This is a genomic window from Bradyrhizobium sp. MI1.11 (assembly GCF_055811255.1).
Genome location: NZ_JBVVPM010000019.1, coordinates 32,467 through 89,209, shown reverse-complemented (window position 1 = coordinate 89,209; position 56,743 = coordinate 32,467). Strand labels below are relative to the sequence as shown.

Sequence of the window (56,743 nt, the reverse complement as noted above, 5' to 3'; positions counted from 1 at the left end):
GTTGTTGTACCGGTTGACGTTGATCGCGTTGCCGTAGAACGCGCTCGACTTGTCGTCGGTAACCTGGCCGGCATAATAGGCTACTGGCCCGAACGTCCAATTGCCGATCGTCTTGGTGGCCGCGAATTCGGCATGGAAAATGTCGCCGGAACGATAGCCGGTGATCGAGTTCGCGGTGTTGATCTCCTGGAACAGATTGGCCGTCAAATTCCAGCCGTCGTTCAGATAGGACACCACCAGTTCAGGCTGAAAGGTCCACCAGGGATTGCCGACGCTGTTCAGTCCGGCGGGCCCGCTGATCGACCCGTTCGGCACATGGATGCCGAGACCGGTCTTGACGAAGAAACCGCTGTCGCCGAGCTTCCAGCTCAACTCCGCTGGCACGATGAAGGTGTTATGCATGCCGGCTAGTTGGACGTTGATGGGTGAGCCGACGTCCGCCATGATCCAGGGCTGCACGATGACCGCATTATAGGTCGCGCCGAATAAGGTCCAGCCCGGCACCCACAACAGACCCGATGTTTCGACTGCGGAATGCGCAGGCGTCGCCGCGCCACCGACATTCGGCGCGCCGGGACCGACAAGGTTCGAGTGATAGGTGAAAACCTGATTGAAGCTGTAAAGACCGGGCGGCGGTGCGCCGGCCGTCCCGCCACCAAGAGTGATCCCGGGCTTTTGCGCAAAGCCTGGGGAACCAAACTCGAATGCATTGGCGCTGGTTGCGCCCGCGCTGATCGCGACAAGTGCCGCCGCAGCAATTCGTCCGTTGATCGTCATGTAGCCCCCATCCCCGTTATCGCTGCGTCGGTCACGTTCCGATCGACGACCGATCGTGCGCGGCGCAGCAGTTGCGGGCGAAACTTGGAACGGGCCCCTGACCGGCGTTATCCGGATTCGGCAAACGCGGAGGCAGTGATGCGAAATTCCTAAACTGATGCAGACAGAACACGCCGCACCGTGTGCGAGGGCAGCTCGCCAAACAGCTGCCGATAGTTTTCGGTAAAGCGGCTCCAGTGCCAAAAGCCCCACCGCGCCGCAACATCGCCGATCGACACCGGTTGCCCCGCCGCGGCGAGCGCACGCAGCTCGCGACACACCGCGTTCAGCCGCAGCATGCGCAGATACTGTAACGGCGTCAGCCCGAGCGCATCCCGAAAGCAGCCCTGCAGCGTCCGGCGGCTGACACCGACATGGCGGCACAGGTCGGCGATGCTCGGAGGATCATCGGCATGAGCGATCACGTACTCCTTGATTCGATCCACAATCCGCTTTTGCGCGGTCACGCCGTTGACATCGCGCCAGGCATTTTCCGACAGGATGTCAGCGAGAGCATCAACGACGGTGTCTTCGAGGGACTCTTGCGCGCGGGCAAATCCGATCGCACGTTGAAGTCGATCCCCCTGGTCGCAGATCTCACGAAAACCATGCTGGAGTGTCGATAGTCCGCCGGGCGATCCGCTGAAGCAATGATTCTGCTGGCGACGACTGGCGACGAAGTCGGCGGCCCGCCTCTCGCCGAGCGTTTCGAGCAACGACGTCAGGCGGCTGCGGACAATAGCTATCGACACCACATCGAGCTGCGTCGGCGTCAGCAAGGGCGGCAGGTCCGCTCCGTCGCTGAGCAATACATTCGGAAAGGCCAAGGGCCGACCGTTGAAATGCGCCTCGTTGGAGGCCGCCAGCGGCAGGCTGAAGACGAGTGAATCCGGCCAAGCCGAGCCCTGCTTGATCAGCGCCTGCGAGATGGTTTCCCTGATGATCTCGAGACTGCCGAGTCGGATCATCACGAGCCGCCCGGCAAAACGCCCGGACGACACCTGGTCTATCCGCAGGTCCCAGCCGTGGAAGCGGCCGGCATGGTCCACCGCATCGACGGACTCCACCACCGTCACACCGATGACGCTGCCAGGCTCCGTCTTGCAAACGGGTACGTCCGCCATGAAGCGCTCCCTGAGACCGAGCTTGGCGAACGTGCCGAACGGTAACAATCAACCCTTGGGTGGACAGCTTGCGTACCACCGGAAACAAGTCATGTCGGCGGCCGCATCGGCCTCAATAGCGACGCCAATCTCGAAAATCTAAACCCGCCGCGCATGAGGCAGCAATCAACCGGATGGTGGATGGGGTCGTGGAGGCAGGACTCAGTGAGGCAAGGCTCAGCGAGGTAAGACTCAGCGAGGTCGCGACATCAGGGCGACGACGGCCGAGCGGGTCTCGACACCGAGCTTCTCGAAGATATGGATCAGGTGCGTCTTCACGGTGGCGAGGCCGATATTCAGGCACTCGCCAATCTCGCGATTGGTCCGGCCGCAGCAGAGCAGGTCGATGACCTCGAGCTCACGTGAGGTCAGGCCATAGCGCGCGGGCTCGTCTGGCGAAGGCGCCAGGCAACGCGTCAAATTGAACTCGAGATAATCGTGGATCTTCTCGGCGATGTTCATCGCGCCGTCGGGGATCCTGCAACCGGATCCCCAAAGCACGCTCATCCCCGCCACGATCCGATCGTTACGGCGGAAGAAGAATTCGATTATGTCGGCGATACCACACTGTCCGGCGAAGGTGCGGAAGGTCAGCGCTTCCTTTGTGGCACATCGACCGATGACGACACTGAGCCGCGCAATTGGCTGATTGGTTGCGGAACGCGGATGCAGTGGATCGAGCCGGTTCATCCCGGCCAGATACTGGTCGTGAAAGCCCGACGGGACGCCGCTTGAGAGCACGAAGCGGTTGAGATTGAGGTTACTGTCGACCTCGTAAAACACGGTCGCAGCCCCCTCGAGAATCCCTCTTGCGAACTGGACGGCCTGCGTGGTTGCCGGATCCGACCGGCCCAACAGCGCAATCATGACCTACCTCCCCGAATGTTTCTCCGATGGCGGACGTCTGCGCGTCGCATGGCCAACAACGCTGTGACAGGCGCGCCGCATAGTCAAGCAAATTACGTGCCGAGCAATCATCGGACGCAAGCCTGATGCAGTATCAGCCAAGCAAACAGTCGCAAGCCTCCACCATCCGGTTGATTGCCGGCCGTCAGGCGCACGCTGAAGCTCGATGCTGATTTCCTGCAATCGCGAGACAAGGAGTTCTGTTAGTTCTCAAACGAAATTGCTGCCTGCAGCACGACGAAATCAGTCAGTTTCGCGAATTACGAAAACGAGAAAATGGATCAGTCACGGACGTCCCGGGGGCACGCGGTCGACCTGCAGCAGCTTCGATTTGCGGTAGCAGCCGCAGACTATGGGAGTATTCGGCAAGCCGCCGAGTTGCTGTCCGTTCGACACTCAATCCTGAGCCGATCCATTCGTCAGCTTGAACATCTGATCGGCGTTGCCATATTCGAGCGCTCGGGCGGGGGCGTAAAGCCGACGCCGGCTGGACGAAGCGTTCTGAGGATGGCTGGGTTAATTTTGGAGCAGGTCGATGTGCTGGTAGCAACAGCAAAGTCGAATAGCCGAGGCGAAGTTGGCCGCCTTTCGATCGGCTTTTGCACCTCCATTTCAGCAGGCAATCTGCGAGCAACACTTAGCGAATTCAAGAACCGGCATCCTCGGGTCGAACTCGCGACGGTCGAGCGGTCGCGGACGCATCTCGGGACAGCGCTGCGAAATGGCACAGCGGACGTTCTCATCGTGGCTGGGGGCGCGCGACTGCCGGACAATAGCGTTCACCCACTTTGGAGTGAGCGTATCCTGGTTTCTTTGCCGGACAATCACGCATTGGCAGCAGAAACTGTAGTCCATTGGACCGATCTCCGAAATGAGACCGTCCTGCTGAGCCAGCACGATCCCGGACGCGAGCTTGAGGATCTCTTGATATCAAAGCTTGTTTCTCCTGCGGATCGACCGAAGATCGAACGCCACGACGTCAGCCGCGGTATCATCAAGAGTCTCGTCAGCATGAAGCTCGGGATCAGCCTGGTCCTGGAATCAGATGTTGGCGCGAGCCTAGCTGGTTTGGTCTATCGCGAGTTACGAGATGGGACGGGGCCGACCCGGGTTGACTTTTCGGCACATTGGCGAGCCGATAACGACAATCCAGCCTTGGATAGTTTTCTCAAACTCCTCGCTGAACGTTACCCTTTGCTGTCCTCCGGCGAGTGAACCGCGCGTCGAAATTTTGCAAAGCCACGATCCGTAGCCATGAACCGCGCCAGCATCGGTGCGATAAGCTTACCCGGTTCGCTGATGGGTTGACCGGATTCGCTTGCAACGGCTTTCGCATAGGCGAGCAGATCCCGATGTACAGAAGCCGGCAACTCAACGCTGACCCTAACGGGCTTGTCGTCAGGTAGCGCTCCAATCCTAAGCTTAGCCATAGGTGCCTTTACTCTCTGTATCGCTCGAGAACGAGATCGCGATTGACAAGGACGCGGATCGGAAAGCCCGGGCGGATGGTCAACGTTGGTTGAATATTGAGGCTGCGCCGAACCACCTGCTGTCCAGTTTGGTTTAGTGAGTCGGAGGCGCCGTGCCGCAATGCCTGAATGATGGCACTGTCGTTGCTATTGGTGTCCGAACTAGCTCCCAATTCCGTCCCTACAGCAAGAACCGTCGATAGTGCCGCAGCCTTGAATAGCTCACCCCAATGATTGTCGACCTGGTCTTCGAGCCCCGCGTAGCCTGCGCTGTCAGCACCGGACTGCCGCTCCAGAACGATCGAGCGGCCGTTCGGCATGATAAGCCGGGTCCAGACCAGCAGCACTCGCGACTGGCCGAACGAAACCTGGCTATCATAATTGCCGATCAGCTTCGCTCCTTGGGGCACGAGCAAAAAGCGTCCGGTCGGAGTGTCGTATAAATTCTCCGTCACTTGCGCCGTGATTGGCGCCTTCGACATTTCGCACTATCGCCCCAGCGAGCGGCCAAACAGCGTCAGAATCGTGCATCCGAAGAATGGAGAGGAGGCCTGGTGGCCCCTAACGGACGAAACTGGCGCCCCTCTCTTCCCTGAACTTATGGAGGAACTTGACGAGATCAAAAGGACCGGCCTCTCCGGCCTGGTATTCCGGCGCGACCATGCGCATCGTCAGTCGGCAATCCCGCTACCATGGATTACCCCGCGCAAGGATCTTCGCTATCTACGTAGTGTGGTAAAAACCATTATCACAGAGGCTGGCCTACGTCAGGAGCTTTCTTTTCGGTCCTTCCGACACGGAGGATTTACTGAAGGCGCCGACAGCGATCTCACGGATGCAGAGTTGCGCGCCGCTGGCCGTCATAGATCAAGTCGCCAACTGCCAACCTACGCCAAGCGTACTGGCAGGCAGTTGATCATTGCCACAAAAAAGCGTCGCGAGGAGCGGACAAGATCTCTTCTTATTCGGCTAAACGCCAATCTCTCCTCGGAATAAAGGCGCGTCGATCGACGGCAGCGCCCACGAATGCGCTGAAAGGATCGCCTATTTTCCCGTCCACACCGGCTTGCGCTTCTCGCTGAACGCTTTCAGCCCTTCCTTGGCGTCCTCGGTCATCGCGAGCAGCGCGATCTGGCTTTCGGTGTAGGCGATGCTCTCGTCGAACGACATCGAGGCGATGGCACGCATCGCGTATTTGCCGCGCCGGATCGCGGTCGGGGATTTATCGACGATTCGACCGATCAGCCAGTCGACCTTGGCATCCAGTTCGGCCGCGGGCACGATGTAATTGAGCAAGCCCGCTGCCAGCGCCGCTTTCGCGTCGAACGGCTCGCCGGTCAGCGCCCATTCGTTGACGAGGCGCGGCGGGGCGATGGACTGCAACAGGCTCAACACCTGCATCGGGAACACGCCGATCTTGACTTCCGGCAGACCGAAGATGACGTGATCGGCGGCGACGGCCATGTCGGTCATGCAGAGCAGGCCCATGCCGCCGGCCATGCAAACCCCGCCAACGCGCGCAATCGCGGGCTTGGTCGCGTTCTGCGACAAGCGCAACAGATCGGCATAGTCGACATTCGGCTTCGAATGATCCATCGCGAAAGCCGCGCCGGAGTTCTGCAGGTCCGCACCGGCGCAGAACGCCTTGTCGCTCGCGCCCGTCAGCACGATGACACGGACGTCCTTGTCGTCATGCGCGTCGCGATAGCCGCGCGCGATGCCGGCGATGACCTCGCCATTCAGCGCGTTTCGTTTCTCGGGACGGTTGATGGTGATCCAGAGCGCCTGGCCGCGCTTCTCGGTGATCACGGCTGTGGTGTCGGTCATGGTACGCTCGCTTCCTTGGGCTCCCGTTTAGCGGCCCATTTGCGGCAGCTCGGGCCGAAGGTGCAAGGGCAATCTGCGGTACGGCGCCGCTTTAGCGCCTCGACACAAACTTGAAAGGCGATCGAAGCGCAGGCTCAGGCCGCGACCGCTTTCCTGATCCAGACCTTGTTGTCGTGGAATGCGGCGCCGCCAATCGGCGCAATGGTGTCCGCGCCCGTCAGCATGTTGATGCCGCGGTCACCGATATGGTTCTTGTTGGGATGAACGGACTCCGCGATCAGCACGCCGCGCCGCACGCCCTCGAACAGCGTGGCGATCAGCGTGGTCTCGCCGCGGGTGTTGCCGAGCGTCACGGCATCGCCATGGGCGATGTCGAGCGCGGCCGCATCCAGGGGATGGATCATCACGCTGGCCTTGCCCTCACGCGCTTGGGAGGACGGCGTCTCGTTGAACGTGGTGTTGAGGAAGCTGCGCGACGGGCTCGTCGCAAGCCGGAACGGATGGGCCTGGTCGGGATGCTCGATCACCGCCCAATGGTCCGGCAGCGACGGCATCTTGTCGAAGTCCCCCATCGTCTGGCCGAACGGCGGATGCGCCCAATCGGCTTTGAAATGGAATTTCCTGTCGGCATGGGCGAAGCCGTCGAGATAATGCGACGTGCGGAAGTCCGGCTGCAGGTCACGCCAGAGATCGGCTTCGAGGCCGGCAAGGTCGCCGTGGTCGCTGAGCTTCAGCGTCGCGTCGATCAATTCACGCGGGGTCAGCTCGAACCCCGGATGCTTGGCGCCAAGCCGCGGCGCCAGCGCCTGCAGGACCTCGTGATTGGAGCGGCATTCGCCGGGCGGGTCGATCAGCTTCGGCCCGACCGAGATGTGCTGGTGGCCGCCGCCGTAATAGAGATCGTCATGTTCCATGAACATCGTCGCCGGCAGCACGATGTCGGCCATCTCGGCGGTCTCGGTCATGAACTGCTCGTGCACCGCGACGAACAGATCCTCGCGCGCAAAACCCTGCGCTACCCGCGCCTGCTCCGGCGCCACCGTCATCGGATTGGTATTCTGGATCAGCATCGCCTTGACCGGACCTTTGCCGTGCAAGGCTTTGGAATCGCCGGTGAGAATGCGGCCGATCTGCGACTGGTCGAGCGCGCGGATAGTTGGGTCGATGGCGTCGTGGCCTTCGATGATGGATTCGTTGAAGTGCCACAGCGCGTAATTGTTGAAGAAGGCGCCGCCGCCTTCATATTGCCAGGCGCCGGTCACCGCCGGAATGCAGTTCGCGGCATGCATCTGCGCCGCGCCGTTGCGCGATCGGGTGAAGCCGTAGCCGAGCCGGAAGAAAGACCGCTTGGTCTCGCCAACCAATTTGGCAAAGGCCTCGATCTCCGCCACCGGCACGCCTGAGATCGCGGACGCCCATTCGGGGTTGCGCGTCTTCAGATGCGCCTCGAGCTCGCCAGGGCAATCGGTGTACTTGTCCATATAGGCGCGGTCGGCATAGCCGTCGCGGAACAGGACGTGCATGACGCCGCAGGCGAACGCGCCGTCGGTGCCGGGCCGCAGGATGATCTTGATATCCGCCTGCTTCATGGTCTCGTTGTTGTAGATGTCGACGGCCGCGATCTTGGCGCCGCGCTCCTTGCGCGCACGGGCAGCGTGCGTCATCACGTTGACCTGGGTGTTGACGGGGTTGGTGCCCCAGATCACCACGAGATCGGAGAGCGCCATCTCGCGCGGATCGACGCCGGCGATCTTGCCGGTGCCGATCGCGAACCCGATGCGCCCGACATTGGCGCAGATGGTCTGATAGAACCGCGAATATTTCTTCACATGCGTGAGGCGGTTGAGGCCATCGCGCATCACCAGCCCCATCGTGCCGGCGTAATAATAGGGCCAGATTGACTCCGCGCCGAATTCGCGCTCGGCCTGATTGAAGCGATGCCCGATCTCGTCCAGCGCCTCGTCCCAGCTGATCCGGGCGAATTGGCCGGAGCCCTTCGCACCGGTTCGGCGCAGCGGATACATCAGCCTTTCAGGATGATGGATGCGCTCGGCATAACGGGCGACCTTGGCGCAAACCACGCCGGCCGTATAGGTCTGCTTTTTCGAACCGCGGACACGGCCGATGCTGCGTCCCTCGACCACCTCGATATCGAGGGCACAGGCCGAGGGGCAATCATGCGGACAGGTCGAATGGCGGATTTCGATCTTGGCGTGCTGGTTCATGTCCAATTTGGTAACACCAAAATACCCCTCAGCCGAGGGTATTTATCCGGCAAGGCCCATGCGATTTGCTCAAACCATGCGCCGCCGGTTCCTGCCGCGACCGCGAAGAGCGGTGCCGCCACACCGAAAACCGCAGGATATTCCAGGCACCATCGGCCTTGTGAGGCGTCGACAGTCCGCCTCCCCTGCCGCTACAGTGCCACCAACAAGAACGACATCAGGGAGGTGGGTGTGACGGCCCGACAATTCATGCTGGCGCTGGCCGCCGGCCTGCTCTGCGCATGCTCCGCAAGCCCATCCCTGGCGCAGGACTATCCCAACCATGCGGTCCGGATCGTCGTGCCCTTCGGCGCCGGTGGGCCGGCCGATGTCGCGGCCCGGCAGATCGGCAATGCGCTCCAGGAGAGTTTTGGCCAGCCCTTCGTGATCGAGAACCGCACCGGCGCGGGCGGCGTCATCGGCACGGTCGAAGCGGCGAAGTCGCCCGCCGACGGCTACACGCTGTTGATGATGTCCAACACCCAGACCGCGAACGAATCCCTGCTGACGCCGGACAAGCGCAAATACGAGCTGATGCGCGACCTCACGCCGATCGCGCCGGTGAACGCTTCCGATCTCGTTATCGTTGTGAACCCGCAAGTCTCCGCGAAGACGCTGCAGGAGTTCGTCGCGCTCGCCAAGTCGCAGCCGGGCAAGTTGAACTACGCCTCCTCCGGCCAGGGCACGCCCTATCACATGGCCGGCGAGCTGTTCAAAGCCATGGCCGGCATCGACCTCGTCCACGTCCCCTATCGCAACAGTGGCGAGGCACGCAGCGGCGTGATCGGCGGGCAGGTGCAGATGATGATCGACGCGGTGCCGGCGATGGCGCCGAACATCGGCGAGAACCAGGTCCGCGCGCTCGCGACCACCGGCAAGCAGCGCTCAGCGGTGCTACAGAGCGTGCCGACAGCGATCGAGGCGGGCGTACCAGGTTATGAAGCCACCATCTGGCTCGGCCTGATGGCGCCGGCCGGCACGCCGAAGCCCGTGATCGACAAGCTCAATGCCGCCGTGAACGCGATGGTGAAGCGGCCCGACATCGTCAAGCTCTGGACTGCGCAGGGCGCGGTGCCGATGTCAATGACACCGGAGGAATTCGACAAATTCCTGCGCGGCGACATCGAGAAATGGGCCGACGTGGTCAAGAAGTTTGACAAGTCCTGAGGCCGTAGAGCGACAATGCCGACCATTCAATTCCAGCTCAACGGCACGGCGGTGGCCGTGGATACCGATCCGGATCAGACGCTGCTCGACGTGTTGCGCGGCCGGCTCGGCGTCACAAGTCCGCACTTCGGCTGCGGGGCCGGCGAGTGCGGCGCCTGCTATGTCATGGTCGGTGATCGCGCGATGGCCTCCTGCGACATGCCGATGTGGTCGGTCGCAGACAAGGACGTCGTCACGGTGGAAGGTCTCGGCACGGCGGAGCAACCGCATCCGCTGCAACGCGCCTTTATCTCCGAGCAGGCGATGCAGTGCGGCTATTGCGTATCCGGGATCCTGATCAGCGCGGCGGCGCTGCTGAAGCGCAACCCGTCGCCGACGGAGGCGGAGGTGAAAACCGCGCTTGATCGCAATCTGTGCCGCTGCGGATCGCACAACCGCATGGTCCGGGCCGTGTTGCGGGCGGCCGCGGAGATGGCGGGATCATGAGTGCGCCGTCCCCTGCCCCGACACTGCCGGTCAGCCTTGCGGCCAATCCCAAGCTGTCATCCTGGGTGAAGCTCATCGGCGAAGGCCGTGTGGCGATCTCGCCCGGCAAGGTCGAGATCGGCCAGGGCATCGTCACGGCCCTGGCGCAGATCGCAGCCGACGAGCTCGACGTCGATATTGACCGCATCGAGATGATCCGCGCCTCCACGGCGGCAAGCCCGAACGAAGGCGTCACCTCGGGGAGCCTTTCGGTCCAGCAATCCGGCCGCGCGCTGCGCCACGCCTGTGCCGAGGTGCGCCAGCGCTTCCTCACCGCGGCATCGGAACGTCTCGGCGTCGATGCATCGCTGCTCGAGATCGATGACGGCACGATCTCGGGCCCCGGCAATGTCAGGACCAGCTATTGGGAGTTGGCTGGTGACGTCTCGCTCGACCACGGCGCCAATGCGGGCGCGACGGCGAAGATGGTCGCCAAGCGCACTGTGGCTGGACATTCGGTCCAGCGGGTCGACATTCCCGACAAGGTGTTTGCACGGCCGCGCTTTATCCATGACTGTCCGCTGCCGGACTTGCTGCACGGACGCGTGCTGCGGCCGGACATCTCGGGCGCCAGGCTGATCGCGCTCGACGAGACGGCGACGCGAGCCGTTCCCGGCCTCGTCGCGATCGTCCGCGACGGCGGCTTTGCCGGCGTGATTGCCGACAGCGAGGTAGCGGCGGAAGCCGCGCTGAAAGCCTTGCGCAAGGGGGCGACATGGTCGGCCGGTGAGCCGCTACCCGATGAAGCTGATCTGGCCGGGTTCCTGAAGAGCCAGCCGATCGAGACCACCGTGATCGACACCAGGACCACTGCGGCAACGACAGAGAAAGCTGCTCGCACCCTCCGCCGGCAATACATCCGTCCCTACATCGCGCATGCCTCGATCGCTCCGTCCTGTGCGATGGCCCGATGGGACGGCGATCGTGTCCATGTCTGGACGCACAGCCAGGGCGTCTACCTGCTGCGCGCCGACCTCGCGATCGTGCTCAAGCTGCCGGTCGAGAACATCGTCGTCGAGCACATGGAAGGCGCAGGCTGCTACGGGCACAACGCGGCCGATGACGTCGCGCTCGATGCCGTGCTGCTGGCGAAGGCTGCCGGCGGCCATCCGGTGCGGGTGCAGTGGTCGCGCCACGACGAGATGTCCCACGCGCCGTTCGGCGCGGCGATGGCGATCGAGATCGAGGCCGATCTCGATGCGGACAACGAGATCGTCAGTTGGCGCCATGCGATCTGGAGCAACGGCCACGCGGCGCGGCCGGGGCGCGCGGCACAGCCCGCGCTGCTCGCCGCAACCGAGATTGCGTCCCCCTACCCGCGCATGATCTCGACCAATCCGCCCGCGGCCAATGGCGGCGGCGGCGACCGCAACTCCGTTCCGCTCTACGACCTCAAGGCCTGGACGATCACGAGCCACCGGCTGCTGACCATGCCGGTGCGCACCTCGGCGCTGCGGACGCTCGGCGCGCAAGGCAATGTGTTCGCCGTCGAGTCCCTGCTCGACGAGATCGCCGCCCTGCGCGGCGAAGACCCGATCGCGTTCCGCCTGCGTCATCTGCGCGACGAGCGCGCGAAGGACGTCATCCGGGCCGCGGCACGACGCGCGCAGTGGAAACCGCAAAGGAAGTCCGGCATTGGTCATGGCGTCGGCTTCGCCCGCTACAAGAACACCGGGGCCTATTGCGCCGCGATTGCGGAGATCGAGGGCACCGAAGACATCCGCGTCAAGCGGCTGACGCTTGCGGTCGATGTCGGCGAGGCCATCAACCCGGACGGTGTCATCAACCAGATCGAGGGCGGCGCGATCCAGGCGACGAGCTGGGTGCTGAAGGAACGTGTCCGCTTCGACCGCACGCGCATCACATCGACGTCCTGGACCGACTATCCGATCCTGACCTTCAGTGAGGTGCCGGCGGTGGACGTCGAGATCGTCCAGCGGCCGGAGATCGAACCGGTCGGTGCCGGCGAGGCCGCCCACGGCCCGATGACGGCAGCGATCGCCAACGCCGTCTACGATTGCCTCGGCGTGCGCGTGCGCGACCTGCCGATCACCCGCGACAAGATCATTGCAGCCATGGAGCTGGCATCGTGACGACAGTGAGCATTTTGAGCGGAGGCGCGGCGCAAGGCCTGGTGCGCGGCCTCAGCGATCCCTTCAAGACGCAGACCGGCTTCGGCATTGACGGTGAGTTCGGCGCCGTCGGCATCATGGCGGACCAGCTGCGCGCGGGGACGGCGGCCGATCTGGTGATCCTGACGCAGGCGCTGCTTGCAAGGCTTGCCGAAGAGACGCTCGTCATCCCCTCCTCGATCTCTGATGTCGGACGGGTCGAGACCGCGCTGGCGGTCCGCAGCCGCGATCCCAAGGTGACCGTGAAGACTGAGGCTGATTTGCGCGAGGTGCTGCGCAGCGCCGACGCGATCTACGTCCCTGATACGAAAGCCTCGACGGCGGGACAGCACGTCGCGAAGGTGCTGGATCAGCTCGGCATCGCCTATGAGGTCGCGTCGCGCCTCAAGATCTTTCCCAACGGCGCGACCGCGATGCGGGAGCTTGCGGCGTCCACTGCCGCGCATCCGATCGGCTGCACGCAGGCCACCGAGATCATCGCAACCGACGGCATCGCGCTGTCGGGAGCGCTGCCGCCGGGCTGCGAGCTCGTGACGATGTACACGGCCGGCGTGACCACGCGGGCCGCCCATCCGCAAGAGGCGGCCGCGCTGATCGCGTTGCTGACCGGCGCAGACCGCAGGGATCTGCGCCAGCGCGCCGGCTTTACCGGCTAGATAGCCGCTTTATTTGTGCAACTGGGTGAGACCGGTCGGCGGACCGTCGACGGCGGTCCAGCCGCCATCGACGAACAGCGTGCTGCCGCTGACATAGCTCGCGGCGTCCGAGGCGAGATAAGCGACGGCTGTCGCGACCTCGTCGGCGCTGCTCCAGCGGTTGAACACGGTGTGGCCGGCGTAGAGATTGTAGATGTCGGGACGCTGCTTGAACGGGCCGGTCAGCGCGGTCTCGGCGATGCTTGGCGCGATCGCGTTGACCCGCACGCCGGAGCGTCCGACCTCGGAGGCAAAGCCCTTCACCAGCAGGCCAATGGCCGCCTTGGTCGAGCCGTAGACGCCGAGGCCCGGCTCGATGGTCACCGCCCGCACCGAGGAGCAGGCAATGATGCTGCCGCCCTTCTGCTCGACCATGATGCGGCCGAAAGCCTGGAAGAACCACACCGTGCCCTTGATGTTGAGGTTGAGGACGCGGTCGAGATCCTCCTCGGTGTAGTCGAGGATGGTCTTGCGGATGTTGAGCCCGGGCGTCGTCACCGCGATGTCGAGCCGTGAGAATTTCTGCATCACGGTCTTGGCCAGCGCATTGACATCAGCAGCGCTCGCGGCGTCGCACGCAGCCGCCTCGGCCCAGCCGCCCTTCTCACGAATGCCGGCGGCGGTTGTTTCGGCGGCGTCAAGCGCACGATCGGCGCAGATCACGCGGGCGCCAAGCCCGGCCAGCGCCTCGGCCGACGACTTGCCGATGCCCGAGGCAGCGCCCAGCACTACGGCCGTCTTGCCGGTGAGATCGAAGAGCTTGCGATAGTCAGTCACGGATAGAGTCTCCCTGCGTTGCTGCTATCCCTTGTAGCCCATCAGCAGGCGGGGCAGCCACAGCGAGAACGCGGGGACGTAGGTCACGAACATCAGAGCTGCGATCAGCGCGGCGTAGAACGGCAGGATGGTGCGCATCACCGCGCCCACCGAGATGCCGCCGATCGCGCAGCCTACGAACTGCGTCGTTCCGACCGGCGGGGTGTTCAGCCCGAGCGCGCAGTTGATCAGCATCAGCATGCCGAACTGCACCGGATCCATGCCCGCCTTCATCGCGATCGGCAGGAAGATGGGCGTGCAGATCAGGATGGTCGCGGCCATGTCCATGAACGTGCCCAGCACGAACAGGATGACGTTGATGAGCAGGAAGATGACCCAGGGCTGCGTCGAGACCTTGCCCATCATCTCGCCGGCGAAGTCGGCGACCCCGTAAAGCCCCATCAGGTACTGGAACATGGTGGAGACGCCGATCAGCAGCAGCACCACGCCCGTGGTCTTCACCGCCTTGGCCGCAGCGCGCAGGAAGTTCGGCAAGGTCATGGTGCGGTAGATGAAGAACGTCAGCAGGATCGTATAGGTGACCGCGACGGCCGCGGATTCGGTTGCCGTGAACACGCCGGACAGGATGCCCGCCAGGATGATGCCGACGATCAGAAGGCCGGGCAGAGCGGCGGCGAACGAGCGAAAAACCGCGGGCCAGCCCGGGAACTTGCCGGCCGGATAGCCGCGCTTCACCGCGACCGCGTAAGCGGCGACCAGCATGCACACCATCAGCACCAGCGCGGGCAGGAGGCCGGCGGCGATCAGCGCGCCGATCGAGACCTTGCCGCCGGCGGCGAGCGCATAGATGATCATGTTGTGACTGGTCGGCATCAGTGCTCCGACCAGCGACGCATGGGTGGTGACGTTGACGGCGTAGTCGGTGTCGAAACCTTCCTTCTTCATCATGGGGATCATCACGGCCCCCATCGCCGACACGTCGGCAACAGGCGAGCCGGACACGCCGCCGAACAATGTGCAGGCGACCACGTTCGACATACCGAGCCCGCCGCGGATGTGTCCGACGAGATTCTTGGCGAGCTGCACGATCTTGTCGGCGACGCCGCCATGCAGCATCAGCTCACCGCTGAAGACGAAGAACGGGATGGCGAGGAAGGAGAAGATGTTCATCCCCGACATCATCTGCTGGAAGATGACCGCGACCGGCAGGCCTTCGTAGAGGATCGTGCAAATCGCCGAGAGGCCGATCGCGAAGGCGACGGGGACGCCGAGGACCAGGAAACCGAAAAAAGTGGCGCCGAGGATGATCAGTTCCATGAGGGGACGACCTCTTCGCCGCGCAGGAGAGCGATAATGTGCTCGATTGAAAAGGAAACGATCAGGACGCCGGAGGCGATCAGCGGCACGTAGCGGATGACCTCGGGCAGGCCGAGATTGGGGATCTTGACCGTTCCGACCGAGGCTCCGAGGATCCAGCCGTTATAGGCCATCGCGACGCCGAAGCCGGCGACCAGGACGTGGATGACAAGCTCGATCTTCTCTCGCGCGTTGTCCGGCAGCATCACCAGCAAACTGTCCATCCCGATATGCCCGGCATCGCGCACGCCGACGGCGGCGCCGATCAACGTGACATACAGGATCAGAACCAACGCAAGGTTCTCCGTCCAGGTCGGGCTGGAATTGAGCACGTAGCGTCCGAACACCTGGTAGAAGACGATGGTGACGATGACGAGCAGCCCGGTCACCGACAGATACATGCCCAGCCGAGCGACGGGTGCATTGATCCGCGACAGCAGGCCGGTGGACGGGCGTCCGGCTACGTCCAGTTCGTGGTCTGCGACGTGAGGGTCTGTCATCCAAGTCTCCTTGCAAGTCTCCTTGCGCGCCTCCACTGCGTCGGTCCGGCGTCGCCAATCGGCAACGCCGGGCCGACGCTATGGCCTTACTTCGTGTCCTGGATACGCTTGACGAGGCTCTTCAGCTTCTCGTCACCCGCGAACTTGTCGTACACGGGCTTCATCGCGTCGACGAACTCCGCCTTGTTGGCGATCGTCACGACCTGAACGCCAGCCGCCTCAACGGTCTTGCGGGACGCCTGCTCGCGCTCGTCCCAGAGCTTGCGCATGACGGGCACCGATTCCTTGGCCGCCTTGCGGACCATCGCCTGGTCTTCCTTGCTCAGCGTGTCCCAGACCGTCTTGGACATCACGAGAACTTCGGGCGCCAGAGAGTGCTCGGTGACGTTATAGAACTTGGCGGCCTCGAAATGGCGCGAGGACTCGTAAGACGGCCAGTTGTTCTCGGCAGCGTCCACCAGACCGGTCTTGAGCGCGGTATAGACCTCGCCATACGGCATCGGGGTCGGATTGGCCCCAAGGCTCTGGATCATGCCGACCCACAGATCGGATTGCTGGACGCGAATTTTCAGACCCTTGACATCCGCGAGCGACTTGATCGGTGCCTTGACGGTGTAAATGGACCGGGCGCCGCTGTCGTAATAGGCGAGGCCGATCAGGCCTGCGGGCGCCATGGCCGCCAGGATCTCGTCGCCGATCGGCCCGTCAAGGACGGTACGCATGTGCTGCGTGTCCCGGAAGATGAAGGGCAGGCACAACGCGATGGTTTCCGGCACGAAGTTGTTCAAGGGCGATGCGTTGATCCGCATCATGTCGAGTGCGCCGATCTTGAGCTGCTCGATGGTGTCCTTCTCGGAGCCCAGGGCACCGTTGGGGAACACCTTCACGCCGAGCTTGCCGCCGCTCGCCGCAGCGAGCTGCTTGCCCATGAACTTGACGGCCTCGACGGTCGGATAATCGGCGGGATGGATGTCGGCGGAACGGAAATCGCGTGCGGTCGCCAAGGGGGCTGAGACCGCCAGCAGAGCGGCTGTGATGACGCCGGTAAGTATCTTCATCTGGGCTTCCTCCTGAGTTGATTATGTCGTTGGGCAGATGCTGCGGGCCGCCTTGGGTCGCTCCACTTCCGGTATGAAGTCAAGCGCCATTGTCGTCCCTAGGGCGCGCGGCATTCTCTGTCCAAGCCAAATCCGGCATCGATCAATGCTAGAGTTGCATCGATGGATCAAGCCGCCTTTGGGCGGACAACCGGCTCGTAGCCCGCTTTTTCCGAAATCATCTGTCCGTCTGCCGCGGGAAGCGTTTATGCGCGTTGCTTGACGCCGCCGGTGCGGCCCCCTCAAGATGCTGCGAAACAAAACGGACCATCCCGAGGAATGCCCATGCCGCGGAAGCTGATCGACATCTCCGTGCCGCTCAGAAACGACGTGACGGCGGATCCGCCGGGCAATCACCCGACGATCCAGTACATCGATCACCAGCAGGGCCTGCCGCGGATGCTGCAGTTCTTCGACGGCCTTACGGCGCAGGACCTGCCGGACGGCCAGGGCTGGGCCGTCGAGCAGGTCTCGCTGTCGACCCATAACGGCACGCATCTCGATGCGCCCTGGCACTTCCATCCAACCATGAATCGCGGCGAGCGGTCATGGACGATCGACGAGGTGCCGCTGGAATGGTGCTTTCAGCCCGGCGTGAAGCTCGACTTCCGACATCTGCCCGACGGCTACGTGGCGAGCGCCGACGACGTCGAGAAGGAGTTGAGGCGGATCCGGCATGCGCTGTCGCCGCTGGAGATCGTCGTCGTCAACACCGGCGCCGGCGCCAAGTTCGGCCAAGCCGACTATGTCAGCTCAGGCTGTGGCATGGGCTATGAGGCCACCATGTATCTGCTCGAACGCGGCGTGCGGCTGACCGGCACCGACGGCTGGAGCTGGGACGCGCCGTTCGTCCACACCGCGAAGAAATATGCCGAAACGAAAGATGCCGGCCTGATCTGGGAGGGCCACAAGGCGGGGCGGCACATCGGCTATTGCCATCTCGAGAAGCTGCACAATCTCGACCAGCTGCCTTCGACCGGGTTCACCGTCTCGTGCTTTCCGGTGAAGATCGAGCGGGCCTCCGCAGGCTGGACCCGCGCCGTCGCGATCATCGACAGCTAGCTGTCGAGCCCGCTCTCGGCGAGTTCGCGCAAGGCATCCATGTCGAGCACGACGATGGCGCCGTGCTCGAGGCGAACCCAGTTGCGGCCCGCCCAGGCGCGCAATTGCTTGTTGATGCTCTCGCGCGTCATCCCCACCATCTCGCTGATCTCCTGCTGCGTGATGGCGAGCGTGCCGCTGCCGGAGTCGAACTTGCGCTCTTCGGTGAGGCCGAGCAGCGCGCTCGCAAGCCGGCCCGGCAGATTTTGCAGGATCACCTGCTCGACCTGCTGGCTGGTCCAGCGCAGGCGCGCGCAGAGCAGCTCGATGAATTTCATTGCGAGCGCCGGCTGGCTCTTCACGAACGGCAGGAAGTCCCGGCGATCGATGATGTAGAGTTCGCAATTGGTGTTGGCGGTCGCATCGGCCGACCTGGGGGCGCCGTCCAGCACCGCGATTTCGCCGAAGATCTCTCCGGGACCGATCAGATTGAGAATGGCGTTACGGCCGTCGGGCGACGAAGAGGAAATCTTCACCGTCCCTGTGATCACCGCGAACAGATTGTTGCCGGGATCGCCCTTGGCAGCGATCGTCGCGCCGCGCTTCACCGTGGTGTGCTTGGCGTAACGGCAGAGCTGATCCAGCGCCTCCGGCTCCAGATCCGCAAAGATCGGGTGCTTGCGCAGGACCGATAATTTATTCCCCGCTGCTTGTCGGGGGTCGTCGCCGGTCTTGTCCTGAGGCACGCCACTGGGCTCCTAAGACTGCGAGGCACTGGGGTCCCTGCGTAGTCAGTGTAGCCCAGTTTTTCAACCGGAAAGCATGCTCTCGATTTGAGGCAAACGCGGCGAAAATGCCGCGGTCAGGGGCGAAGCCGGCAGCCGAAGGATGAGCCAATGCGTCCCGGTCGATGCAGAGTTGCAAGCGCCGCACGCCGCCTTGCGTTGAGGCGCTGCCAATCGTCCCGAGTTCGCACGGCCTAGCCCGCGCCGCGGGCGCCACAAAATGCGACCCTAATCTCAGGAGCTTCGACGCTTGACGTCTGACTTGAGCGGGCCCGCGCTGGTTTGCCGGTCTGCCCAGGCCAGAGCCCCGGCGAATGTGACAAAGATTGCCACGACAATGATGCTCATAAGCAACGCGTCAGCCGGCATGATGCCCTCCCCTGTGGTTTCAGGCATTATTCGGGGCACGCGGCCGAATGCATTGATCCCGATCAAAATCGAGCCGCGCTGCGTCGGAATCAGGCTGCGGCCAAGGCCTCGACCTTCGCCGGATCGAGCAGGCTGATCCCGCCATGAATGATCTCGATCACGCCGTGGCGCTCCAGCTTGGTGAAGGTGCGGCTGACGGTCTCGATGGTCAGGCCGAGGTAGTCGGCGATGTCCTGGCGGCTCATCGGAAGCGGAACCGTGTCCGATGCCCCCTTCAGCGAGACCAGCCGCTCGCGCCAGCCGAGCAGAAAGGCCGCCACCTTTTCGTCCGCCGAACGGCGGCCGAGCAGGACCATGTGGTCCCGGGCCTGGTTCAGCTCGCGAATTGCCAGCTCGTTGATCCGCCTGAGGAGGTGCAGCCGGTCCTCGATGAAACGGCCGAAGGGTGCCTTCGCAAACTGGCATACCGTCACCGCGCCGATCGCATCGGCCGAAAAATTGTGCCTGCCCGAAATATTCATCCCCAGGAAATCGCCGGGCAAGGCAAAGCCCACGATCTGCCGGCGGCCGTCGGCGAGTAGCTTGTACAGCCGCATGACGCCCTCGAGGAGATTGTAGAACGAGGTCGTGATGTCCTCCTCGGAGAACACAGTCTCGCCTGAGGAAAAATGGACGCGCCGGCCGAGATGCTCGAATTCCCGAAGCTCGACCGCATCCAGCGACGAACAAACCGCTGATGCGCGGACGGCGCAATCGGTGCAGAGCTGCCAGTTCGGTTCAATCGTGACTATGGGCTTCATCGACCGCTCCAAGCGCCGGGTGGCCATCAGGCCCATTCCGTCGCGCGGCTGCATTTTACTGCACTGCGCCAAGGCCGGTTGACCCAGATCAATTTTGGAGGGAATCCCCGCCCTATTCTTCTCCCGGACATAATCGGGGTCACTTTACATGCTGCAAGGAACGCTGCGTCACGGGTTGATTGGGTTGCTTCTGATCACGCCTGCTGTGGCGGCCCCGACCGCCGAACAACGCGGCAAGGCCTTTGCGCGAGCCAATTGCGCGCGCTGCCACGCGATCGACCGTGCGTCGAACAGTCCGCTCAAGATCGCACCGCCGCTGCGCGCCCTGCACCAACGCTATCCCGTCGAGAGCCTTGGGGAGGCGCTGGCCGAAGGCATCAACACCGGCCACGCCGACATGCCGGCCTTCGAGCTCAGTCCGGACCAGATCCACGATCTCCTGTCCTACCTCAAGACCCTGGAATAGCCGGCGTCACACCGCCTGCACCGTCCAGCCGATCAGCTCCTTGGCGATGCGTGTGAAGGCCACATCGAACGCTGCGACCGCCGCGGCCGGTTCGACCTTGTCGAGCTTTTCGCTGGTGTCGAGGAGACGCGAGGCGATCACCTTGCCGTTCTTGTCGACGATCCGCGCCGACAGTCCGATCTCGACCCGTGCCTCCCCCTCTGTGGCGATGCGGAAGCGCCTGATGTCGATCAGCAGCTGATAGTCCGCTTGCCCCAGATCGGCCGTTCGCAATGGCGCGTGGGCGATGTCGTAGTTCTCGAAACTGTCGATCAGCCGCGCCTGCACCAGTTTTGGAATGCTGTCGGCCCAGAGGAAGTCCGCAAAGCCCGGATTGTCGCCGCCGGGGGCGAACAGCATGCGCTGGGTCTGGAGCATGGCGACCGCCGTCGGCTCGGGAATGGCCAGTGACGTCGAGAGCGTCTTGCCGGCCGGCCCGAGGTTCTGCGGCGTGCGCAGGTCATAGGTGACTTTCTGCGCCGGCGTTCCGCCGCCGGTCATCTTCTCCAGGCCCGCCAAAATGCCGTCGATTTTGCCGGTGTTGCGCGCAAGCCCGTCCGAGAAGGTCTTGAGATTGGCGATGGTGTCCTTCAGCGGACCCGAATTGTCCTCCAGCACGGTGTCGACCCGCCGCAACGCATCACGCGCGGCTTGCGTCATGCTCTGGCCCGCACCCGCCTCGGCAATCAAGGTCGGGGTCGGGGTCTCGCCGGATTTGGTGACGATGACGCCTCCCTCCAGCGTCACTACCGGCACGCCGGTCAGCCCCTGGAAATCGAGCCCGACCCTGCTGTCGGCGCGCACCGGCGTGGTTGAAGCAACCGATATCGTCGCATTGACGAAGCGTGGATTGTCCGGCGCAAGCCCGAGCTGGGTAACCTCGCCGACGCGGATGCCGTTGAACAGTACGCCGGCTCCGACCAGAAGACCGGGCACCGGGCCCTGGAATTGTACGTGATAGCTCGTGCGCGGCCCGATGCCGCCGGTGTTGTTCAGCCAATAGACGAAGCCGAACACCGCGAGGATCGCGGCCAGGACGAAACTGCCGATCAGCACGTAGGGAGCGCGGGTTTCCATGTCTCATCTCATCTCGTGTTGCAGCATCTGCGAGCGCTTGCCATGGAAATAGGCGCGCACCCAGGGATGCTCGGATTGCAGCAGGTCGCGCATCGGACCGATCGCCACGATCTTGCCGTCGGCAAGAGCAGCGACCCGATCGCAGACCGTTGTCAGGCTCGCCAGATCATGGGTAACCATGAAGACGGTGAAGCCGAGGGTCTTTTGCAGGGTCGCGATCAGCGCATCGAAATCACCCGCCGCGATCGGATCGAGGCCCGAGGTCGGCTCGTCCAGGAACAGGATCGGCGGATCGAGCGCGAGCGCGCGCGCCAGCGCGACGCGCTTGGTCATGCCGCCGGATAGCTCCGCCGGATATTTATCGGCATCCTGCGCCCGCAGCCCGACCATTTCGAGCTTGGCGATCGCGATCTCGTCCATCAGCTCCTGCGACAGGACGAGATTTTCACGAAGCGGAAATTGGATGTTCTGCCGGACCGTCAGCGAGGAGAACAGCGCGCCCTGCTGGAACAGAATCCCCCATGTCGTGGCCGCGCCTTCGGTGCGGCCGCCGATTGGCCGTCCCGTAACCTGGATGGTCCCGCCTTGGCGCGGGATGAGGCCGATGATGGTCCGCATCAGCACCGACTTGCCGCCACCGGACGCCCCCACCAGTCCGAGGATCTCACCCCGGCGCACGTCGAGCGACAGATGATCGAGCACGGTCTGCCGGCCGAAGCCGACCACGAGGTCGCGGACGCGGATCGCGAACTGCTCTTGCGATTCGCCCATGATCACATTCCGATCGAGGCGAAGAAGATCGCGAACATTCCGTCGAGCACGATCACCAGGAAGATCGACTTGACCACCGACGTCGTGGTCTGTCGTCCCAGCGACTCGGCGCTGCCCTTCACGCGCAAGCCCTCGCTGCAGGCGACTACTCCGATCACCAGCGCCATGAACGGCGCCTTCAGGATGCCCACCTCGAAATGGGTGACCGAGATCGCCTCGTGCAGCCTCGCGATGTAGATCGCCGGCGCCATGCCGCCGTAGAACTGCGCGACCAGGCCGCCGCCATAGAGTGCGGCAATCGATCCGATGAAAGCAAGGATCGGCAGCGCAATCACCAGGGCCGCAACCCGCGGCAGGATCAGGACGTGGACGGGATCGAGGCCCATGGTCGAGAGCGCATCAATCTCCTCGCGCATCTTCATCGAGCCGAGCTCGGCGGTGTAGGCGCTTCCCGAGCGGCCGGCGACCATGATGGCAACGATCAGCACCCCGAGCTCGCGCAGCACCAGGATGCCGACCATGTCGACGGTGTAGGACTCCGCGCCGAACCTGCGGAAATGGAAAAATCCCTGCTGGGCGATGATGGCGCCGATCAGGAAGGTGATCAGCACGACGATGGGGATGGCCTGCCAGCCGATGCGATAGAGCTGATAGATCAGCGATGTCAGTCGCAGCGAGCGCGGCCGGCGCAGCACGCCGATCACGGCCATGCACAACGCGCCCAGCATTTGAAGAAAGATCGTGATGTCTTCACGCGCGCCGACCGTGGACTTGCCGAGATCGCTCAGCCTGAGCAGAACAGGGTTGGGTGCAGGCGTCGGCAGCGGCGTGTGGCGGTTGACCTGACGCACCTCGTCCATCAGGCCACTGAAATGGTCGGCGACCCCGATAAATTCGGTCGATCGACCGGACGATGAAGCCCTGCGCGACAGCTTTTCCAGGACCCAGGCGCCGAGCGTGTCGAGCGCGCTGACGCCCGACATGTCCAAGGTCACGGCTCTGGATTGATCGACGTCCGCCCCGACCGACCGGGACAATGTCTCCAGCATCGACACGTTCGCGGCAATCCACGGCCCTTCCGGGCACAATTTCAGCTCTTCGCCGGAGGGCGTTGCCAGCAACAGCGGTTCGGAGTTCACGCTTCCACCTCATCGGGACAACCCGGTCCCCATTCAGCCGGTCATTCTAGGCCAGCATGTGGCAGCCGGTTTGACCTGTCTCAAGACCACGACGCGTCTGCCTCCTTGACGCAAATCAAGCGCGGTCGGACCAGTGGGTCCTAGGTTTGTTTCCATTAACGGGGAAATCAGATCGATGTTCGACAGCGACAGGATGAGCGATGAACTGCGCACGCTGAAGATTGACGTCACACGCTTGCTGAGCACGGCCGGCGAGGAGATGTTCGACAGTTCGAAGGACCGCGCGGAGGCGCTTGCCGATCAGATCAGGGCCGCGCTCGCCGAGCTCGGCGAGACCGTCGACGAGGAGCAGGAGCAGCTGCAGGGCCTCATTGCGGACCGCCCGATCACACCACTTGCCTCGGCCTTCGCGCTCGGCGTGGTCGTCGGCTTCATGCTGCGGAGGCACTAGGTGAACACCGAAAATGTCGTCAAACATCTGCGGGTGCTCTGGCGTACCGACAGGATCATCGCGGACATCCGACTGCGCCACCTGCTGATCGGCCTCGGCCTGCGCGCCTTTGCGGCGCTGATCGCCGCCTTCGGCCTCCTGATGCTGGAGCTATCGGCCTATTTCGCACTGGTGCAGATCTGGAGTGCCATTGGCGCGGCCGCCATCCTCGGCGCCGTCAATTTTGTCATCGCAGCCATTCTCTTTGTGATTGCCGGCCGGCCTCCCTCGGGGCGCGACATCGAACTCGCCAACGAGATTCACGGCGCATCCATCGAAGCACTTCAGCTCGAGGCACGCACATTCCAGGCCCAAATGTCGGGCGCCGTGCATCATCCGCTCAGCACGATCTTGCCGGTGCTGGTGCCGCTGATTGCGGTCCTGATCAAGACTTTGCGGAGAACGGCCAAGGAGTCCCCCGCGGCAAATTCGGCTGAAGCGCGCTCATAGCGGTCGCGCTCAGAGTTTCAGCCTGACGTCGCAAATGTCCGGTTCAGTGGGATCCGGCTTCACCTCGAAGCCGAGCTGCCGGCACATCTCCAGCATGGTGGTGTTCTCCCTGAGAACATCACCCGAGATCGCCTTGAGCCCCTCCGATCTCGCGTAGTCGATGATCAGCTGCATCAGGGCCCATCCCAGCCCCTTGCCCTTGAGATCGGACCGCAGCAGGATCGCATATTCGCCGCTCTCGTAGATCGAGTCCGAATGGAGTCGGACCACGCCGACCATCTCACCGCTCGCCTCGTCGAATGCGATAAAGGCCATCGCGCGCGCATAGTCGAGCTGGGTCAGGCGCGCGATGAACTCGTGGGTGAACTCCTTCATCGGCGCGAAGAAACGCAGACGAAGATCGTGCGCCGTGACATGACGCAGGAATGCGTGGATGGTCGGCTCGTCCTCCGGACGCAGGGGCCGCGCGAAGATCCGCCAGCCCTCCTTGAGCTTGAGGCGGCGCTCCCATTGGGACGGATAGGCCCGAACGGCGAAGTTGGCGGCGCCGGAGCCGGCAAACTTCGGTTGCGGCGGCCCGACCGCGACGCGAGCGTCGACCGCGGTCACGCCGGTTTCATCCGCCAGCAGCGGATTGATGTCGAATTCGCGGATCTCGGGAATGTCGGCGGCCATCTGCGCCAGCTTGACCAGGACCATGGCGACAGCGTCAGGCTTCACCGCCGGCACGTCCCGGTAAGCGCGAAGCAGCCGGGACACGCGCGTGCGGTCGATCAGGTCGCGGGCCAGTTGCAGATCGAGCGGCGGCAGCGCAAGCGCCTTGTCGTTGATGATCTCGACCGCGGTCCCGCCGCGGCCGAATACCACGACGGTCCCGAAGGTCGGATCGTCGGCGAGGCCCAGGATCAGCTCGCGCGCCTTCGCCTTGACGACCATCGCCTGCACGATGACGCCCTCGATGCGAGCTTCGGGACGCAGCTTTCTCGCCCGGGCGAGAATGTCGGTGGCGGCGGCGCGCACCGCCTCGACCGTCGTCAGATTGAGCACGACGCCGCCGACATCGGATTTGTGGACGATGTCGCGCGACATGATCTTCAGCACGACGGTGGCGCCTTGCGCAAAGATGTCTTCCGCGTAGGCCACCGCCTGCTCGACATCGGCCGCGGCGTAAGTGGGCACCATCGCGATATCGTAGGCTTCGAGCAGGTGCTTGATCTCGACGGGTTCGAGCCATTGCCGGCCGTCTGCGATGGCGGCAGCGACGATCTGTTTTGCGGCACGTGCGTCCGGCACGAAAGTCTCGGGCATTGCGGGTGGAACCTGGCTCAACTCCTCCACGACTTCGCGATGCCTCACGAGGTACATGAAGCCGCGCACGGCGTCATCCTCGGTCGGATAGTTCGGGATGCCCGCGCCGGACAGTGTTTCGATGATGTTCTGGTCTGCTCCGATCCACGAGGCGAGCACGGGCTTGGCCCAACTGCGGTGCTTCTCGCGATATGTCTTGACGCGTTCGGTCACCATCGTTGCGATATCGGCAGCCGAGGCGATCGCGGTCTGCACGTTGAGGACGAGGACCGCGTCGTTGTCGGGATCGGCGAGCAGCACCTCGAGCGCCGCCGCATAGCGCGACGCATCGGCGTCGCCCACGATGTCGACGGGATTTGCGCCGGACCAGGTCGGCGGCAGCGCGTCATCGAGCTTCTTGCGCGCGTCCGCCGAGATGCTCGCCGGAATGCCGCCGAGTTCGACCAACCGGTCGATGGCGAGGACACCGATGCCGCCGCCATTGGTCAGGATGGCGAGGCGCTTTCCCGCCGGCGACTCGACGCGGCCGAGCGTCTCGGCGCAATCGAACAGCTCGCGCAGATCGGAGACCCGCAGGACGCCCGCGCGGCGGAACGCCGCGTCATAGACGGCGTCGGCGCCCGCAAGCGCACCGGTATGGGTGGCAGCCGCCTTCGCGCCCTGCGCCATTCGGCCGGACTTCACCACGACAACGGGCTTCACGCGCGCCGCGGCACGCGCGGCCGACATGAACTTGCGCGCGTCCTGGATGGCTTCGATATAGAGCAGGATCGCGCGGGTCTTGTGATCCATCGCGAAATAGTCGAGCAGATCGGCAATATCGACGTCGATTTGATCGCCGATCGAGACGATGCCGGAGAAGCCGACGCCGCGCTGCGCGGCCCAATCGACCATGCCGGCCGCGATCGCGCCTGATTGCGAGATCAGCGCGAGATTCCCCGGCCCCGGCATGTGCGCAGCAAAACTGGCATTGAGGCTCACGGCGGGCATCATGATGCCCAGGCAGTTCGGCCCGATCAGCCGCATGCCGTATTTGCGGGCCGCAGTGATGGCGGCCCCGTGGAGGGACCCCGGTCCATGGCCGAGCCCGGCCGAGACGATCAGGGCGCCCGCCGAGCCGCGCCGCCCGGCTTGATCGACAATGCCCGGAACCGCGCGCGCCGGCGCGGTGATAACCACAAGCTCGGGCACGAACGGCAATAGATCGAGGCTGTCCACGGCCGTGACGCCGCCGATCTCCGCATGGCGCGGATTAACGAGGCCGAACTGTCCCGTGAATCCAGCCTTACGAATGTTCTCCAGAACGGCGCGTCCAACGGAGACCGGGCGGGCGCTCGCACCGACGAGCGCGACCGAACGCGGCGACAGCAGGTTCTTCAGACGATAGGTTGACATGAAAGCAAATGCGCCCGGTCGGTGGCGGTTCCGATGGTTGACGATCAGGCCGATAAACTGGCCACCCGCCTAGTACGAGATCATAACCCAGCACGGTGGCTCGCCAATGACGGTCTTTGTCACACCGCCCCAAACGATCTCGTTCAGGCGCGAATGATGGTAGGCGCCCATTACGATCGCATCGATGGCATGGGAATTCGCCCAGCTTCCGAGCACCTTGCCAATCGAGCTGCCGCCGCCCGCCACGGTTTCAAACGAGGCGTAGACCCCATGTTCCCTCAAGTGATCGACGAGAGCCGTCCCGGATTGCACGATCGCCTCGGACTTGTCGTCCGCCACGGTCACCACGCGGACCAGGGCTGCTGCCTGAAGGATAGGCAGCGCGTCGCCGACCGCACGCGCCGCACGCGCGGAGTGGTCCCAGGCGATCATGACGTTCTCGAATTCCGGGCGCAGTTCGTCCACATGCTGCTCCGGGCAGAGCAGCACTGGCCGTCCGGATTCGAACAAGAGCGTCTCGATGATGTGCTCGGTTCGGCTGTCGTGCGGCTTCACGGGGACCAGCGTGAGATCGCTGAAGCGCCCGTGCTCGGCCAGGACTGTCGCGATCTGGTCTGCCGGCACCATGGCCGACCGGCTTTGAGCGCGAATGCCGGTGCGGGAGGTTGCGCGGGTGAACGCACCCAGGAGATCCTGACTGTCGCCCGCCCCAAGCGAGCCGTTTGGCTCGGCCGCATCGGAATCATCGGGGAGCATCACCTTCGGCCGCACGAAAACATCCTCTTCGAGCGCAAGCGCGGTGATCCTGGCGCCGAGGTCGGCGGCAACGGCCACGCATTTCTCGATCGCAGCAAGGGCCGGGCCGCGTGACTGGCCGACGAGCGGCAGAAAGACGTCCTTGATCGGCATCGGGATTCTCCTCAGGCGCCAGAATAGGCCGGCTTTGGTTGGGACGCTTGATCCTCGTCAAGCCCAAGAACTCCGACCGATCGGAAAGGAGACAGGCGTTGACCGAAGTCAAGGACTGGCCGTGATCTGCTTCTATGGATTACCCTGATCGCGGGGCGAGCCGCCTTCCGACGCATCTGGACGTACCAGCTGGAATGACAGACGATTCTGCGACCCAGGACCGGATCTTTGCGGCGCTCACCAATTCCGCGGGTCATCCGAACGTAAGGCGGATCGATACGCACGCAGCTTCGGTCTTTCTCGAAGGCAGACGCGCTCTGAAAATCAAGCGCGCCGTGCAGTTTCCGTTCCTCGATTATTCGACGCTCGAGAAGCGCAAGGCGGCGTGTGAGGAGGAGATCAGGATCAACCGGCCGCTGGCGCCGCAGATCTATCACCGCGTCGTGGCGATCACGGAAGAGCCCGATGGATCGGTGAAGGTCGACGGAAGCGGCCGGCCGATCGAGTATGCGGTCGAGATGTTGCGCTTCGACGAAAGCCGGACGCTGGATCATCTGGCCAACGCCGGAGCGCTGGATGACACTTTTGCCTCGGCTGTCGCCGACGCGATCGCCGCTTCGCATGCGCAGGCTATTCGCGCCGACGGCAGTGCATGGGTTTCCTCCATCCCCGGCCTGATCGATGGCAACAGCAATGGCCTGCGGACTGGCAATCATTTCGAAGCCGAAGAGATCGCAGAACTCGGCAGAGACTCGCACGCAACGTTCCTCCACCTTCGGCCTTTGCTCGAAGAGCGCGGCCGTCAAGGCTTCGTGCGCCGCTGCCATGGCGACCTGCATCTTGCGAACATCGTGGCGATCGACGAACAGCCGGTGCTGTTCGACGCCATCGAGTTCGATGCGCAGATGGCAACCACCGACGTGCTCTACGATCTCGCATTCGGATTGATGGACCTGTTGCACCACGATCAACCACGCGCGGCCAACATCGTGCTGAACCGTTATCTCGCCGGGACTCCGGTCGAAAATCTCGACGCGCTCTCCGCACTGCCGCTGTTCATGTCCATCCGGGCGGCGATCCGCGCCCAGGTCGCGCTGGCACGGCTGAAGCCGCCGCATTCCGGTGATCCCAGCATTCTCGACAGGGCACGGCGCTATTTTGGCCTCGCCCGCGCGCTGATCCAACCGCCCGCTCCCCGGCTGATTGCAGTCGGCGGATTGTCAGGCACCGGAAAGACGATTTTGGCACGCGCGCTCGCGCCGGACATTGCGCCGCAGCCGGGGGCCGTCGTGCTGCGCAGCGACCTCGTCCGCAAGCAGATGTTAGGGGTCAAGGAAACGAACCGCCTGCCGGCATCCGCATACACGCCGGAGGTCACGGCCCGCGTTTACGATATATTGGCTCGGCACGCCGGGCGGGTGCTGGCGCAAGGCCATTCAGCGATCATCGACGGCGTGTTCGCCCGCGAGGACGAACGAGACGCGGTCGCCGCACTGGCGCGCGAGCGCAACGTGCCGCTGAGCGGCCTATTTCTGGTTGCGGACCTCGCGACCCGGCAGGCGCGGATCGGAGCCCGCCGGGGCGACGCATCCGACGCCACGCAAGAGGTTGCCGCGCGGCAAGAGCACTATAATATCGGCCATATCGGTTGGGCGACCATCGATGCATCCGGGACGCAAGAGCAGACGCTCCAGAACTGCCGGGACGCGATCGCCGAGAGCAAGTAAGGCAATCTGCAAATGGCGCGACCCAGCACGAGTTCGACGGCCGCGCGCGTCAAGCCTGCGGCGAGGCGCAATGCCCTGCCCGGCCGCCTCAGCTCCGGCATGGTCTGCGACACGGCCTTCCGGATCATCGCCCGCCGTCACCTCGCCGCCGTTCTCGCCCAGCATGACGGCACCTGCCGCGGCGATCCCGAGGCACTGCACCAGATCCGGATTGCACTGACGCATCTGCGCACCGCCATCCGCTTCTTCTCACCGATGGTCGATGATGCCCTTCGGCCGGAGGTCTGGACCGAACTGAAATGGCTGAACAGCCAGCTCGGCATGGTCCGGGACCTCGACGTGGCGATCGAGCGGGTCATCGCCGAGAGTGAAGGCGAGTTGACCGTGATTGCCGAGCTCCAGCATTGGGACGAAAAGCGCGCCGAGAGCCATCGCCAGTTGGCGCGCGCGCTGCAATCCGCGCGGTATCGCCGGCTCGTCGAGCAGACCTCAGCCTGGATCGAGAGCGGCCCCTGGTCGACCCGGCGCAGCAAGGAAGCTATTAGGCTACGCCGCTGCACGCTCGCCGACCACGCAACAGTGAAACTCACGGAATGGGAAAAAACGCTGCTCAAGAAAGCGCGCAAGCTCCGCAAGCTCGACGTCGAGAAACGGCACAAGCTGCGGCTTCTCAACAAACGGCTGACCTATTCGATCGAGTCCCTGGACGACCTATTCGCCGACGAGTCGCTGACGAAGCAGAAGTCGATCCTCAAGCAATTGCGCAAGGCGCAAAAGTCTCTCGGGCAATTGAACGACGATGCGCGAGGGCAAACCTTGGCGGCGTCATTGAACGAGGCCGTTCCCGAGGCGAGCATTCGCTTCCTCAATCGCAAGCGCGAAAAGAAACTGTTGCGGACCGCCTCGCGCGCCTACCGGAAACTCGACAAGGCCAAGCCGTTCCGCTCCGCCGACCTTGCGCCGAATGCGGAGCCTGAGGACTAGGTGTGGACGTAGTCTCCCGGCGCGTCCGGCAGACCGTCAAGGTCTCCGCCTCCGATCTGCGGCGGATCGCAGGGCGCCCCGGAGTGTGCGGCCAGCCGTTCGGCCCATTCTGGCCACCACGATCCCTCGACTTGCGGTGCCAGCTTCAGCCATTCGTCCGGGCCGACATAGGGCGCATCGGCAGCCTTGATCAGCACTTGATAGCTGTGGCCGGGCTCGTCCGGCGGCGCAACGACGCCGGCATTGTGGCCGCCGCTGGTCAACACAAAGGTCACGTCGGCATCGACCTGATAGTGGATCTTGTAGACGGATCGCCACGGCGCCACGTGATCGGCGAGCGTGCCGACCACGAACATCGGCGCATGGATGTCGGAAAGCGAGACACTCTTCTCGTCGACACGATAGCGGCCCTCGGCCAGATCGTTGCCCAGGAATAGCTTTCGCAGATACTCCGAGTGCATGCGATAGGGCAGCCGCGTGGCGTCGGCGTTCCAGGCCATCAGGTCGCTCGGTGGCGCACCCTCGCCCATCAGATAGTCATGCGACAGCCGCGACCAGATCAGTTCGTTGGAGCGCAACAGCTGGAACGCGCCGGCCATCTGCGTCGTGTCCAGATAGCCCCGCTGCCACATCAGGTCCTCGAGAAAGGCGACCTGGCTCTCGTTGACGAAGAGCGTTAGCTCGCCGGCCTCGGTGAAATCCGTCTGTGCGGCAAGCAGGGTGATCGTGCACAGTCGCTTGTCGCCGTCGCGTGCCATCGCGGCCGCGGCGATCGACAGCAATGTGCCGCCCAGGCAGTAGCCGAGCGCATGGGTGTTCCGGCCCGGCAGGATCCGGCCGATCATGTCCAGCGCCGCCATGACGCCCAGCTTGCGATAGTCGTCGAAGGCGACATCCCGGTCTTTGGCATCCGGATTTCGCCAGGAAATCGCGAATACGGTGAAGCCCTGACCGGTCAGATACTTCACCAGAGAATTCTGCGGCGACAGATCGAGGATGTAGTACTTCATGATCCAGGCGGGCACGATCAGGATTGGCTCGGGTCGCACTTGCGCAGTCGTGGGTTGGTACTGGATCAGCTCGATCAACGCGTTGCGATAAACGACCTTGCCCGGCGAAGCCGCGACCGTCTCGCCGACGATGAACTGTTCGTCACCCGCGGGCCTAGAGGCGGAGAGCAGGCGCATCAGGTCGCTGCACCAGTTCTGCCAGCCGAACACGAAATTCTCCCCGCCGCTCCGGAACGCCTTCTCCAGCACTTGCGGATTGGTCGCCGCGAAGTTCGACGGCGCCAGCATGTCGAGCATCTGGCGCATCGAGAATTCGACGATGGCTTCATTTGCGTGCGACACGCCACGTACACCTGTCGCGGCATCGTGCCACCAGCGCTCTCCGAGCAGGAACGCCTGCGCAAGCAGATTGAACGGTGCGGCTTCCCATTGTGGCCCCCTGAAGCGACGATCCCGCCCCTGCGGCGCAATCACGGACCACGGTTTTTGCGACGTCGCATGCGCGGCGGCTTCCACAAACTGGCCCATGTCGCGAAGCATGTTGCGCGACATCTCCACCTGACGCTGCGGTGCCGCAGCCAGATGAGAGCTCCAATCGAGCCAGGCGAGCGACAAGGCCAGCGGCGAAATCCCGCCCGTCAACCGCGACAGCATCGCGTGAAACGCGCGGTCAAGAGGGTATGGCTCCGATACAGGCAGGGAATCGGCGGCGACGGGCCTTCCAGCCAGGGCTTCGGGGGCCGTCGTAGAGGCTTCGGGCTCAACAACAGGACTGACGGAGAGAGCCTGCGCGGACGGCTCTTCGGGTCTTGGAAATATCTGCACGACGCTCATGGCTGAATGTTCCTGCCCGCTTCTTGGCGGCGTGGCAGCAGGATATGGCGAGGCTTCGGATGCGCGTTGAGCTGCATCAAGTCCGGGCATCGATCACGATTGCTCAACCGGGAAGAGCCCGATTCATCCTTTGACCTGCGTCAAGCCGCAGCACGACGCCAGAGCTACGCTCCCCGCATCGATATTCGACAAGCCAGCGGAGTCCGGCATGCGCGCCCATCAGATCATGACCCGGTCGGTCATCTCGGTTACCCCAGACACCAGCATCGTGGAGGCGGCAAACATCATGCTGAAGCGGCATGTCAGCGGTCTCACCGTCGTCGACGATGCCGGCAAGCTGGTCGGCGTGGTCTCGGAAGGCGACTTCATCCGCCGCAGCGAAATCGGCACGGGACGCAAGCGAGGGCGCTGGCTGCGGTTCATTCTCGGATCCGGCAAATCGGCCAGCGACTTCGTCCACGAGCACGGCCGCAAGGTCTCGGAGGTGATGACCCGTTCACCAGTGACCCTCACCGAGGATACGGCACTTGCCGAGATCGTCGATCTCATGGAACGGAACAATGTGAAGCGTCTACCGGTGATCCGCGGCGACAAGATCGTCGGCATCGTGTCGCGCGCGAACCTGCTCCAGGCGGTGGCGGACCTCGCCCGAGACGTACCCGACCCGACCGCGGACGACGATCACATTCGCAGCCGCATCATCGATACCATGGAGAAGAACGACTGGTGCCCGTTCGGGCTGAACGTCATCGTCCGCGACGGAATCGTTCATCTCAGCGGCGTCATCACCGAGGAGCGCGTGCGACAGGCCGCCGTCGTCGCAGCGGAGAACGTCAACGGCGTGAAGAAGGTGCATGACCATCTCTGCTGGGTCGACACCATGTCAGGAATATATCTAAACTCGCCCGAGGACGATGACCTCGCCAAGGCAAGCTGACCAAGGCAAGCTGAGCACGCACGGACCGCAGTTCAGCGCGGGATGACGGCGGTGGCCTCGATTTCGACGCGCGCCGCCTTCTCGACGAGGCGGACGACCTGAACCAGCGCCATCGCCGGATAGTGCGCGCCGAAGATGGTGCGGTAGGCCTTGCCGAGCTCTTTCAGGTTCGCCAGGTACTCCTCCATGTCGACGACGTACCAGGTCAGGCGCACCAGATGCTCGGGCTGCGCACCGGCCTCCGCGAGGATCGCGGCGATGTTGCTCAGGGTCTGGCGCACTTGCGCGACAAAACCGTCCGCGAGATGCTCCTCGGCATCCCAGCCGATGACGCCGCCAGTGACGACGATGCGTCCCTCGGCGGCCATGCCGTTGGCATAGCCTTTCGGCACCGGCCAACCGGACGGCTGGAGCACCTGCGCCCTGGAGCGGGCTTCGTCCTCGGCTGCTGTCGGCAGCACCGCGAGGTGCGGGCCTTTCGGCGTCGTCACTGACAATTCTCTATCCTTCTCTCATTCCGCCGCGACGCCGGAGGACGCCACCGCGGTCTGCGCCAGTTGCCGAAGCGCAAAGCGCTTTAGTTTGCCGGTCTCGGTCTTCGGCAGTTGCGTCACGAACTCGATCGCGCGCGGATATTTGTATGGCGCGATCTCCCGTTTGACATGCTCCTGCAACGCAGCCACGAGCTCGGGGTCCGGCGTAACGCCCGGCGCGGCAACGACATAGGCCTTCACGATCATGCCGCGCGCTTCGTCCGGCGCGCCGACCACCCCGCACTCGAGGACGGAGGGATGCGTAAGCAGCGCCGCCTCGACGTCCGTGCCAGCGATGTTGTAGCCGGCCGACACGATCATGTCGTCTGAGCGCGATTGGTACCAGAAATAGCCGTCGCTATCCATCAGATAGGTGTCGCCGGTGATGTTCCAGCCGTTCTGGACGTATTTGCGCTGCCGCTCGTCGGCGAGATAGCGGCATCCGGTCGGCCCGCGTACCGCGAGCCTTCCCATCGCGCCCGGCGGAACGTCGTTGCCCGAATCATCGACGATCTTCGCCTCATACCCAGGCACCGGCTTGCCCGTCGCACCCGGGCGGATTTCGTCCTCGGTCGCGCTGATGAAGATGTGCAGCAGCTCGGTCGAGCCGATGCCGTCCATCAGCTTGATGCCGGTCGCGTTCAGCCAGGCATCGAATGTCGGCTTGGGCAGCGTCTCGCCGGCGGACACGCATTTGCGGAGCGACGAAATATCGCGGCCCGGAAGCTTGCCAATCATCGCCCGGTACGCGGTCGGGGCGGTGAAACAGACCGTGGTCTTGTACTGCTCGATCGCATTCAGAATGTCGTCGGGCGCCGTCTTCTCCAGAACGACGAACGAGGCGCCGATGTGCATCGGAAACAGCACGCCGCCGAAGCCAAACGTGAAGGCGAGCGGTGCCGAGCCGACGAAGCGATCCTTCTGCTCCGCGCGCAGGATGTTGCGCGCATAGCCATCGCACACCGCCAGCATGTCACGGTGGAAATGCATGGTGCCCTTGGGGTCGCCGGTCGTGCCCGACGTGAAAGCGATCAGGCAGACGTCGTCGGAGGCGGTATCGACAGCTTTGAACTCCGGACTTGCATCCCCCATCAGGGCCTCGAGCGAGTCGTCGGCGCCGTTGCCCCAATAGACCACGCGCTTGAGGTCGGGGGCTGCGGCTTTCGCCTTCTCCATTTCGTCGGCGAGCTTGCCATCGCAGAGCGCGAGTGCGATCTCCGCCTTCTGGATCGGATAGGACAGCTCCTTGGCGCGCAAGAGCGGCATCGTCGCCACGACAATGCCGCCGGCCTTGATCACCGCCAGATAGGTCGCGACCATCATCGGATTGTTGGCCGAGCGTAGCAGCACGCGTCCGCCGGTGACGAGACCAAGCTTGCCGACCAGCACATTGGCGATGCGGTTCACGACCGTTTGCAGCTCACGATAGGTGTAGCTGACCGCCGGGCTGATCACGCAGGGAGCGTCGCCATGTCCCTGCTCGACCCAGCGGTCGAGGAAATAGCTGACGCAGTTGAGGCGGGGCGGATATTGCAGTTCCGGTCGCGTGAAGATGAAGTCCGGCCACAACTCTCGCGGCGGAAGATGCTGCCGCGCGAATGTATCGACATGGGCTGTCGCGGCATTGTCGTCACGCGAGCCCGAGACTTGAACCTTGGCGGCGTTGGCCATCGCACGCTCCTTTCAGCATGGAAAGCACCCGGCAGCACTAACTCGGAAACATTTTAGGCTTAAAGCAATTTCGCGCAATAGCGGATTTTGGGCATCCCGTGCTTTTTCCGGTGGCAAACGGGATGGGCGGGTGCCTCGGCCGCGGACCTAGCCCCGGCGGCGAGCGGCCGATTTCTGCGCCGATGCCTTGGTCTTGGCGAGCAGCCGCATCAATTCGCGCACATCCTTCGGGGTCAGATCAGCGAAGAGATCGGCGATCCAGGTTTCGTGTTCCGCGGCCATTCTGCGAAATTCGGCGCGACCGAGTTTAGTCAACCGGATCACCTGGACGCGGCGGTCCGTCTCCGACGTGCGGCGGTCGAGATGACCGGATTCCACGAGGCGCTCGACGAGGCCGGTGACGTTGCCGTTCGACACCATCATGCGCTTGGAGACGTCGGACAGCGTCATGCCGTCGGGTGCCTTGTCGAGCTGCGCCATCAGGTCGAAACGGGGCAATGTGACGTCGAAGCGCTGCCGCAACCGGCCACGGACCTCGCCCTCGATCAGGGTCGTGCAGGTCAAGAGGCGCAGCCACAGCCGAAGCTCTTCAGCGTGATCCTCCGGAGTTTCGACGGCCTTGGTCTCGGAATCGAGCATGTTGATGCAGTCACTCTCGGCCGGCATTGGCGCCGGCACGGATTCCCAATGTTTCGAGCTTCAAATAAATCGAAGCCCGCTGCAAGCCTAAAGCCGCAACAATCGACCGCATACCGATTTCTTTAAGCTTCAAATAATTGGCGCGCCGCTTGCATGCGCCGCTGCCCGCAGGATGACGATGCCTTGAGCTCGCTTGCCGTGGCAGCAATCATCGGCATAAACTTGGATTGGAGTAGCGGCTTGCAACGCAAGTCCTGTTATCACGGGGGACAGATCATGAAGACGCAAATGACGTTGGCCGCAGCCGCCTTGCTGCTTGGCACCGCGGTGAGCCCTTCCCTCGCCCAGGAAAAAATCAAGCTGGGTGTGATCGTGACCCTCTCGGGACCCGCCGCCGCGCTCGGCCAACAGGTTCGCGACGGCTTTGCGCTGGGGGTCAAGGATCTCGGCGGCAAGATGGGCGGCCGCGATGTCGAAGTCGTCGTGGTCGACGATGAATTGAAGCCGGACGCAGGGGTCACCAAGGTCAAGGGCCTTCTGGAGCGCGACAAGGTCGACTTCGTGGTCGGCCCTATCTTCTCCAACATCCTCCAGGCGATCCACCGGCCGGTGACGGAATCGAAAACCTTCCTGATCAGCCCCAATGCCGGCCCGTCTACGTTTGCCGGCAAGGACTGCAATCCGTTCTTCTATGTAACCTCGTATCAGAACGACCAGGTGCACGAAATCCTTGGCAAGGTCGCGCAGGATCGCGGCTACAAGCGCATGTATCTGATGGTGCCGAATTATCAGGCCGGCAAGGACTCGGTGGCGGGCTTCAAGCTCGACTACAAGGGCGAGATTGTCGAAGAATCCTACATGCCGCTCAACACGCTGGACTTCCAGCCGGAGCTTTCCAAGATTTCGTCGCAGAAGCCCGATGCTCTCTTCACGTTCATGCCCGGCGGACTCGGGGTCAATCTCGTCAAGCAATACCGGCAGGCGGGCCTCGCCGACAGCATTCCGGTGCTCTCGGCTTTCACGGTGGATGAATCGACCTTGCCGGCGCAGCAGGACGCGGCGGTCGGCATGTTCGGCGGCGCGAACTGGGCGCCCAATCTCGACAATCCCCAGAACAAGAAGTTCGTCGCTGCCTACGAGGCCGCCTATAACATCGTGCCGGGCACCTACGCCTTCCAGGCGTATGATGCCGCGATGCTGATCGACAGCGCCGTCAAGGCCGTGAAGGGTGACCTCTCGAACAAGGATGCGGTCGCGGCCGCTCTGAAAAAGGCGGACTTCACCTCGCTGCGCGGCGCCTTCAAGTTCAACACCAACGGTTATCCGATCCAGGATTTCTACCTGACCAAGGTCGCCAAGCGCGCGGACGGCAAGTTCCAGACCGAGATCGTCCAAAAAGTCTTCGAGAATTACGGCGACCGCTACGCCAAGGACTGCAAGGCGGCGAACTAAGCCGCACGTCGCGTTGAGGGAGGATCACAATGAAGAGCGAAATCACCGGCATCACGCGCGCCAATGAGGGAATCCAGGGCATCTCCTGGAACATCCTCGGCCAGACCTATGTGCCGAAGAGCAACACGGAGCACAGCTTCTCCTGGCATGCGACGCTGCCGCCGGGCACGTTCGTGCCGCCGCACATCCATCCCGACCAGGATGAATATCTCTATATGCTGGAGGGCAAGCTCGATTTCATGCTCGGCAATTCCGAGTCGCAGGCGACTGCGGGCGACCTGATCCGGCTCGGTATGGGCGTGCCGCACGGCATCTTCAACAAGTCGGAGCAGACCGCGAAAGTTCTGTTCTGGGTGTCACCGACCCGCAAGCTGTTCGACCTGTTCTGGGGCCTTCACAACATGAAGGAACAGAAGCCGGAGGACGTGGTGGCGATGGCCGCCGAGTTCAACATCCACTTCCTGCCGCCGCCTCCCGGCGGCTAGCTTCAGGCGCGCACCGCCGCAAGTCCCGGCACTGCGGCGAAGCCGGCCTTGGTAGCATAGCCGCGCACGATCGCCTCGCGCTGGGAATAGCTCAGCACGTTGTCGACATTGTCGAAACCATCAGGCGCGAGCTGCTCGACGGCGTCGATGACGCCCTCGGGACCGCCGCGCCGGTTGGAGCGGACGATGTCGGCGGTCATGGGCAGGCGCTTCTTCTCGTATTCAAGCAGCGCCTGGCGCGGATGCTCGGCGCGCACCAGCGCATCTGCGAGGCAGCGCGCATCGAGGATCGCCTGCGAGGCGCCATTGGAGCCAACCGGATACATCGGATGCGCGGCATCGCCGAGCAGCGTGACTCGGCCGGACGACCAATAGGGCAATGGATCGCGGTCGCAGGTCGGATATTCGTAGAACTCGGGCGTGGCCGAGATCAGGCTCTTCACGTCGACGTAAGGCACCGAAAAGCGCGCCACATGCGGCATCAGCTCCTCGCGACGGCCCGGCCGCGACCAGTCTTCCTTCCGCGGCGGCGGGGCATTGCCCTCGCCGACCTTCACCAGCACCGCCCAGTTGGTGAGACGGCTCGCCGGGCTCGATCCCTCCGCGATCGGATAGATCACCACCTTGGCGTTGAGGCCGCCGGCGACGATCATCGACTTGCCGGTGAGGAACAGCGGCCAATCCCGCGCACCGCGCCACAGCATCAGGCCGTTCCAGCACGGCGGCCCCTCGCTCGGGAACAGCGTGTCACGGACCCGCGAATGGATGCCGTCGGCACCAATCAGGATGTCGCCGCGCGCGGTATGGATGTGCGCGCCTGAGCGATCGAAGAAGTAAGCGGTGACGCCGCTCTCGTCCTGCGTGAAGGCGCCGAGGCGGCAGCCGGTGTGGATGGCCTCCGGCCCGAGCCGCTCCTCGACGGCGCGATGGATGACGCCCTGAAGGCGGCCGCGGTGGATCGAGAATTGCGGCACATCGTGGCCGGCGTCGATGCCGCGGGCCTCGCGCCAGACTTCCTGGCCGTGACGGTTGAGGTAATAGAGCTGGTCGGTGCGGATCGCGACATCGTCAAGCTGCTGGAGCAGACCGAGGCCTGCCAGCTCGCGCATGGCATGGGGCAGCGTGTTGATGCCGACGCCAAGCTCGCGGATGGTGTCGGACTGCTCGAAAATCTCGCAAGCGAGGCCCCGCGAGCGCAGCATCAATGCGGTGGTGAGACCACCGATACCGCCACCGACGATAATCGCCTTCATCGCCCTCACTCCACTCGGTACACACCAGGCAATGCGGCCAAAGTCGCACGGGCGGTCACTCCGCCGCAAGCGGCTTTGTCGCCTCCGCCTTGAGCTCGGCCCGGGTCTTGGGCTTAGCCTTAATTCTCAGCTCCTCGAGATCCTGCCGGTCGCGCACGCTGTTGCGGAAAATCTGATCTTTTCCGGGAAGATATTGCGGCGGGCAGAACGCGTCGTCCGCCCCGTACCAGGCCGCCGCCCTCATGGTGAAGGAAGGATCGACCAGATGCGGCCGCCCGAGCGCGACCAGGTCCGCCCGGCCGGCAGCCAGGATGGTGTTGGCCTGGTCCGCCGTCGTGATGTTGCCGACACACATGGTGGCGACGCGCGCCTCGTTGCGCACCTGATCGGAGAACGGCGTCTGGAACATGCGGCCGTAGATCGGCTGCGCATCGCGCACGGTCTGCCCGGTTGAGACGTCGACGAGGTCGACGCCGGCTTCGGCAAACGCGCGTGCGATCGCCACCGCATCGTCGCCGCCGATGCCGCCTTCGGCCCAGTCGGTCGCGGAAATGCGCACCGACATCGGCTTGTGCGACGGCCACGCGGCCCGCAACGCCTCGAAGATTTCGAGCGGGAAGCGCAGGCGGTTTTCGAGCGAGCCGCCATAATCATCGGTCCGCGTATTCGTCAGCGGCGAGATGAAGCTCGCAAGCAGATAGCCGTGGGCGCAGTGCAGTTCGAGCATGTCGAAGCCGCAGCGTTCGCCGCGCTCGGCCGCTGCGACGAAAGCATCCCTCACCGCGTTCATGCCGACCCGATCGAGCTCGCGCGGAACCTGGCTGTCGGGGAAATAGGGCAGTGGAGACGCCGAAAACACCTCCCAGCCGCCCTCCTCGAGCGGACGATCCATGCCGTCCCACATCAGCTTGGTCGCACCCTTGCGCCCGGCGTGCCCCAGTTGGAGGCAGATTTTTGCGGCTGAATTGGCATGGACGAAATCAACGATGCGCCGCCAGGATGCCTCCTGCTCGTCATTCCACAGTCCTGTGCAGCCGGGCGTGATGCGCGCGTCGCGGGCAACGCAGGTCATCTCCGTGAAGATGAGGCCGGCACCGCCGATCGCACGCGATCCATAATGCACCAGATGAAAATCGGTCGGCACGCCCTCCTTCGCCGAATACATGCACATCGGCGACACCACGGCGCGATTGGCGATCTCCATCTCGCGCAGCCGGAAGGGCTGGAACAGCGGCACCATCGGCTTCTCGGTGTCGACGTCGAAGCCGCTGTCACGAACACGCTTGGCAAACGATCTTTCGACCTCCGCCACGAAGTCAGGGGCGCGAAGCTTCAGATTGTCATAGGTGATCGCCTTCGAGCGCGTCATCACGCCGAAGGCGAACTGCACCGGATCGAAATCCCAGAATCGGTCGACATGCTCGAACCAGACCAGCGAGACGTCGGCGGCGTGCTGCGTCTTCTCGACCTCCTCACGCCGGCCGTGCTCATAGACGTCCAGCGCCGCCTTGATGCTGGGCGCCTTCTCCATGGCGTCAGCCAGCGCGATCGCGTCTTCCATTGCGAGCTTGGTGCCCGAGCCAATCGAGAAATGCGCGCTCGCCTTGGCGTCGCCGAGCAGGACCACGTTGTCCTTGACCCAGCGCTTGCTGCGGATCATCGGGAAATTGCGCCACGTCGAGCGGTTGGTGAGCAATTGGTGCCCATCGAGGAACCAGCCGAAGATCTCGGCCATCCGCGCAGCCGACTGGGCCTCGTTCACCCCTGTCAGCCCGGCACGTTCGAACGTCTCCGGATCGGTCTCGAAAATCCAGGTCGAGTGTCCGGCTTCATATTGATAGGCATGAGCGATGAACGGGCCCCACTCTGTCTCCTGGAAGATGAAGGTGAAGGCATCCAGCGGCCTGGTCGAGCCCATCCAGGCGAACTTGTTGGTACGGAGGTCGACTTCCGGCGCGAAATGATCGACATATTTGTCGCGGAAGCGGCTGTTGATGCCGTCCGCGACCAGGATCAGATCGGCGTCGGCGAAGCGGGATTCATCCTCGACGTCCACTTCGAAATTCAGGACGACGCCCAGTTCGCGCGCTCGAGCCTGGAGGATCAGGAGCAGCTTCTGCCGCGAGCAGCCGCAAAAGCCGTTGCCGCCGACCCGATGGACCGTTCCGCGGAAGTGGACGGCGATGTCATCCCAGTAGGCGAATTCCTGGGTGATGCGGCGATAGCTCGGAAGGTCGTGCTTCTCGAAATTATCGAGCGTGGCGTCCGAGAACACCACGCCGAAGCCGAAGGTGTCGTCGGCGCGATTGCGCTCGTACACCGCGATCTCAGCGCTCGGTCGCTGCTTCTTCAGCAGGATTGCAGCGTAGAGACCCGCAGGTCCGCCACCGATAATCGCGACTTTCATGGGAGCCTCGCCAATTCAACCCGCCAAAACTATTTTAAGCCTAAAATAATTTCGCGCAAGTCCCCATTGCGGCATGCTGCCGGCAAAGCCCGGCTTAATCGCCCCTGAAGACCGGCTTGACCTTGTTCGCAAAGGCCTCGAAGGCCCGCTCGAAATCGGCCGTCGTCATGCACAGGGCTTGAGCAACCGCTTCCGCCTCGATCGCCTCCTCCACCGACATCGCCCATTCCATGGCCAGCATCCGCTTGGTCATGGTGTTAGCGAAGGTCGGTCCCTCAGCAATCTGCTTGGCCAGTAGCTGTGCCTGGGGCAGCACCTGTTCCGGCGTGACAAGACGGCTGAAGAAGCCCCAGCGCTCGCCCTCCTCCGCAGTCATGAACCGGCCGGTGTAGAGCAACTCGGAAGCGCGGGACTGTCCGATGATCCGCGGCAGGATCGCGCAGGCGCCCATGTCACAACCGGCAAGACCCACCTTGTTAAAGAGGAATGCGACCTTGGCTCCGCTCGCCGCAAGCCGCATGTCCGAGGCCATGGCGATGATCGCGCCCGCCCCGGCACAGATGCCTTCGACCGCGGCAACGATCGGCTGCGGGCAGGCCCGCATCGCTTTGACGAGGTCGCCGGTCATCCGCGTAAACGCCGTCAGCCCCTTGGTGTCCATCTTCACGAGCGGACCGATGATCTCGAACACATCGCCACCGGAGGAGAAATTGGCGCCAGCGCCGGTCATGACGATGGACTTGACCGCATCATCGAACGCGCAGGCGCGAAAGAAATCGGTCAGTTCGCGATAGCTCTCGAAGGTCAACGGATTCTTTCGTTCCGGACGATTGAGCGTCACGGTTGCAACACCCTCGACGACGGCCAGCAGGAAGTGCTGCGGCGAATAGTCCGCAAGCGGCAAGGTCACGGGATTGGCTGGTCTGCTCATACGATCTCCTTGGCTTCCTTGCTCCGCGCCTTTGCCATGCGCGCTAAATCTCACCACCGGCAACAGCGATTGCTTGCCCGGTGATTGCGCCGGCGCCCTCGCCGCACAGCCAGAGCACGGTATCCGCGACCTGCTGTGGAGAGATCAATCGCCCTTGCGGATTATGTTTCGCGAGCTCGGCGATGGCCTGCTCGCGGCTACGCCCCGTCTTTTTCATGATGTTCTCGATGCTGCCGGCGACAAGATCCGTGTTGGTGAAACCGGGACACACCGCATTGATGGTCACGTTGCTGGCAGCCATCTCTAGTGCAAGGGACCGCACGAAACCGACCACAGCGTGCTTGGCCGCGGTGTACGCGCTGACATAGGCATATCCCTTGAGCCCCGCCGTCGACGCGATGGCGACGATCCGGCCATAGGGACGATCCTTCATCCCTGGCAGCACAGCGCTGACAGCATGGACCACGCCCATGAAATTGACGTCCATCATGCGCGCGAACAGGGCACTGTCGGATTTGGAGAACGGCGCGGACTCGGCGCTTCCCGCATTGGCGATCAAAATATCGATCGGCTGCCGCGTACTCGCTTCAGCGATGGCGACTTTCAATGAGGTTTCGTCCGAGACGTCTGCGACGGCCGCAAAATGGGCAGCTCCTGCGCTGACTGCGTCCTCGAGTGTGGCAGCATCCCGCCCAAGGACGGTCACAGTAGCACCGGCCTCGACGAGCGCTGCTGCGATGGCGCGACCGATGCCGCGACCGCCACCGGTCACCAGCGCGTGCGGCGAATGCGGTAATCCGGACATGCGCTGGCTTCCTTGCATTCTGCTGATCGCTCTCTCGATATATTTTAACCTTCAAACTTTTGCAAACGAAGCTCGACGCGACCCCGCGGACAGCCGCACGCCGGACACCGGCCCGAAAATTGCTTTAAGTATAAAATTATCTCTTCCCATCCCTCACAGGCCTGTTAGCATCGAAGGGTCGAGCAAAAGGATGTCGCGTGTCGCAGCCTGCGCCAATGATAACAAAGGACGGCCGCTTCTCCTACGAGGCAGCGGGCGATCCGGGCGGGACACCTCTGATTTTCCTGCATGGCATCGGCGGTGCGGCACGGGCTTGGCGGCAGCAGCTTGCCACATTCAGCGACCGCTTCTACGCGATTGCATGGGACATGCCGGGCTATGGCGGATCGGCGCCGCTCGCCAGCGTCAGCATCGCTGCCCTGGCGGATGCGCTTCAACGATTCATCGAGCAGCTTGGTGCAAGCAAGCCAATTCTGGTCGGCCATTCCATCGGCGGCATGATCGTCCAGAAATGGCTGGTGCAATCCCCAAAACTGGCGCGCGCGGTCGTGCTGGCGCAGACCAGCCCGGCCTTCGGCAAGGCCGACGGCGATTGGCAGAAATTGTTTATCGCCGCACGGCTCGGGCCGCTCGATCGCGGCGAAACGATGAAGTCGCTGGCGCCCTCTCTGGTGAAGGAACTGGTGGGCGACGATCCTGATCCCAGGGGAATGGAGCTTGCGCGCGAGTGCATGGCAAGCGTGCCCGAGGCGAGCTATCGCGCCATGATGCTGGCCTTGATCGGCTTCGACCAACGCAGCACCCTCAAGGATATTTCCATCCCGACGCTGCTGCTGTCCGGCTCCAAGGACAACAACGCGCCAGCCCCAATGATGGCGAAGACGGCGTCCTACATTCCATCTGCCGCGTATGTCGAGTTGGCCGGTGTCGGCCATCTTGCAAACCTCGAACGCCCCGATGCCTTTGACGGGGCCCTTGGCCGGTTCCTGAACTCCGTCGCGATCAACACGTAGGATGACTGCGCAATGACCATGCAAGTCAGCAAGACCATCGGCGCAACTGACAAGGTCGCGCTGGATGCACCGATCTTCGATCCCGTCGCATTCCGACTGAGCGACGAGCAGGCCGGCATCATCGCGCGGGCGCGCGAGATTGGCCAGAGCGTGTTCGCCGGCCGCGCCGCGACTTACGACCGCGAAGCGATCTTCCCGTCGGAGAACTATCGCGACCTGCATCGCGTCGGCCTACTCGGTATTGCCGTCCCCAAGAAACATGGCGGGCTCGGGGCCAATTATCAAACTTACGCGCTAGCGGCAGCCGAAATCGGCCGCTATTGCGGCGCGACTGCGCTCACCTGGAACATGCATGTCTGCTCGACGCTGTGGTCGGGCCCGCTCGCCGACGATCTCGACATGGATGCAGAGACCCGCGCTGAGCACGAGGGGCGACGTGCAGTCCACTACAAGCGCATCGTCGAGGACGGCGCGATTTATTCGCAGCCCTTTTCGGAAGGCGGTGCGGCAGCCGCAGGCGGCGTCGCTTTCGGCACGGAAGCAAGGCCGGCCGAGGGCGGCTGGATCGTCAACGGCAAGAAGATCTTTGCATCACTCTCCGGCCATGCCGACTATTACGGGGTTCTCTGCACCGAGATCGAGGAAGGCGAGAAGGCTTCGCGCCGCAATACGCTTTACCTCGCCATCCCCTCTAAATCGGAAGGCGTTTCGGTCGTCGGCGACTGGGACCCGCTCGGCATGCGCGGAACCGTCTCGCGCACGCTGCTGTTCAAGGACGTGTTCGTGCCGGCAGATTCGGCGCTGATGCCGCGGGGCGTCTATTTCCAGGCCGCGATGCACTGGCCGCACATGTTCCTGACGCTGTCGCCGACCTATATGGGCCTTGCGCAAGCCGCCTATGACTTCACCGTGCGTTATCTGCGCGGCGAAGTGCCGGGCATGCCGCCAGTGAAGCGCAGGATGTATCCGACGAAGCAGATTGCGGTCGCGCAGATGCAGATCAAGCTCGAGCAGATCAAGGCGATCTGGTTCCAGGCAGTCACCGAAGCGCGCGCCAATCCGAGCAAGGAGCAGGTGCTGCGCGCTTATGCCGCGCAATATTCGGTAATGGAGGGTGCCAATGAGCTCGCCGCGCTCGCGATCCGTACCTGCGGCGGTCAGGCCATGCTGCGCTCGCTGCCGCTCGAGCGGATCTATCGCGACAGCCGCTGCGGCTCGCTGATGTTGCCCTGGACAGCCGAGCTCTGCCTCGACCGGATCGGGCGCGAGGCGCTGTACGAGGCCGGCGAAACGGACGACTGAGGTGGACCTCTGCAGTCTGATCGATCGCAACGCGGCGTTCGCGCCAGACAAGACGGCCATTGCCTTCGAGGGCGAACGGTTGAGCTATGCGGCATTCGCTGCACGCATCGAGCGGACGGCGGCGACGTTGAAGCAGGAGCTCGGCGTAGGCCGGGGCGACCGCGTTGCGATCCTCAGCCTGAACCGGCCGGACTATCTGGTTCTGCTCTATGCCTGCGCGCGGCTCGGCGCGATGCTGGTGCCCCTAAACTGGCGGCTCGCTGTCGCCGAGCAGCTTTTCATCCTCAACGATGCCGGCGCCAAGGTCCTGATGCTCGAGCAAGCATTTGAGGGGGTACTTGCCGAGCTTGAGGGAACCGCAATCGTCGGGCTCGATTTCGAGCCGCCCCGCGGCACGACGTTCGAAAACCTGTTAGCTCGGTGCCGGGGCACCGGCCGCAACCCGCACACTGATCTCTCCTGTCCGCTCCTCATTGTCTATACATCAGGAACGACCGGACGGCCCAAAGGCGCGGTGCTGCGCCAGGAGGCATTGTTCTGGAACGGCGTCATGAGCCAGCACATGCACAACATGACGTCCGATGACCATGTGCTGACGCTGCTGCCATTTTTCCACGTCGGTGGCCTCAACATCCAGACCACGGCGGCGCTCCAGCTGGGCGCTACGGTCACGGTTCACGCACGCTTCACGACGGACACCGCGCTTGCAGCCATCGAACGGGAGCGGCCGACCTTGACCGTGATGGTGCCGGCGATCATCCAGGCGGTGAGCGAGCATCCCGCCTGGCCCACGACCGACCTTTCGTCACTCAAAGCCGTCGCGACCGGCTCGACCATCGTGCCGCCGCATCTGATCGACCGCTTCGTGGCGCGCGGCGTACCCGTGCTTCAGGTCTACGGCTCGACGGAAACTTGTCCCATCGCAGTCTACACCCGGCTTGGTGGCGATCTTTCGCGCGCGGGATCGACCGGACTTGCCGGCCTGTGCTGCGAAGCGAAAGTGATTGATCAGGTCGGCAACGAGGTGCCGGCGGGCGCGCCGGGCGAGATCGCGGTGCGCGGCCCCAACGTGTTCTTCGAATATTGGGGCAATGCGGATGCCACGCGCGATGCGCTGCATGACGGCTGGTATCGTACCGGCGATATCGGCCTGTGCGACGCGGACGGCTATTTCTGGGTGCGTGACCGCAAGAAGAACATGATCATTTCCGGCGGCGAGAACATCTATCCGGCGGAGGTCGAACGCGTCCTGCTCGAACATCCCGAGGTCAGCGAATGCGCCGTGATTGGCCGGCCCGATCCACGCTGGGACGAGGTGCCCATCGCCTACGTGATCCGGCGACCCGACCGTCGACTGGAAGCAGACGAGTTGAAAGTCCATCTTCAGGCCCAACTCGCCCGCTACAAGGTTCCGCGCGACATCGTTTTCGTCACCGACCTGCCGCGCACGGCGCTGGGCAAGGTCCAGCATTTCCTGCTGAAGCAGCTTGATGCGCAATCGCGCGCGCAAGGAGAAGCATCTTGAAGATTGCGGTTCTGGGGGGAGGAAACGGCTCTTTCGCGGCCGCGGGCGATTTTGCGCTGTCGGGACATGAGGTCCGACTCTGGCGCCGCGACGCAGATCAGGTCGCGGCACATCGCGCCGCCGGCGCGCGCATCCTGGTGAAGGATCATAACGGCCGTCACGACGTGAAACTGGCGCTGGTGACGACCGGCATCGCCGAGGCCGTCAACGGCGCAGAGCTGATCCTGTGCCCCGCCCCGGCCTTCGCGCAGACGGATATCGCGCGCCTGCTCGCTCCACATCTGCGGGATGGACAGGTCGTGTTTCTGCCGCCGGCCACGTTTGGCTCGATGATCTTCGCCCAGGCTGCGCGGGATGCCGGCAACCACGCCAAGGCGTGCTTTGCCGAGACCGGGACCTTGCCCTGGCTGACCCGCAAGCACGGGCCGTTCGAGGTCGCGATCACCATCCGCGCCAAGCGACTGCCGGCCGGCGTTTTCCCGCTCGATCAGGCGCCGCGCGCACTTGAAGTGATTGGACAGGCTTTCCCCGGCGCGATCGAGCCGTGCGGCGATGCTCTCTCCGGTGCGCTGATGAACGCAGGCCCGATTATCCATCCGCCGCTGATCGTGATGAATGCAGGGCCGATCGAGCATTTCGAGAAGTGGGACATTCACAAGGAAGGAACGCAAGCCGCGATTCGCCGGGTCACCGACGCGCTCGACGGCGAACGGATTGCCGTGCGTGAAGCGTTCGGATATGGCGCACCGCATTTTCCGCTCGCCCATCACTACGCCAGGGAGGGCGAGATCTGGATGTACGGCCGCGGCTCGCATGACAGGCTGACCGATTCCGGCGACTGGCGCGAGCGGATCGTGCTGACCGAGCACCGCTACATGAGAGAAGATTTACGGCTTGGGCTATCGCTGCTGGTCTCCGTCGCCGGCCTGGCGGGCGTGGCCACGCCATTGGCCAAGGCATTCCTCGCCATTGGCGGCGCAATCTGCGGTGAGGATTTTGCGCAAGGCGGCCGAACCCTCGAGACGCTGGGGCTTGGCCATCTCGACAAAGCCGCTTTGCAGACGCTTCTTCGCAGGGGATTTTGACCGATGACCAGCCGAGCCATCATCGCCTGTCTCGGGGCCGGCCGCATGGGCCGCGGCATCGCCGTCGCGTTTGCCTACGCTGGGCATACGGTCACGATGATCGACATCAAGGATCGCTCGGCGGAAGATTTCGCCAGGCTGGAGGCAGATGCTCTCGGCGAAATCAGGAAGACCTTTGCCAGCCTGTCGAAGCTGGGGCTACTGACCGAGGCGGATGTCGACCCGCTCATTGCGCGGGTCTCGGTGGTGCCGGCCAGCCAGAGCGATGTGGCACTGTCCGATGCGGGAATAATCTTCGAAGGAGTCCCCGAAGTCGTCGAGCTCAAGCGGAAGGTGCTGGGGGCGGCCTCAAAACAAGTCGGCCCCGATACGATCATCGCATCGACGACGTCGACCATCCTCGTCGACGACCTCTCAGGCGCGATCGTGAATCCCCGCCGTTTCCTCAATGTGCACTGGCTCAATCCGGCCTATCTGATTCCGCTGGTGGAGGTTTCGCCCGGCAAAGCCACAGATCCCGCTGTCATCGACGAGGTCAAGGCGCTACTCGAAGGCATCGGCAAGGTGCCGGTGGTCTGCGCTGCGACACCAGGCTTCATCGTCCCGCGCATCCAGGCGCTGGCGATGAACGAGGCCGCGCGCATGGTCGAGGAAGGCGTTGCCAGCGCAGAAGACATCGACAAGGCGATCCGCTACGGCTTCGGCTTCCGCTACGCCGTGCTCGGGCTGCTCGAATTCATCGACTGGGGTGGCGGTGATATCCTCTACTACGCCAGTCGCTATCTCGAAGGCGCACTCGGCAGCGACCGCTATCGTGCACCGGAGGTCATTTCGCGGAACATGCAGGAGGGCCGGATCGGCCTGCGCACAGGTGCAGGCTTTCTCGACTATTCAGGCATGGACATCGACGCCTATCGGGCAAAACGGCTTCAGGCCATGGTCGACCTGCTTCGGCACTTTGACCTGGCGCGGCCACCGGTGCTCGATCGCGGTTAGCCGAAGACGTCCTGCAGCACCCCGTCACGCACCACCGCGACGCCATCGAGCTCGATCGTCGTCCCCATCATCGGCAGATCGAAATGGCCCGCCGTGTAGCGGCCGGCGAATTCGTTGGCACCGGTCGAGAACAGGAAGTTGCCGGAGACGGCACGAATTTCCGTGCCGTTGGTGTCGCGCTGATCATACATCGACAGCGCCTCGTAGCGCGCGCCCGGATTCATGCCGAAACCGACATGCGATACCGCATAGGCTTCCCGATCGCCCCAGGCGGCAAGGTAGGCGCGCATCATTGCGGCATCGGTGCCCTCGCCTTCCAGCTCGACGACATAATCGTCCTTCAGCGTCATCTTCACCGGCGACGTCAGGTAACGCTTGAAGGTCAGGTTGATGTCGCCGGGCGCCATCACCAGCGTGCCATTGATCGTTCCGCTCTTGGGGAAGCTGACGACGATGCCGCCGGGCCAATGCGCCAGCGTCCCGGGCTTGTCGGTCCAGCCCCACACGCCGACCGTGGATGCGCCGACCATATCGACGTCGAGCGCCGTACCGGCTTTTGACGTCACCCGCATCCGCTTGGTCCCGCGCAGCATCTTTGCCGCTGCGCGAACGCGCTTCTCGAGCGCGGGATCCGGCACCATCCGCTCCAGCGCCTCGGGATGCTCGTTGGAGATCACCAGGATACGCGCGCCGGCTTTGAGGATCTCGGGCGTTTCCACCGCATGCATCAGGCCCTCGATGGTGCAATCCACCACAAAGCCTGCCTGTTGAAGCGCGGTGATCACCGGGCCGAGCCGCTGGATCGCCTCGCTTGCCCCTGTCGAGCGAATCGGAACGATATTCCGGTTACGCGGGGTCGGCATGACCACGTGAAACGGTCGCGCGCCCATCCGCAGCAGCGCGAGCTCCGCCAGGTGAACATTCAACGCACGTGACTGGGTTTCCGAGAGGATCGCCGCGGTATCGCCGGCCTTGACGGCGCATCGCTCAAAAATCTCGCAAAATGCGTCGATCCATTTTGCCTCGATGCGGTCAGCCAGCATGGTCTACTCCCGGTCTTCCTGTTTCTTCTTCGTCAGTTCATGCTTCGGGGAAACCCCGCAGCAGATACGCGCGCACTGCCCCCAGCAGGCCATTGAGGATCAGGCCCAGCAGCGAGATCGTGATCAGCGGCACGAACATATCGACGGCCTGAAAGGTCCGAGCCGCCGTGACGAGGACATGTCCGAGCCCGTCGCTCGACGTGATCATCTCGGCCAGAAACACCACGATGCATGAAATGACAAGGCCGATCCGGCAACCGGTCAGGATCGACGGCATCGCGGCAGGCAGCACCACCTTGAACAGGATCTCATAGCGCGGCGTTCCCGCCGCCATGGCCGACCAGATCAGCTTCTGCTCCACCGTCGACGCGCCGTAATAGGTAGACAAGAGAATGGGAAAGAGCGCATCCGCCGCCACCAGCGTGATCTTCGATCCGTGACCGAAGCCGAGCAGCAGCAGCAATGCTGGATAGAGCGCGACCTTGGGCAAAGGCGCGAGCACGCGCACAATCGGCCGAACCACGGCGTTGATAACCGGACTGGCAGCGGCGGCGATGCCGATGCTGACACCGAGCACGACCGCGATCGCGAAGCCGGCAAACAGCCGGAGCAGGGTCGCCGCGATCTCCTGCTGGAACGTCCACGTGACGAGTTGCTGAAGCAGCCTGCTGAAGACATATCCCGGCGGCGGCAGCAACACCGCAGGCGCAAAGCCAAATGACACAAGGCCTTGCCACAGCGCGATCACCAGCACGATCGGCGCGAGCCCAAGAATAATGCTAGTGGAGCGAAGCTGCGGGATCATGAGAAGCTCAGCGGCATGTCGAACTGCGGTTCGGACCAGCGCACCAGCCTTGCGCGGACCCGCTCGAACATCGCATCGAGGCAAATTCCCATCGCGCCGACGATGATGATCATCGCAAAAACGGTATCGTATTGGCCCATGTCGAGGGCATTGAACAGGATATTGCCGGCGCCGGACTGACGGGCGATCATCTCGCTGGTAATCATCGTGATCAGCGCCAGCACGAGTCCGGTGCGGCAACCGGTCAGAATTTCTGGAAGCGCCGCCGGCAGTACGATCCGGACCAGCCGCTGCGCAGGCGAAAGCCCCATCGCGGCGCCCGACCACAGCATCTTCTCTTCCACCGCCTTGGCGCCCTCGAAGCTGTGATAGATCACGGGCAGGCTGACGCCGAGAAAGATCACCAGCGTCTTCGTGATGTCACCGACGCCCAGCCACAGCATGATGATCGGCATCAAGGCGGCCTTCGGCACCGGGTAGATCACCATCAGGAGCGGATTGAAGAACGCCGCGACGGCCCGGCTGCGGCCCATCAACAGGCCGAGTGGGATCGAAACCGATACCGCTATGCCAAACCCGACCGCCATGCGGCGGAGCGAGGCCAGGATGTTGATCAGAGCTTCCTTGTCTCCGAGGATGTCCGGGATTGCACGGATCGCCTCGATCGCCGTCGGGAAGCTGTCGTTCTCGAGCGCGAGTGACGCAACCTGCCATGCCGCCAGAAGCCCGATACAGGCAAACACCGGAGCGGCACGCTTGCCCAAGGCCGCCAGCGACGTCACGACCGCGATCCCGTCTCGTCGACCTCGTCGAACATGCGCTCGATATCGACAACGTATTTCTGGTACCGTGGATCGAGCAGCAGCTCGCTGCGGCGGCGCGGCCGCGGCAGATCGATGTCGATGACCTCGCGGATGCGGCCGGGCGATTTCGACATCATCACGACCTTGTCCGAGAGGAAAACCGCTTCGTCGACCGAATGCGTGACGAACAGCACCGTTTTGCGATCACGCTCCCAGATGTTCAACAGATCGTTCTGCAGCCGCGTTCGCGTGTGAGCATCGAGCGCGCCAAACGGCTCGTCCATCAACAGAACCTCAGGATGGTAAGCCAGCGTTCGAGCCAATGCCACACGCTGCTTCATGCCGCCGGACAGCTCCTTGGGATAGAAGTCCTCATAGCCCTTGAGCCCGACCATTTCGATCAGGGCCCGGCTCTGTGCTTCCGCCTCGGTGGTGCGCACGCCCTGCTGGCGAGGGCCGTACATCACATTGCCCAGCACGGTCTTCCAAGGAAACAACGCGAATTCCTGGAATACCGGACCGCGATCCGGCCCTGGTCCCGTGATCGTCCGTCCCCTGATCTTCGCTGAGCCGCTGGTCGGGCTGACGAAGCCGCCGACGACGTAAAGCAATGTCGACTTGCCGCAGCCCGACGGACCAAGGATGGAGACGAAGGCTCCCTCCTCGATCGCCAGAGAGATGTCCGATAGCGCCACATGGTCCTTGCGCGCTGAGGTCTGAAATACCTGCGAGACGCTCTCGATCTCGATGATTGCAGAAGCCGGTTTTTGCGGCGTCACCGGTCTCACCCATCCGCTCGATCTCGAAGGCACTACCTTCATCCCGTCTCACTTCGTTCGCGCGCGAACCCTGCGCAACAGACACGCTGAATGTCCTCCGTCAGCGGCACCAGCTTAGCAAGAAACTTGCCAGACCACGCGCTGTTTTCGGGCAAGTGCGCCGCGTCATCCGAACCAGGGCCATTCTGCGGGCCCCTCATGCGTCACGGCCCCGCCCGGTGCCTGGCCAACCAATCGGGCATATTTCGCCAGCGCACCGGCACGGTGACGAGGCGGACGCGGCTTCCAATCGTGTCGGCGAGCCGTGAGTTCCTGCTCGTCGACCAGCATATCCATCCGCCGATTTGCCGCATCAATCCGGATCCTGTCGCCATCGCGAACCAATGCCAGCGGACCGCCGACGAAGGCCTCGGGAGACACATAGCCGATGCACATTCCGCGGGTGGCGCCGGAGAAGCGTCCATCCGTGATCAGGGCCACCTTCTCGCCCATGCCCTGGCCGTAGATCAGCGCGGTGACGCCGAGCATCTCGCGCATGCCGGGGCCGCCCACCGGCCCTTCATTGCGGATCACAAGCACATCGCCCGCCCTGTAGCTGCGGTCGCGAACCGCTGCGACACAAGCTTCTTCGTCTTCGAAGATGCGCGCTACGCCTTCGAACAACTGGCTCTTCAGCCCGGCGACCTTGATCACCGCACCATCAGGGCAGAGGTTTCCCTTCAGCACTGCCACACCGCCGTCTGGCATGATCGGCGCGCGAGCCGCGTAAACGACCTCTCCGTCAGGAGCATTGGCGGCGCTATATTCTTCGGCAAGTGTACGGCCCGTGATCGACAGGCAACTGCCATCAATATGCCCGCTCTGGATCAGCTCCCGGATCACCACGGCAGCGCCGCCGATATCGTAGACATCCTTTGCCGTATATTTGCCTCCAGGCCGCAGGTTTCCGATCAGCGGCGTCCTGGCGAAAACCTCGCCGACATCATCGATCGTGAATGCGATCCCGGCCTCGTTCGCGATCGCCGGCAGATGCAGCGCAGCATTGGTCGAACCGCCCGTAGCAGCCACGATCGCCGCACCATTTTCCAGGGATTTCCGCGTCACGACGTCGCGCGGCAACGGCCCGCCGCGCTCCAGCATCTCCATGATGAGGCGCCCGGCCCGCCTGGATATCTGCGCGCGCTCGGCATAGACACCTGGCACCATCGACACGTTGGGAATGGTGAGGCCCATCGCCTCCGACACCATGCCCATGGTGTTGGCAGTGAATTGGCCGGCGCACGCGCCGATGGTCGGCAGGCAGGCCCGCTCAATCCGCTCGAGCGTGGCACCGTCGATCTCTCCGGTCATGAAGCTGCCGACAGCCTCATAGGAGTCGAGCACGGTGAGGGTCCGCCCGTCTACGCGGCCCGGCAGCGCGCTGCCGCCATAGATGAAAATGGACGGGACGTTGCACCGGACCATGCCCATTATCACGCCGGGAAGCGTCTTGTCGCATCCGCCGTAACCGATCAACGCATCGTAAGCGAGACCATGGACGACGGCTTCGATCGAATCGGCAATCAGCTCCCGCGAAAACAGGGAGAACTTCATCCCCTCGTGATTCATGCTGATACCGTCGGAAACCGACACGGTCGAAAACTCGCGCGGCGTACCGCCGGCCTCCTCGATTCCCGTCTTGGCCGCCGCGACCTGAAAGTCGTGCGTCATGTTGCAGGGTGTCTGTTCGCCCTTCATGCTGACGACGCCGACCATCGGCTTGGCAATCGCAGCGTCGTCGAGCCCCATGGCGCGCATGAACGCGCGGTGCGGAGCCCGGTCGAGGCCATCCGTCGTGATCCGAGATCGGAGCTTCTTCATACGTGCATCTTCTTCATGCAACGTCCCGGATCATCCTGGACGCCGCGACCTTCTCGCTCGGTTCAGTCGCCCGATCGCCTATTGCAGCGGAGCGACGATCGTCGAGTGCTTGAATTGCGCGACATCCAACTTTGGCAGCATCCCTGTCTCCGCGTAGATGTCCAGCATCTTCTGGATCGCGGGGAAATTCGGTGCCGCGCCCGGATCGCGGCCGAAATCATTGTCCTTGAGCAGATAGGTCTCGAGAACCGGAATAGGTGCCTTCAGGACTTCGTTGACAACCTTCAACGTCTCTTCGCGGTTCGCCAGCGCTTTCTTCATGCCAGAGGTAATGTCACGCACGTAAGCCTTGACCAGTTCCGGGTTCTTGTCGACGAAATCGGCACGGCAGGCTTCCAGGATGTGCACGATGTTCGGCATCGCCTGCGACAGCGAGAACAGTTTGCGCGTGCCGCCCTTCGCCTCCGCGCGCGCGGCAAACGGCTGGTTCATGTTGACCGCATCGACGCGGCCCTGCCGCAACGCATCTTCGGAGACGGCAAAGCCGACCTCGACCAGCTTGATGTCCTTGGCCGGATCGATGCCGTTCTGCTTCAGCAACAGATTGAACGGGCCCTGGGTGCCGCCGCCGATCACGGAGATCCCGACCGTCTTGCCTTTGAGATCGGCGATCGTCTTGATCGGGGAGTCGTCCATGACAGCCCAGTAGACCGAGAAACCACCGGCCTTCTCGAAGACGTGCTGCGCCACGATGTAGGCCTTGAGGTTGCCGCCAACCACGCCATTGGCGAGCGACAGCGGTGCCTGCGTCGCGCAATCCAGCGCGCCGGCCGCCAAGGCCTGCGTCATCGGAGCGGTGCCCTGAAACTGGGTCCATTCGATGTTGTAGGCCTTGCCGATGTTGGGAAACTCAGCCGGGCGGCGCATCATCCAGTATTTGGATTCCTCGGCCGGAATCGTCCAGCCGACACGAATTGTCTGCTGCGCCCATGACGGGCCCGCGCTCGCGCTCACGGCCGCTGCCGCCCCCAAAGCCAGGATCCACTTCGAAACGGTTCGCATCGTGCCCACTCCGCTGCCCAGGCGCCGACCGGCGCCATCCAACCCGACCGCGGCAAATGTTTCATGGTTCAAACAATCAAGCAAGCCATGCAGGCCGGGCGGTTTCGTCGTGGGATACACCATGTATGGTAATGCAACGTCGCGCGGCGTCGCGGAGCGACAGATGGAGGCAACCTATGGCTGAAGGGAGCAAGACAAACCCGCAAGGCGTCGAGCGGCTCGGCTATCTTGGCCTTGGACTGATGGGGACGCCAATGAGCCGGCGACTGCTCAAGGCCGGCCATCAGGTCACTGTCTGGAACCGTTCGGAAGGGAAGATGGCCGCGCTCGTCGAAGCCGGTGCCAGGCGCGCAGCCAGCCCACGCGACTTGATGGAGAACTCGGACATCGTCTTCATGTGCGTGACGGATGCGGCTGCCGTGGAAGAGGTGATCTTCGGGGCCGAGGGCATCTCAACTGCGCCCGGCGCGGGCAAGCTCGTGGTCGACTTCTCGTCGATCCATCCTGATGCCGCACGGGACCTTGCAACGCGATTGTTAGCGGCGAACGGCGCGGGCTGGATCGATGCGCCGGTCTCCGGTGGTACCAAGGGCGCCGAGGAAGGCACGCTTGCCATCATGGCCGGCGGAAAAGCCGGCGATATCGAGCGGGTCCGCCCCTACGTGCACGCTATGGCACGAAGGTTCACCCACATGGGCCCGACCGGCGCCGGCCAGACCACGAAGCTATGCAATCAGGTGATCGTCGGATGCGCGATGGCTGTTCTTGCGGAGGCAACACGCCTTGCCGTGAACGCCGGAATCAATGCCAACCGGTTGCCCGAAGCACTCGCCGGCGGCTTCGCGGACTCCATTCCGTTGCAGCTGTTCGTGCCGCGGATGGCCCAGGGCATTCACTCACCGCCGCTTGGTCACATTGCGACAATGCTCAAGGACCTCGATACCGTCGCGGGGGGGGGGGGGGGGCCGGCGGCGCCGGGGGCGGCGGGGGGGGGGGGGGGGGGGGGGGGGCGGCGGGGCGGCGGGGGGGGGGGGGCCGCGCCGCCCCGCGCGGCCCGGGCGGGGGGGGG

General features: G+C 63.6%; 51 protein-coding genes and 1 pseudogene (1 of these 52 cut by a window edge). 20 read left to right on the top strand and 32 right to left on the bottom strand.

Going from position 1 to position 56,743, the window contains the following annotated elements; all coding sequences use genetic code 11:
* From AC0L30_RS20105 to AC0L30_RS20095, 3 genes are all read right to left on the bottom strand, one after another.
* A protein-coding gene (locus AC0L30_RS20105; RefSeq protein WP_007601623.1) for a SphA family protein crosses the window boundary here: on the bottom strand, positions 1–777 show its 5' portion. Its footprint begins 225 nt before the window's first position; the window shows 777 of its 1,002 coding nt (coding positions 1–777); the start codon lies at positions 775–777; its stop codon lies beyond the left edge, outside the window.
* A gap of 149 nt (positions 778–926) precedes the next feature.
* Complete coding sequence (locus tag AC0L30_RS20100; RefSeq protein ID WP_007601622.1) at positions 927–1,940, bottom strand: helix-turn-helix domain-containing protein; 1,014 nt, start codon at positions 1,938–1,940, stop codon at positions 927–929.
* Positions 1,941–2,171: 231 nt separating this feature from the next.
* Entirely contained in the window at positions 2,172–2,846 is a 675-nt protein-coding gene (locus tag AC0L30_RS20095; RefSeq protein WP_007601621.1) for a helix-turn-helix transcriptional regulator, read from the bottom strand.
* A gap of 315 nt (positions 2,847–3,161) precedes the next feature.
* Between AC0L30_RS20095 and AC0L30_RS20090 the strand changes: the two genes are divergently transcribed.
* Positions 3,162–4,100 carry a LysR family transcriptional regulator gene (locus tag AC0L30_RS20090; RefSeq protein ID WP_007601620.1) on the top strand — a complete coding sequence of 313 codons (939 nt, stop codon included), beginning with the start codon at positions 3,162–3,164 and terminating at the stop codon, positions 4,098–4,100.
* Here AC0L30_RS20090 and AC0L30_RS20085 read toward each other — a convergent pair.
* The 4 genes and pseudogenes from AC0L30_RS20085 to AC0L30_RS20070 all read right to left on the bottom strand — a co-directional run bounded on the left by AC0L30_RS20085 (position 4,073) and on the right by AC0L30_RS20070 (position 8,406).
* A complete protein-coding gene (locus tag AC0L30_RS20085; protein ID WP_007601619.1) occupies positions 4,073–4,315 on the bottom strand; it encodes a DUF2274 domain-containing protein in 243 nt (80 codons plus the stop codon). The genes AC0L30_RS20090 and AC0L30_RS20085 overlap by 28 nt on opposite strands.
* 8 nt (positions 4,316–4,323) lie before the next feature.
* Positions 4,324–4,821, bottom strand: a pseudogene (locus AC0L30_RS20080) (TraB/TrbI/VirB10 family type IV secretion system protein); the annotation flags it as partial.
* Between the two features lie 577 nt (positions 4,822–5,398).
* Positions 5,399–6,181 carry an enoyl-CoA hydratase/isomerase family protein gene (locus AC0L30_RS20075; RefSeq protein WP_473405004.1) on the bottom strand — a complete coding sequence of 261 codons (783 nt, stop codon included), beginning with the start codon at positions 6,179–6,181 and terminating at the stop codon, positions 5,399–5,401.
* Positions 6,182–6,315: 134 nt separating this feature from the next.
* On the bottom strand, positions 6,316–8,406 hold the full coding sequence (locus tag AC0L30_RS20070) for a molybdopterin-dependent oxidoreductase (RefSeq protein ID WP_007601617.1): 2,091 nt from the start codon (positions 8,404–8,406) through the stop codon (positions 6,316–6,318).
* Between the two features lie 249 nt (positions 8,407–8,655).
* Here AC0L30_RS20070 and AC0L30_RS20065 point away from each other — a divergent pair, with 249 nt between their 5' ends.
* From AC0L30_RS20065 to AC0L30_RS20050, 4 genes are read left to right on the top strand one after another with little or no spacing between them, the layout of a single operon-like run.
* The gene (locus tag AC0L30_RS20065) at positions 8,656–9,612 is read left to right on the top strand and encodes a tripartite tricarboxylate transporter substrate binding protein (protein ID WP_198288326.1); all 957 of its coding nucleotides are present in this window, start codon (positions 8,656–8,658) and stop codon (positions 9,610–9,612) included.
* Between the two features lie 15 nt (positions 9,613–9,627).
* Positions 9,628–10,098 (top strand): (2Fe-2S)-binding protein, encoded by a 471-nt coding sequence (locus AC0L30_RS20060; RefSeq protein ID WP_007601615.1) that lies wholly within the window; start codon positions 9,628–9,630, stop codon positions 10,096–10,098.
* The gene (locus tag AC0L30_RS20055) at positions 10,095–12,230 is read left to right on the top strand and encodes a xanthine dehydrogenase family protein molybdopterin-binding subunit (RefSeq protein ID WP_007601614.1); all 2,136 of its coding nucleotides are present in this window, start codon (positions 10,095–10,097) and stop codon (positions 12,228–12,230) included. Before AC0L30_RS20060 ends, AC0L30_RS20055 begins: the two co-directional genes overlap by 4 nt.
* Complete coding sequence (locus AC0L30_RS20050; RefSeq protein ID WP_007601613.1) at positions 12,227–12,925, top strand: molybdate ABC transporter substrate-binding protein; 699 nt, start codon at positions 12,227–12,229, stop codon at positions 12,923–12,925. The genes AC0L30_RS20055 and AC0L30_RS20050 overlap by 4 nt, the downstream gene beginning before the upstream one ends.
* A 9-nt stretch (positions 12,926–12,934) precedes the next feature.
* Here AC0L30_RS20050 and AC0L30_RS20045 read toward each other — a convergent pair whose 3' ends face one another.
* From AC0L30_RS20045 to AC0L30_RS20030, 4 genes are all read right to left on the bottom strand, one after another.
* Positions 12,935–13,741 (bottom strand): SDR family NAD(P)-dependent oxidoreductase, encoded by an 807-nt coding sequence (locus AC0L30_RS20045; protein WP_007601612.1) that lies wholly within the window; start codon positions 13,739–13,741, stop codon positions 12,935–12,937.
* Positions 13,742–13,765: 24 nt separating this feature from the next.
* Positions 13,766–15,058 carry a TRAP transporter large permease gene (locus tag AC0L30_RS20040; protein ID WP_473405003.1) on the bottom strand — a complete coding sequence of 431 codons (1,293 nt, stop codon included), beginning with the start codon at positions 15,056–15,058 and terminating at the stop codon, positions 13,766–13,768.
* Complete coding sequence (locus AC0L30_RS20035; protein WP_007601610.1) at positions 15,049–15,597, bottom strand: TRAP transporter small permease; 549 nt, start codon at positions 15,595–15,597, stop codon at positions 15,049–15,051. The genes AC0L30_RS20040 and AC0L30_RS20035 overlap by 10 nt, the downstream gene beginning before the upstream one ends.
* Positions 15,598–15,683: 86 nt before the next feature.
* On the bottom strand, positions 15,684–16,655 hold the full coding sequence (locus AC0L30_RS20030; protein ID WP_007601609.1) for a TRAP transporter substrate-binding protein: 972 nt from the start codon (positions 16,653–16,655) through the stop codon (positions 15,684–15,686).
* 324 nt (positions 16,656–16,979) lie between these two features.
* On the opposite strand from AC0L30_RS20030, the gene AC0L30_RS20025 reads away from it, so the two are divergent.
* Positions 16,980–17,756, top strand: a complete 777-nt coding sequence (locus tag AC0L30_RS20025) for a cyclase family protein (protein ID WP_007601608.1) — start codon at positions 16,980–16,982, stop codon at positions 17,754–17,756.
* On the opposite strand, the gene AC0L30_RS20020 is transcribed toward AC0L30_RS20025, so the two are convergent.
* Both AC0L30_RS20020 and AC0L30_RS20015 read right to left on the bottom strand, forming a co-directional pair.
* Positions 17,753–18,481, bottom strand: coding sequence for a Crp/Fnr family transcriptional regulator (locus tag AC0L30_RS20020; RefSeq protein ID WP_007601607.1), 729 nt, complete (start codon positions 18,479–18,481; stop codon positions 17,753–17,755). The genes AC0L30_RS20025 and AC0L30_RS20020 overlap by 4 nt on opposite strands.
* 497 nt (positions 18,482–18,978) lie before the next feature.
* Complete coding sequence (locus AC0L30_RS20015) at positions 18,979–19,689, bottom strand: helix-turn-helix domain-containing protein (protein ID WP_007601605.1); 711 nt, start codon at positions 19,687–19,689, stop codon at positions 18,979–18,981.
* A gap of 148 nt (positions 19,690–19,837) precedes the next feature.
* Here AC0L30_RS20015 and AC0L30_RS20010 point away from each other — a divergent pair, with 148 nt between their 5' ends.
* Positions 19,838–20,155 carry a c-type cytochrome gene (locus AC0L30_RS20010; RefSeq protein ID WP_007601604.1) on the top strand — a complete coding sequence of 106 codons (318 nt, stop codon included), beginning with the start codon at positions 19,838–19,840 and terminating at the stop codon, positions 20,153–20,155.
* A gap of 6 nt (positions 20,156–20,161) precedes the next feature.
* Here AC0L30_RS20010 and AC0L30_RS20005 read toward each other — a convergent pair whose 3' ends face one another.
* Genes AC0L30_RS20005 through AC0L30_RS19995 form a run of 3 tightly spaced genes read right to left on the bottom strand, consistent with a single transcriptional unit; the run spans position 20,162 to position 23,181 of the window.
* A complete protein-coding gene (locus tag AC0L30_RS20005) occupies positions 20,162–21,271 on the bottom strand; it encodes an ABC-type transport auxiliary lipoprotein family protein (RefSeq protein WP_007601602.1) in 1,110 nt (369 codons plus the stop codon).
* 3 nt (positions 21,272–21,274) lie between these two features.
* Positions 21,275–22,042 carry an ABC transporter ATP-binding protein gene (locus tag AC0L30_RS20000; RefSeq protein WP_007601601.1) on the bottom strand — a complete coding sequence of 256 codons (768 nt, stop codon included), beginning with the start codon at positions 22,040–22,042 and terminating at the stop codon, positions 21,275–21,277.
* A 2-nt stretch (positions 22,043–22,044) separates the two neighbouring features.
* Entirely contained in the window at positions 22,045–23,181 is a 1,137-nt protein-coding gene (locus AC0L30_RS19995; RefSeq protein ID WP_007601600.1) for an MlaE family ABC transporter permease, read from the bottom strand.
* 175 nt (positions 23,182–23,356) lie between these two features.
* On the opposite strand from AC0L30_RS19995, the gene AC0L30_RS19990 reads away from it, so the two are divergent.
* Both AC0L30_RS19990 and AC0L30_RS19985 read left to right on the top strand, forming a co-directional pair.
* Entirely contained in the window at positions 23,357–23,632 is a 276-nt protein-coding gene (locus AC0L30_RS19990; protein WP_007601598.1) for a hypothetical protein, read from the top strand.
* The gene (locus AC0L30_RS19985) at positions 23,633–24,121 is read left to right on the top strand and encodes a phage holin family protein (protein WP_007601597.1); all 489 of its coding nucleotides are present in this window, start codon (positions 23,633–23,635) and stop codon (positions 24,119–24,121) included.
* Between the two features lie 9 nt (positions 24,122–24,130).
* On the opposite strand, the gene AC0L30_RS19980 is transcribed toward AC0L30_RS19985, so the two are convergent.
* Together AC0L30_RS19980 and AC0L30_RS19975 are read right to left on the bottom strand one after the other, a co-directional pair.
* The gene (locus AC0L30_RS19980) at positions 24,131–26,824 is read right to left on the bottom strand and encodes a bifunctional acetate--CoA ligase family protein/GNAT family N-acetyltransferase (RefSeq protein ID WP_007601595.1); all 2,694 of its coding nucleotides are present in this window, start codon (positions 26,822–26,824) and stop codon (positions 24,131–24,133) included.
* A 69-nt stretch (positions 26,825–26,893) separates the two neighbouring features.
* On the bottom strand, positions 26,894–27,733 hold the full coding sequence (locus tag AC0L30_RS19975) for a universal stress protein (RefSeq protein WP_473405002.1): 840 nt from the start codon (positions 27,731–27,733) through the stop codon (positions 26,894–26,896).
* A gap of 194 nt (positions 27,734–27,927) precedes the next feature.
* Between AC0L30_RS19975 and AC0L30_RS19970 the strand changes: the two genes are divergently transcribed.
* Both AC0L30_RS19970 and AC0L30_RS19965 read left to right on the top strand, forming a co-directional pair.
* Positions 27,928–29,460, top strand: coding sequence for a bifunctional aminoglycoside phosphotransferase/ATP-binding protein (locus AC0L30_RS19970; RefSeq protein ID WP_007601591.1), 1,533 nt, complete (start codon positions 27,928–27,930; stop codon positions 29,458–29,460).
* Positions 29,461–29,472: 12 nt separating this feature from the next.
* On the top strand, positions 29,473–30,444 hold the full coding sequence (locus AC0L30_RS19965) for a CHAD domain-containing protein (RefSeq protein WP_007601589.1): 972 nt from the start codon (positions 29,473–29,475) through the stop codon (positions 30,442–30,444).
* Here AC0L30_RS19965 and AC0L30_RS19960 read toward each other — a convergent pair.
* The gene (locus tag AC0L30_RS19960) at positions 30,441–32,288 is read right to left on the bottom strand and encodes a PHA/PHB synthase family protein (protein WP_007601587.1); all 1,848 of its coding nucleotides are present in this window, start codon (positions 32,286–32,288) and stop codon (positions 30,441–30,443) included. The two genes, AC0L30_RS19965 and AC0L30_RS19960, sit on opposite strands and share 4 nt — an antisense overlap.
* 208 nt (positions 32,289–32,496) lie before the next feature.
* Here AC0L30_RS19960 and AC0L30_RS19955 point away from each other — a divergent pair, with 208 nt between their 5' ends.
* Positions 32,497–33,225: a CBS domain-containing protein gene (locus tag AC0L30_RS19955; protein WP_007601586.1), complete on the top strand. Its 729-nt coding sequence runs from the start codon at positions 32,497–32,499 to the stop codon at positions 33,223–33,225.
* A gap of 32 nt (positions 33,226–33,257) precedes the next feature.
* Here the strand turns inward: AC0L30_RS19955 and AC0L30_RS19950 are convergent, their stop codons facing one another.
* The 3 genes from AC0L30_RS19950 to AC0L30_RS19940 form a co-directional block, all read right to left on the bottom strand.
* Positions 33,258–33,716 carry a RidA family protein gene (locus AC0L30_RS19950; protein ID WP_035994404.1) on the bottom strand — a complete coding sequence of 153 codons (459 nt, stop codon included), beginning with the start codon at positions 33,714–33,716 and terminating at the stop codon, positions 33,258–33,260.
* Between the two features lie 21 nt (positions 33,717–33,737).
* Positions 33,738–35,429, bottom strand: coding sequence for a benzoate-CoA ligase family protein (locus AC0L30_RS19945; protein ID WP_007601584.1), 1,692 nt, complete (start codon positions 35,427–35,429; stop codon positions 33,738–33,740).
* A gap of 147 nt (positions 35,430–35,576) precedes the next feature.
* Positions 35,577–36,095, bottom strand: a complete 519-nt coding sequence (locus AC0L30_RS19940; protein WP_007601583.1) for a MarR family winged helix-turn-helix transcriptional regulator — start codon at positions 36,093–36,095, stop codon at positions 35,577–35,579.
* A gap of 249 nt (positions 36,096–36,344) precedes the next feature.
* On the opposite strand from AC0L30_RS19940, the gene AC0L30_RS19935 reads away from it, so the two are divergent.
* Positions 36,345–37,520 (top strand): ABC transporter substrate-binding protein, encoded by a 1,176-nt coding sequence (locus AC0L30_RS19935; RefSeq protein ID WP_473405001.1) that lies wholly within the window; start codon positions 36,345–36,347, stop codon positions 37,518–37,520.
* Positions 37,521–37,549: 29 nt separating this feature from the next.
* On the top strand, positions 37,550–38,005 hold the full coding sequence (locus AC0L30_RS19930) for a cupin domain-containing protein (RefSeq protein WP_007601580.1): 456 nt from the start codon (positions 37,550–37,552) through the stop codon (positions 38,003–38,005).
* A 2-nt stretch (positions 38,006–38,007) separates the two neighbouring features.
* Here AC0L30_RS19930 and AC0L30_RS19925 read toward each other — a convergent pair whose 3' ends face one another.
* The 4 genes from AC0L30_RS19925 to AC0L30_RS19910 form a co-directional block, all read right to left on the bottom strand.
* Positions 38,008–39,258 carry a flavin-dependent oxidoreductase gene (locus AC0L30_RS19925; protein WP_247369609.1) on the bottom strand — a complete coding sequence of 417 codons (1,251 nt, stop codon included), beginning with the start codon at positions 39,256–39,258 and terminating at the stop codon, positions 38,008–38,010.
* A gap of 55 nt (positions 39,259–39,313) precedes the next feature.
* On the bottom strand, positions 39,314–41,665 hold the full coding sequence (locus AC0L30_RS19920; protein WP_473405000.1) for a bifunctional salicylyl-CoA 5-hydroxylase/oxidoreductase: 2,352 nt from the start codon (positions 41,663–41,665) through the stop codon (positions 39,314–39,316).
* Between the two features lie 94 nt (positions 41,666–41,759).
* On the bottom strand, positions 41,760–42,596 hold the full coding sequence (locus AC0L30_RS19915; protein ID WP_473404999.1) for an enoyl-CoA hydratase family protein: 837 nt from the start codon (positions 42,594–42,596) through the stop codon (positions 41,760–41,762).
* Between the two features lie 43 nt (positions 42,597–42,639).
* Positions 42,640–43,401, bottom strand: coding sequence for an SDR family NAD(P)-dependent oxidoreductase (locus AC0L30_RS19910; RefSeq protein WP_473404998.1), 762 nt, complete (start codon positions 43,399–43,401; stop codon positions 42,640–42,642).
* Between the two features lie 215 nt (positions 43,402–43,616).
* Between AC0L30_RS19910 and AC0L30_RS19905 the strand changes: the two genes are divergently transcribed.
* The 5 genes from AC0L30_RS19905 to AC0L30_RS19885 are packed head-to-tail and all read left to right on the top strand — an operon-like array spanning position 43,617 to position 49,322.
* Positions 43,617–44,414 (top strand): alpha/beta fold hydrolase, encoded by a 798-nt coding sequence (locus AC0L30_RS19905; protein ID WP_473404997.1) that lies wholly within the window; start codon positions 43,617–43,619, stop codon positions 44,412–44,414.
* Between the two features lie 12 nt (positions 44,415–44,426).
* Positions 44,427–45,716: an acyl-CoA dehydrogenase family protein gene (locus tag AC0L30_RS19900; RefSeq protein WP_473404996.1), complete on the top strand. Its 1,290-nt coding sequence runs from the start codon at positions 44,427–44,429 to the stop codon at positions 45,714–45,716.
* 1 nt (position 45,717) lies between these two features.
* Positions 45,718–47,241: a class I adenylate-forming enzyme family protein gene (locus tag AC0L30_RS19895; protein WP_473404995.1), complete on the top strand. Its 1,524-nt coding sequence runs from the start codon at positions 45,718–45,720 to the stop codon at positions 47,239–47,241.
* Entirely contained in the window at positions 47,238–48,326 is a 1,089-nt protein-coding gene (locus tag AC0L30_RS19890; protein WP_219682405.1) for an NAD/NADP-dependent octopine/nopaline dehydrogenase family protein, read from the top strand. Before AC0L30_RS19895 ends, AC0L30_RS19890 begins: the two co-directional genes overlap by 4 nt.
* A 3-nt stretch (positions 48,327–48,329) precedes the next feature.
* Complete coding sequence (locus tag AC0L30_RS19885) at positions 48,330–49,322, top strand: 3-hydroxybutyryl-CoA dehydrogenase (RefSeq protein ID WP_219682404.1); 993 nt, start codon at positions 48,330–48,332, stop codon at positions 49,320–49,322.
* Here AC0L30_RS19885 and AC0L30_RS19880 read toward each other — a convergent pair.
* The 6 genes from AC0L30_RS19880 to AC0L30_RS19855 all read right to left on the bottom strand — a co-directional run bounded on the left by AC0L30_RS19880 (position 49,319) and on the right by AC0L30_RS19855 (position 55,674).
* Positions 49,319–50,365 (bottom strand): 2,5-dihydroxypyridine 5,6-dioxygenase NicX family protein, encoded by a 1,047-nt coding sequence (locus AC0L30_RS19880; RefSeq protein WP_007601570.1) that lies wholly within the window; start codon positions 50,363–50,365, stop codon positions 49,319–49,321. The genes AC0L30_RS19885 and AC0L30_RS19880 overlap by 4 nt on opposite strands.
* A gap of 37 nt (positions 50,366–50,402) precedes the next feature.
* Positions 50,403–51,170 (bottom strand): ABC transporter permease, encoded by a 768-nt coding sequence (locus AC0L30_RS19875; RefSeq protein ID WP_219682402.1) that lies wholly within the window; start codon positions 51,168–51,170, stop codon positions 50,403–50,405.
* Positions 51,167–51,952, bottom strand: a complete 786-nt coding sequence (locus AC0L30_RS19870; protein WP_354201737.1) for an ABC transporter permease — start codon at positions 51,950–51,952, stop codon at positions 51,167–51,169. Before AC0L30_RS19870 ends, AC0L30_RS19875 begins: the two co-directional genes overlap by 4 nt.
* A complete protein-coding gene (locus AC0L30_RS19865; protein ID WP_219682400.1) occupies positions 51,949–52,794 on the bottom strand; it encodes an ABC transporter ATP-binding protein in 846 nt (281 codons plus the stop codon). The genes AC0L30_RS19870 and AC0L30_RS19865 overlap by 4 nt, the downstream gene beginning before the upstream one ends.
* Before the next feature lie 123 nt (positions 52,795–52,917).
* A complete protein-coding gene (ilvD, locus tag AC0L30_RS19860) occupies positions 52,918–54,612 on the bottom strand; it encodes a dihydroxy-acid dehydratase (RefSeq protein WP_219682399.1) in 1,695 nt (564 codons plus the stop codon).
* A gap of 78 nt (positions 54,613–54,690) precedes the next feature.
* Positions 54,691–55,674 carry an ABC transporter substrate-binding protein gene (locus tag AC0L30_RS19855; RefSeq protein WP_007601560.1) on the bottom strand — a complete coding sequence of 328 codons (984 nt, stop codon included), beginning with the start codon at positions 55,672–55,674 and terminating at the stop codon, positions 54,691–54,693.
* A gap of 176 nt (positions 55,675–55,850) precedes the next feature.
* Here AC0L30_RS19855 and AC0L30_RS19850 point away from each other — a divergent pair.
* A partial coding sequence (locus tag AC0L30_RS19850; protein ID WP_473404994.1) for an NAD(P)-dependent oxidoreductase occupies positions 55,851–56,743 on the top strand: 893 nt, incomplete at its 3' end.

What these genes read in the sequence shown, in the direction of transcription:
- AC0L30_RS19875 (WP_219682402.1), bottom strand. Translation starts at nt 51,170, where the DNA reads ATGATCCCGCAGCTTCGCTCCACTAGCATTATTCTTGGGCTCGCGCCG.
- AC0L30_RS20085 (WP_007601619.1), bottom strand. Translation starts at nt 4,315, where the DNA reads ATGGCTAAGCTTAGGATTGGAGCGCTACCTGACGACAAGCCCGTTAGG.
- AC0L30_RS19885 (WP_219682404.1), top strand. Translation starts at nt 48,330, where the DNA reads ATGACCAGCCGAGCCATCATCGCCTGTCTCGGGGCCGGCCGCATGGGC.
- ilvD (WP_219682399.1), bottom strand. Translation starts at nt 54,612, where the DNA reads ATGAAGAAGCTCCGATCTCGGATCACGACGGATGGCCTCGACCGGGCT.
- AC0L30_RS19980 (WP_007601595.1), bottom strand. Translation starts at nt 26,824, where the DNA reads ATGTCAACCTATCGTCTGAAGAACCTGCTGTCGCCGCGTTCGGTCGCG.
- AC0L30_RS19965 (WP_007601589.1), top strand. Translation starts at nt 29,473, where the DNA reads ATGGCGCGACCCAGCACGAGTTCGACGGCCGCGCGCGTCAAGCCTGCG.
- AC0L30_RS20000 (WP_007601601.1), bottom strand. Translation starts at nt 22,042, where the DNA reads ATGGGCGAATCGCAAGAGCAGTTCGCGATCCGCGTCCGCGACCTCGTG.
- AC0L30_RS19955 (WP_007601586.1), top strand. Translation starts at nt 32,497, where the DNA reads ATGCGCGCCCATCAGATCATGACCCGGTCGGTCATCTCGGTTACCCCA.
- AC0L30_RS20040 (WP_473405003.1), bottom strand. Translation starts at nt 15,058, where the DNA reads ATGGAACTGATCATCCTCGGCGCCACTTTTTTCGGTTTCCTGGTCCTC.
- AC0L30_RS20055 (WP_007601614.1), top strand. Translation starts at nt 10,095, where the DNA reads ATGAGTGCGCCGTCCCCTGCCCCGACACTGCCGGTCAGCCTTGCGGCC.
- AC0L30_RS20025 (WP_007601608.1), top strand. Translation starts at nt 16,980, where the DNA reads ATGCCGCGGAAGCTGATCGACATCTCCGTGCCGCTCAGAAACGACGTG.
- AC0L30_RS20030 (WP_007601609.1), bottom strand. Translation starts at nt 16,655, where the DNA reads ATGAAGATACTTACCGGCGTCATCACAGCCGCTCTGCTGGCGGTCTCA.
- AC0L30_RS19940 (WP_007601583.1), bottom strand. Translation starts at nt 36,095, where the DNA reads ATGCCGGCCGAGAGTGACTGCATCAACATGCTCGATTCCGAGACCAAG.
- AC0L30_RS20035 (WP_007601610.1), bottom strand. Translation starts at nt 15,597, where the DNA reads ATGACAGACCCTCACGTCGCAGACCACGAACTGGACGTAGCCGGACGC.
- AC0L30_RS19960 (WP_007601587.1), bottom strand. Translation starts at nt 32,288, where the DNA reads ATGAGCGTCGTGCAGATATTTCCAAGACCCGAAGAGCCGTCCGCGCAG.
- AC0L30_RS20065 (WP_198288326.1), top strand. Translation starts at nt 8,656, where the DNA reads ATGCTGGCGCTGGCCGCCGGCCTGCTCTGCGCATGCTCCGCAAGCCCA.
- AC0L30_RS19945 (WP_007601584.1), bottom strand. Translation starts at nt 35,429, where the DNA reads ATGGCCAACGCCGCCAAGGTTCAAGTCTCGGGCTCGCGTGACGACAAT.
- AC0L30_RS20075 (WP_473405004.1), bottom strand. Translation starts at nt 6,181, where the DNA reads ATGACCGACACCACAGCCGTGATCACCGAGAAGCGCGGCCAGGCGCTC.
- AC0L30_RS19880 (WP_007601570.1), bottom strand. Translation starts at nt 50,365, where the DNA reads ATGCTGGCTGACCGCATCGAGGCAAAATGGATCGACGCATTTTGCGAG.
- AC0L30_RS20015 (WP_007601605.1), bottom strand. Translation starts at nt 19,689, where the DNA reads ATGAAGCCCATAGTCACGATTGAACCGAACTGGCAGCTCTGCACCGAT.
- AC0L30_RS19865 (WP_219682400.1), bottom strand. Translation starts at nt 52,794, where the DNA reads ATGAAGGTAGTGCCTTCGAGATCGAGCGGATGGGTGAGACCGGTGACG.
- AC0L30_RS20095 (WP_007601621.1), bottom strand. Translation starts at nt 2,846, where the DNA reads ATGATTGCGCTGTTGGGCCGGTCGGATCCGGCAACCACGCAGGCCGTC.
- AC0L30_RS19970 (WP_007601591.1), top strand. Translation starts at nt 27,928, where the DNA reads ATGACAGACGATTCTGCGACCCAGGACCGGATCTTTGCGGCGCTCACC.
- AC0L30_RS19915 (WP_473404999.1), bottom strand. Translation starts at nt 42,596, where the DNA reads ATGAGCAGACCAGCCAATCCCGTGACCTTGCCGCTTGCGGACTATTCG.
- AC0L30_RS20005 (WP_007601602.1), bottom strand. Translation starts at nt 21,271, where the DNA reads ATGGAAACCCGCGCTCCCTACGTGCTGATCGGCAGTTTCGTCCTGGCC.
- AC0L30_RS20090 (WP_007601620.1), top strand. Translation starts at nt 3,162, where the DNA reads ATGGATCAGTCACGGACGTCCCGGGGGCACGCGGTCGACCTGCAGCAG.
- AC0L30_RS20100 (WP_007601622.1), bottom strand. Translation starts at nt 1,940, where the DNA reads ATGGCGGACGTACCCGTTTGCAAGACGGAGCCTGGCAGCGTCATCGGT.
- AC0L30_RS19905 (WP_473404997.1), top strand. Translation starts at nt 43,617, where the DNA reads ATGATAACAAAGGACGGCCGCTTCTCCTACGAGGCAGCGGGCGATCCG.
- AC0L30_RS19990 (WP_007601598.1), top strand. Translation starts at nt 23,357, where the DNA reads ATGTTCGACAGCGACAGGATGAGCGATGAACTGCGCACGCTGAAGATT.
- AC0L30_RS19920 (WP_473405000.1), bottom strand. Translation starts at nt 41,665, where the DNA reads ATGAAAGTCGCGATTATCGGTGGCGGACCTGCGGGTCTCTACGCTGCA.
- AC0L30_RS19925 (WP_247369609.1), bottom strand. Translation starts at nt 39,258, where the DNA reads ATGAAGGCGATTATCGTCGGTGGCGGTATCGGTGGTCTCACCACCGCA.
- AC0L30_RS20010 (WP_007601604.1), top strand. Translation starts at nt 19,838, where the DNA reads ATGCTGCAAGGAACGCTGCGTCACGGGTTGATTGGGTTGCTTCTGATC.
- AC0L30_RS20070 (WP_007601617.1), bottom strand. Translation starts at nt 8,406, where the DNA reads ATGAACCAGCACGCCAAGATCGAAATCCGCCATTCGACCTGTCCGCAT.
- AC0L30_RS19910 (WP_473404998.1), bottom strand. Translation starts at nt 43,401, where the DNA reads ATGTCCGGATTACCGCATTCGCCGCACGCGCTGGTGACCGGTGGCGGT.
- AC0L30_RS19855 (WP_007601560.1), bottom strand. Translation starts at nt 55,674, where the DNA reads ATGCGAACCGTTTCGAAGTGGATCCTGGCTTTGGGGGCGGCAGCGGCC.
- AC0L30_RS19975 (WP_473405002.1), bottom strand. Translation starts at nt 27,733, where the DNA reads ATGCCGATCAAGGACGTCTTTCTGCCGCTCGTCGGCCAGTCACGCGGC.
- AC0L30_RS20060 (WP_007601615.1), top strand. Translation starts at nt 9,628, where the DNA reads ATGCCGACCATTCAATTCCAGCTCAACGGCACGGCGGTGGCCGTGGAT.
- AC0L30_RS19935 (WP_473405001.1), top strand. Translation starts at nt 36,345, where the DNA reads ATGAAGACGCAAATGACGTTGGCCGCAGCCGCCTTGCTGCTTGGCACC.
- AC0L30_RS19930 (WP_007601580.1), top strand. Translation starts at nt 37,550, where the DNA reads ATGAAGAGCGAAATCACCGGCATCACGCGCGCCAATGAGGGAATCCAG.
- AC0L30_RS19900 (WP_473404996.1), top strand. Translation starts at nt 44,427, where the DNA reads ATGACCATGCAAGTCAGCAAGACCATCGGCGCAACTGACAAGGTCGCG.